Below are 57,671 nucleotides of genomic sequence, written 5' to 3'. Positions count from 1 at the left end.
GATGTAGTCCCACCAGTTGGATTTGTTGTTGTAGAAGGTATTCAAGGAGTCCTGTGCGATGGATGGCAGTCGGTCAAAGCCTTCGAGCTTTGCTCCGTTTCTCCACAGGTAGTCGTACATGCCGTCCCCCTTGGTGTCCCAGCCGTAGCTGTCTTTGTGGCTCTTGGGGATTATGGTTCGGTCGGTCTCCCAGTCGTAGTGAGCTTCGGTGTAGTTTTTTGCGGCCAAGAGGTGGTAGAGACGTTCCCCGTGTCCCATCATCTGTACCGGTGTCTCGGGGAGCCAAGACATGGAGTTGGTGACGCTTATATTCACTTCCGGCTTGCCACTCCGACCTTTTTTGGTGGTGATGAGGATGACACCATTGGCGGCGCGTGAGCCATACAGAGAGGCCGATGCGGCATCTTTCAGGACCTCCACTGACTCTATGGTGGTCGGATCCAGGGAGGCGAGTGGGTTGATCCCACCGGTTGCCGTGCCGGTTGTTGCAGAGACCGGCACACCATCTATCACGTACAGTGGAGAGCCATCGTTGATCCCCTGTTGGTTGAGGGAGCTGAACCCTCGGATTGTCACCTGTGAGCCACCACCTCCCGGGGTGCCTGATAGGTTGGTCACCTCCACACCCGGCAGTTGGCCTTGCAGGAGTGTCTCTATGGAGGGAGCTGGTAGGTCTTGTAGCTTTTCGCCCTTGATTGTACCCACTGACCCGGTCAGTTCTCTGGTGTTGCGTGTGCCGTAGGCGATCACAGCCACTTCGCCCAGGACATTGACACTCTCTTTCAGTGTGATACGTAGCTCCTTTCCGGAGGCATAGTCACCCCTATAGGTCTCGTACCCTACATAGGAGACGACCAGCTTGCCCTTGGGCTTGGTTGCTCGGATCGAAAATCGTCCCTCTAGGTCGGTCATCCCGCCGGACCCTTCGGCCGGTATCCGGACGGTGGCTCCCGGTATCGTGACTCCATCGGCATCGCATACCACACCTTTCACTACGTGCTCGGCACTCTGGTTGCTCTTGATCTTGTAGACGTGGATGGTCTTTCCCTTCACGTCCCCGGCAAAGGGCGAGCCCTTGAGGATCTCCTCCACTGCCTGAGGTACGCTTGCGTTGTCAAAGGATACGGTCACCACCCCATTGTAGGCTTTGACCTCTTTGTCGTAGGTGATGCGATAGTGGGTATGCTCCGATATGTAGTCTAGGATAGAGACAATGCTCTTTTCCCTAAACGAGATGGAGAGTGTCTCGCTCCGTCCTTGCGCCATCGCCCCTTGGGGGACAAGCCATAGGAGGAGCAGTGCCAGCAGCCCAAGTCTTCGTAGGCTACTCGTGACAGCTGTCTTCGTGATGTTGTTTGCCATAGGATGGTCCTGATATTTTTGGGGTTTGTGTTGATCTGTCATTCTTGTACCCGTCCAAGAGGTGTGGCTACGTGTCACTCCTCTTTGCTGTTGCCTGCTTGCCGGACTAAGTGCAGAGACAGAGCCATGCACTTGATCCGGGCCTCCGAGTCATTTCGGGTGCCACAGGGAGCGGGTCTGCCGCTTGGGGCTTGTGTTGATCTTGGTGGGTGGTGCGCTAGAGACACCTATCTAGAAAAGGGACAAAGCACCGAGGCGACCGTGAGCCGGTGGGGAAAAGGTGGCTCTTGACACACTTGATGCAACGCCGGCAAAACTCCAGCGTCTTGACTTGGGCATAAAAGGCACCATACCAAGTGATCATCATAGCATCCTCTTTTTTTGTCAATGTCCGATGATATCGGGGGTCGCTTCCCCCATCCATACAAGTGGGGTGGGGAGCCCCCTAGCTGTTCCAAATTTACAACTATTTTTCTAATGAGCAAATCCTTTTACTTTTCTTCATACCTAGAGGGGAATATACGGACCAAAGCCGAGTCCCGATCATAGGATCGAGGGCTCGGCTTTGGCTTGGTATGTATTGCGCCTCAGTAGGCGATGGGGTCAAAAGCGATAGGTGACACCGGCTACAAAGTGAGTGGGAGCGGTAGGGAAGAGGTAGAGGGTCTCTCCTCGTTTGCCATTTTTGGTAAAGCCCCATACGCTACCATAGCTGCTGTAGTTGGTGTTGTAGAGGTTGATTACTTGTAGCTGAAAGGCCAGTACCTGACCCTTTGGCAGCTCGTAGTCGTAGTTGACCATCAGGTCACCTACATAGCGTCCGGGCAGTGTGCGTGAGGCAAGGCCCGAGTTGTCCAGGTGCATTCGGCTGACGTACTGTCCGCCTAGTCGCAGACTGAGAGTGCTCCAGGGGGTCCAGGTGATGGCGTGGTTGAGGATTACGGCAGGGCTCTTGGCGATAGGGGTCTCCTTGGCATGATAGCCCACCTTTTCCCAGGTTTCGGCGTCGTCTTCGTAGAAGGTGTAGTCAATGATGCGGTTTTTGGCCACAGTGGCGTTGAGGTCCAGCGCAAGGCAGCTGAGCGGTTGCCAGCTGATACCGGCCTCTGCACCGAGTCGGTAGCTCTTCGGGACATTGATCATGAGATCCTCGCCCACATCACTCTTTTGGCCGTTGGGGACGATCTGGTCCTTGTAGTGCATGAAGTACAGGTTGGCAAAAAGACTCAGCGTCCGACCACTGTAGTTGGCACCCAGCTCCAGGTCGCCCATGTACTCGGGACGAGGCATGATCCGCTCACCCTTTGGACCATATATTTTGCTCTCAGTGTACATCTTGCGATTGGGCTCTTTGCCAGCCACTGCGTAGGAGAGGTAGCCACTGGTGTTTTTCGAAAAGAGGTAGGTGACACCTACTTTTGGTAAGAAAAAGTTGTAGTTCAGGGCTTTTGATCCTGTGTAGTCCAGGACATCGAGGGCCTTGTCCTTTTTGCTCAATCGGTCGGTTGGCCCCTTCATGGTCGCATGCACGTTGCGGTACATGAGGTCGGCATAGAGGAGGAGCCGTGCGGTAGGTCTCAGTTCGGCTTTGATATACCCCGAGGCATCGGTCTTGGTGGAGTGGTTGCGGTAGTACTCTTGGTTGGGGGTAAAGCCCGCCGGCTGCACGGCCGCCCATGGCAGTCGTCCGTAGTGGTCCCCGACGTAGTTGTTGATGGCCAAGCCTGCGCTGAGGTGTCCCCAGTTTTGCTTCCAGATCAGGTTGCCCACTACACCGTAGAAGTTATTGTCTAGGTACTTCTCACGGATGAGGGAGATCTTGGTCTTGTCTGTAGCAGGAGCCAGACCGTACTCGCCCATCTTGCGTTCCGTGCGGTACTCCCTAGTGAATCCCTTGCCACCTGTGTGGTGTAGGGTCAGCTCGTAGGTCAGATTGTCAGTCGGGGCATGCTGAAAGATCGCATACGTGTGTCCCTGTCGGTAGTTGTCCGTCTGGTCGTCGTAGTAGCGAAAGTCTTTGGGATCATCGTTGGGGTTGATGAGGCCGGCGCTATTGAACGTACGTCCATACTTGCTGATATCCTTTGGGGTGATGCCATTCCAGGAGATGCCTGTCTTTTGATCCCCTAGGTGGTGGATCAGTCGGAGCGAGTAGTTCTCGCCCCCATAGTAGGCTTGCAGGAGGTAGGAGCGTCCACGGCTGTGGCTGCGGTCGATGTACCCTTTGCTACGCACGCCGGACAGTGCGGCACTGAGCCTAAGCCCGGTCCCCTCTATATTGCCAGTGTGGAGGGTGATGGAGTTGCGGTTGAGCCCATACATACCCATATAGGTGGATACGCTACCACCTGAGGTGACGGAGGGGAGTGCTGTACGCATATCCATCGTGGCTCCAAACGCACCGGCACCAAATGTAGAGGCACCGGCACCGCGTACCACCACGATGTCTCTCAGCCGGCTCCCAAAGTCCGGCATATTGGCCCAAAATACAGCTTGGCTCTCACTGTCGTTTACCGGCACACCGTTCACCGTGATATTGACACGGCTGGGGTCTACACCACGGATCGAAAAGCCGGTGTACCCACCAAAAAGGCCACTGTCCGAGGTAGTAATGAGAGAGGGAGTCCCCTTTAGCATCATCGGGACATCCCACGCCGTGGAGCGTCGCGACAGCTTGTCTTGAGTGAGGGTTTGCTTGGTGAGAGGGGTCAGCTGTCCGGGGCGAGTGCCCAGTACCTCGACCTCCCCCAGATCGTACTCTCGAGCGACTTCCTGTGCCGAGAGGGTGGCGGTAAACAACGTAACCGCACAAGGGATCAAAATTGATCGAACCGGATTGGTAATCATTTTTTTTGCTTGACGTTATTGGATAAAAATTGTACTCAAAACGTCACCTGCAAAAAGGGAAGTGACCGCCACACGGGGCGCCACTTATCTCGAGAAGAATCACGCTTTTCCTACGCAGGCATTATCCTACAGGTACAGAGGGTATCTCATCTCAGCCACAAGTCGTGGCACCCCTAAGCGAGTGACTTAGCGACGCAAAGGTACCTCTATTCTGTGACTTCCCAAAAGCGCCCCCAGTCACTCACCATACGGGCAGAAAGCATTTAATTGATATATTTGCAAAAACGCATAAAAAACAAGCACATAAATAGACAAAGAGACACGATATGGCAAAGAAATTTGACTTGAACAAAATGATTGGCGACCTAAAAGGACAGACAAACTCATCTACGCAAACAGAAAAAACAGGTCGTGCATCAAAGAGTGACGTAGCCGATGAGCAGGCTAGAGTCTCTATGGTCTTGCCGGCAGACCTTTGGAAAAAGGTAAAACTATTGGCCCTAAGCAGAGGTGTTGCCGCAAGCGGAATCATCCGAGACTTACTAAGCCAGGAAATACATACCGCTGAGAAAAAAGGGGAGATCCCGATTTTATGATTTCTAAATAAGGACGTACCCTCGCCTTGGCTATTGCTTTTTGTGTCTTCTATACAGGGCACCCAGAGCGTGCTGCCAAGTATTTGAGGGACAGCCATAATTCTGGGAAAACGGACACCCCAAAAAGCTAAAAACGAGACGATTTTGGAGCCTCAAAAGCCCCTTTTTTGGACGTTGATAATCAGATACTTGCAGAGAACCTCGAGTTTCACGGATAGAAGCAAATGCTTTCACGGATAGAAGCAAAAAGTTTCACAGATAGAAGCGATTGCTTAGGCGGAACAAAGGCGCTCGCCTCCCGGCACGTCAAGCCACGAATTTTGGCCCCAAGCCCATCGGACCACAAGTCGCCCTCTTTTTGCTTGCCAAGTCTGAGGCTTTTTGGTACCTTTGCACAAAATAAAGTGCTGGTTGAGTAGCTCAACTGGATAGAGCAACAGCCTTCTAAGCTGTAGGTTCTGGGTTCGAGTCCCAGCTCAATCACCAAAGCAGAGGGTGCGCCAAATGTTTGGCGCACCCTCTGCTTTTATTGGTTCTGTCGGAGTCTATCCGACTTTTTTCTTCTCTTTTTTTAGGGCCTGTCTTTGGTTATCGTAGCGGAGTAGTACATGACAAGCGCAAGGATGACAAAGAGTAGGATACTGCCGGCGAGTAGCGCATAGGTCTCTATCTGCAGGAGTACGTAGATCGCCAGGTAGAGGATGGAGGAGATGGCGCAGAGTATCAGTGCTTGCTTTTTGTCTCGCAGGATCATCCTGAAGTAGGCGGTATTTAGGCCGATGGTCATGACTGAGGCTATGAGGTAGGCCCAGCCAAACCCTGTGACTTCGCTGAAGGAGAGTAGGAGCGCATAGTAGAGTACCAGAGAGGAGCCTGTGAGTATGTAGTGGATGGCATTGATCGTGCGGCCTTGGCGTCTCAGGCTGAGCTCTGTGAGGTAGACGGACAGAATCGTAAGTATGATCACCAGGATGCCGTAGTTGATGCTACGATCGGTCTGGGCATAGCAGTCTACCGGTATGATCAGGTTGATGAAGTAGCTATTGAACAGCAGCGAGCTGTAGTTGTCGTCAGTGGTGACATAGTTCTCCTCGAGGAATGTACTGTACTCGGCGCTGAACCCATCTTTGTCGGATCGGCTTGTCGTCGGTATTTTGTTGCCCATAAAGGCGACATTGTCCCAGTTGCCGTCCATGGTACTCTGAGCCGAGATGCCGCAGGCTATTATCCCAAACTTGTCACTTCCTCTGACCTTGGTGTCTAGGCTAAATTTGAGGTCTTGCAGCTCTTGAAGATCGTGGATGGGGTATTTTGCGGTCAGGGGACCAACCATGTCCGTGCTGTAGTCCCATTCAATGGCGGGGGAATCGTTGTACTCACCATCGAAATAACCGCACATCGTGGCTTTGGGTGCCGATTTCATCTTTAGGATCGTGTCGTTCAGCTGAATCTGGACGGCATCCAAGTATCCGACACGGTCGCTTATAGCAAAGGTGATTTTGGCTTCATCCAAGCGGTGGGTGCCGGGGACCTCCTTTAGGGCTTCCAGGATATCCTCGGCTTTCCAAGTACCACTGATGTTTACGGTGGCATCGTAGACCGCCACCTCATAGATGGTGCGGTGGCGACGCTGGACCTCTAACTGGGCCTTGGAAGTGAGCTGGCGGGGAAAGATGTGGAGCTCTTTTTCTTCGTTTTTGTTTGTTTGGGTGTAGGGTATGACGAGTATGGGGGTCCTGATACATTGGCTCTGTCCCCAACGAGCGGTAATTTCTTGCTTGACTGCTTTGCTGGTACTTTGGCGAGAGTCCACCTGAAAGTGCACCAATTGCAACGGAATCAATAGGACTAAGGCAAAAAGTCCGATCAACAGTGACTTGCCCATGAAGGAGATGGAGTTGTACCCGGTGGATGGGTAGATGGGTGGCTTTGTTTCGGTATTCATGATTTTTTGTGTGTTTGTTGTATGGTTTGTTATCGTCTGCTGTGTGTTGTGGGGCTACTCTCCGGAGGTGGAGGGTAGGCGTAGGTAGGGGGCGAGTCGCAGTGAGTCGTCTCGAGTGAATGCTCCTGAGTGCATGAGCACCCTCCAGTCGATGGGGTCGCCCTTGCGCAGGAGGTCACGGAGGACATTGCGGTGACGGTAGCTGAGGTAGGGGTGGTAGGGGATGCTGTCTTGGCCGATGAGGAGTGGCCTGACCGGTGCCGCTAGTCGAAAGTAGGGCTTGATCTTGTCGTATCGCTCTCGATCCATGCCGTAGATCTCCTGGAGTTGCTCCACGACGTAGTATCCGCCTAGGAGGCCTCGGTACTTGGCGATCTTGCGAGCAAATCCGGGGCCGATACCCGGTACGCTCTGCAGGGCTAGGGTGTCGGCGGTGTTGAGGTCGATAGTCTCGCCGTTGTGCAACTTGGAAACTTGCGGTGCCCGCTTGGGTGGCCCGGGGTAGCGGTCAGTCTTGATGGGTGATGGCTCCTTTTGGGGGGTCGGAGTGGCGGTGCCAAGGGGTGGTGTCTCGGTGGTGTCGGTGGGGATCCGGATGCTGTCCGAGGAGATGGACTCGGTCGCCACTGCTGTAGTGGTGTGCGCTACGAGGATCGAGTAGGCTACGTATCCGAGCATTAGGAGGATACCGATGAGGACCATTCGCTTATCGGACGGGTTGAGTTTCATAGAGCTTCTGGGTGGGGTGAGGATTCGTTTTCCGAGAGAGGCTGTTTTCTTTCACTCGTGATCAGTCCGTCACTGAGCAGGATGGTCCGGTCAGCTATCTTGGATATCTCGGGGTCATGGGTTACGACTACGATTGTTTGCCCGGTCTGCTCCCTAAGCTCCTGAAAGATCCGGTGGAGCTCTTGCTTATTGGTGCTGTCGAGTGCTCCGGTGGGCTCGTCGGCAAAGATGACTTGGGGGTCATTGATGAGTGCTCTGGCCACTGCCACGCGTTGTTTTTCGCCACCGCTGAGCTGAGCCGGTCGGTGGGTGAGTCGCTCTTGCAGTCCCAGTCGGCTGAGGAGTGTGCGTGCTTTGGCCAGTGCTGCTTTCCGGCTTGCTCCGCCAATCATGGCCGGGATGGCTACATTTTCCTCTGCCGAAAACTCGGGCAAGAGCTGATGAAACTGGAAGACAAAGCCAATGTTACGGTTTCGGAAGTCGGCTTGGAGGTTGGTGTTGAGGTGATGGACATCTACGTTATTGATGAGTACCCGTCCACTGTCGGGACGGTCGAGTACGCCTAGGATCTGCAGTAGGGTTGTCTTGCCTGCGCCACTGGCTCCGACGATGGCGACAATCTCCGCCGGGTGTACCTCGAGTGAGATACCCTTGAGTATCTCTAGGTGCCCAAAGCTCTTGTGGATCGACTCTGCAGAAATGATGGCAGTGGATGTGGTGGTCATGGCTGAGGATTTGTATTGGTCGAGTGTGGTGATTGTCTTTTTTGTCCTAGGTAGTCGAGTGCCACATAGGCACAGTAGCAACCAACGATGGCGGGCATGTAGCTGATGGTGCCGGCTGTGGACTTTTTGTTTTGCTCTCCCTCGGTGAGGATGATAGCCTCCTCGCTTGGGAGCTCCTCGGAGTAGACGGTGGTGAAGTGTAGGGGTACGCCGAGCTTGCGTAGACGCTTGCGGATAAAGCGGGCCAGGGTGCAGTTTTTGACCTTGTCCATGCGGGCTATATGTACAGCGGTGGGATCTACCTTGGCTCCTGCCCCCATGGCGCTGACAAAAGGTATCTCTCGCTCCACCAAGCTGCGGATGAGGTGGACCTTGGGGCTGAGGGTGTCTATGGCATCTACCACAAAGTCGTAGGAGCTCTGCGTGAGTAGATCATCCGTGGCACTGTCCCTGACAAATGTCTCGAGGACCGTCAGGTGTATGTCGGGGTTGATGTCTCGGATCCGCTCTGCCCATAGTTGGGCTTTGGGTCGTCCGATGGATGAGTGTAGGGCAATGATCTGGCGGTTGATATTGGTGGGCTGGACGACATCACCGTCTACGATGGTCAGTGTGCCTACTCCGCCACGAGCGAGCAACTCTGCGACGTAGCCTCCCACACCGCCCAGGCCCACCACCAGGACATGGCTGTCGGCAATCTGCTTGGTCGAGTCCGGGCCCAGGAGCAGTGCGGTGCGCGAAAAGGGTGTCTCTGTGTGTGACATCTCGGGTTACTCCAGACCGGGAAGGTCGGTGAGAGATTGGGTCAGCTCTTCGGTGGTGAGGGCTGAGTCGGAGAGGGAGCCACTGAGAAACTGCTCGTAGGCATTCATATCGAGCATACCGTGTCCGGAGAGGTTGAAAAGGATCACCTTCTCCTCACCCGTCTCACGACACTGCTTGGCTAGCCGGATGGTCTCGGCTATGGCATGGCAACTCTCGGGAGCGGGGACTATCCCCTCGGTGCGCGAAAAGAGGATTCCCGCACGAAAACTCTCCAGCTGGGTCACATCCACGGCTTCCATCAGGCCGTCTTGCATCAGCTGTGAGACGATAGCCCCGGCACCGTGGTACCGCAATCCTCCGGCGTGGATGCTGGCTGGCTGAAACTTGTGCCCCAGTGTGTACATCGGGATCAGTGGGGTGTAGCCGGCCTCGTCGCCAAAGTCGTAGGCAAACTTGCCTTTCGTCAGCTTGGGACAGGATGCCGGCTCTGCCGCCACGAAGCGTGTCTTTTTGCCCTCTCGTATTGTGTGGCGCATGAATGGAAAGGCGAGACCGGAAAAATTGGACCCCCCGCCAAAGCAAGCCACGACAATATCGGGGTACTCACCGGCCAGCTCCATCTGCTTCTCTGCCTCTAGCCCAATGATTGTCTGGTGGAGTGCCACATGGTTGAGCACACTGCCGAGGGCATATCGACAGTTGGGGGTTGTGCGCGCCAGCTCCACCGCCTCCGAGATGGCTGTCCCGAGTGACCCGTTGTTTTGGGGGTCTCGGGTGAGGATGTCTTTGCCGGCTCGGGTGCTCATGCTGGGGGAGGGGGTCACTTGGGCCCCAAAGACGTGCATCATGTTTCGTCGGTAGGGCTTTTGCTCGTAGCTAACCTTCACCTGATACACAGCGCAGTCCAGCCCAAAAAGTTTGCTCGCATACGCCAAGGCTGTACCCCACTGGCCGGCTCCTGTCTCGGTGGTGACATTGGTGATGCCCTCTTGCTTGCAGTAGTAGGCTTGTGGTATGGCGGAGTTGAGCTTGTGCGACCCCACCGGGCTGACACTCTCGTTCTTGAAATAAATATGTGCCGGAGTCTCTAGAGCCTCCTCCAGTCCATAGGCGCGAACGAGGGGTGTCGCTCTGTAGTAGCTGTAGAGCCGGCGCACCTCCTCCGGAATCTCGATCCAGGGGTCGGTATTGTTGACCTCCTGGCGAGAGGCTTCTTGGGTGAAGATGGGAAAAAAATCCTCTGCCCGCATCGGCTCATGCGTCTCGGGGTTGAGAAAAGGGCGGGGCTTATTGGGCATTTCTGCCTGGATATTGTACCAGTGTGTCGGTACCTCCTCGATGGGCAACAAAAATCGCTTTTGTGTCATTGTGTCCGTATTGAATTCAAAAAAACCTAGACAAATGTACGCATAATCTCTGCCCTTAGCTAGAGTCGATCCGGCGCCTCTATTCCGCCGGTGGGGCTATTGGGCTTGTGTCGAGGACTTCGCCCCGCCCGACAGACCATTTTTCCCGGGAGAAAAACTTGGCTGGCTCGGAGAAAAACTTGGCAAGGTCGGAGAAAAAGATGCGCTTGTCCTATGAAAAAGATAAAATCACTGTGTGATCTCTAGAAATCACATAGTGATTTGAACAAACCACTTAGTGATTTGAATAAATCACACAGTGATTTTATCTTTTTCATCCGGAGAAAATAGTTTGTCGACGAGGAGGGGAGGTTTCTCACCTCTCTGCCGGATAAAATAACAAGGTGCGAGGAGGCTCTCCCGGATCTCTGGCCACCACGGGGCATGCGAAAGCCCCACCTCGGCCGAATGTTTTTTTGGGGGGAGACCGAAGTGGGGCTTTTTGGGGGAAGGATCTGTGAGTGCGAGGGCTACTGCTTGTGCTTTTGGAGCCAAAATCGCTCGATCTCCTCGAGAGATCTGCCGGCGGTCTCGGGCATGGCTTTCCAAACAATCAGGATGTATGGTAGGCACATGACCGCAAAGAGGAAGAAGGTCCCGGCAGGCGTGAGGTTTTGGAGGAGCCATGGGGTGAGTTGGCCGATCAGATAGGTGCCGACCCATAGCGAGAGACCGGCAATGGACATAGCCACTCCCCGAATACGTGTGGGGTACATCTCCGATAGGAATACAAAGATGACCGCACTGATGGATCCCGCGCAAAAGAAGATGTAGCAAAGGAAGAACACGAGCAACAGTACCGGTGGCACTCCCATGCACTCGCCATAGAGGAAGTAGAGGCCAATACAGAGCAGTGAGGCAATCATGCCGCTTACGCCGTAGTAGACTAGCTTTTTGCGCCCCACTTTGTCAATGATGAAGAGGGCAAGCACGGAGGTCAGGACATTCACCAGTCCGATCCACACTTGGTACCACAGGGAGTCTTGTGCGGCCAGCCCTGCGCTCTCAAAGATCGATGGGCCGTAGTAGAGTACCGCATTCACGCCCATGAACTGCCCCAGCATGGCTATCGCGACTCCGATAAGGATCGGCCGCATGATATCCTTGCGCAGCAAGAGACGCCACGGGGTACTCTCTGTCTCTGCATACAGGATACTTTTTGTCTCACTGATCTGTAGCAGAGCCTCGTCCCGAGATGCGTGGATGGCTGTGAGGATAGCCTGGGCTTTGTCGTCACGTCGGCGGACGATCAGCCAGCGAGGACTCTCCGGGATGAAAAATATGGTGACCATGAAGAGCACGGCAGGGATGGTCTCCATACCGAGCATCCCTCTCCACACCTCGGACTTGAAGATCAGTAGGAGGGTGGGGTGGGTGAGCAGAGCACTCTCGCCGGTGGACCAGCCCAGCAGACAAAAATTGACGAGATAGGCTCCAAGGAACCCCACAGTCACTGCCAGCTGGTACAGCGATACCAATCGCCCTCGATACTGTGCCACAGCTATCTCGGAGATATAGAGCGGGGAGACTATGGAGACTACCCCTATCCCCATACCACCGATGATACGGTAGATGACCAATTGATCAAAGCTGCTGCACAGTGCACACCCGATGGCTGAGGTCGTGAAGAGTACCGCCGAGACAAGCATGCTCAACTTTCGGCCCAGGTTGTCACTCAGGATGCCGGCAAAGAGTACGCCCACGATGGATCCGACAAGGGCGCAGCCTACATACCAGCCTTGCTGTATAGTGTCTAGCCCATACTGCTGCACCACCTGCGCTATGGTGCCGGATATGACCGCCGTATCGTACCCGAATAGGAACCCCCCAAGAGCCGCTACTATCGAGAGGAAGGTGAGGTACCCATAGTTGATGCTTTTTTGTGCCATATTAGGATAGATCGTGTGGGCTTATTTATTGACCAAGGGGGTAATCTCCTTGATCCACTTGAGATACGCTGTGGCGGTCAGGTGGATGCCGTCCGTGGTGTAGGAGGCGTAGAGCATGTCGGTATTGGGGTCCAGCATGAGCGAAAAGAGGTCAATGTAGGGTATCCCTCGCTTTTGTGCCACTTTGGCCAGTTCGGCATTGATTGCTCGGATGTTGTCACTGGATTGTACGGTGCTTGATTGCTTGAAAATCTCCTTGTTGACCGGCAGGATACTCTGTAGATAGAGCTTGGTCTGCGGGCAGGACTTTTGGAGCGTGGTGATGATCCGATCAATGTTTTGGACAATCTCTTCGTTGCTGTGTTGACCGTTGAGGTCATTGATGCCGATCATCAAGAAAATTTTGGATGGTGTGTGGCGTGCGACTTCGTCCAAGCGGTGTAGCACACCGGCTGTGACGTCTCCTCCGATGCCGCGATTGAGGATTTTGGCACCATTGGAGGGGGCAAAAAACTCCGCCCACTCCCAGTTGTTGGTGATGCTATTGCCAAGGAAAATGATGGCTCCGGGTTGTGTGGGGGATTTTTCGAACATTGATTCTCGATTGATGTAGTGCTGAAAGGGCTTGAAGGGAGGAAGGCTATCCTGGGCTTGAAGGCTAAGTGTGCCGATGAGTACGGTGAGGGTCAGTAATAGTTGCTTATTCATGATGATGGGGGTTGATTACTTGATAAGTGTGCCGTCGATGCGGACTTCTTTTGAAAATGGGTCGAGTATTTGATCCAAAAGGTAGGCAAACACTCCTCTGCTGATTGGTTGGTCCGGGTTGTCTCGGAGGGCTTTGTCCGGTAGGCGGTCGCCAATGGGGGTGCCACTGATCCTGCTAAGGAGGGCCAGTGCGGCGTGTGTGGTCACCTTCTTGGTCGGATCGCTCTGCCACGCCCTGATGTACTCTGCATGCTCGGGGTAGTAGGTGTCCAGCTCGAATACCTCGCCGTAGAGGAGTGGATCATCCACTCTCAGCCAAGTCTCGTTGGACCAATTGACGTTACGCCCTTCGCCGCGCAGTATTCCGGTGGCTCCTATCTTTTGCATGGCACGAAAGCGAGGTGACTCTTTTGGCAGATCAAGGTATGGTAGGAGGTATCCTCCGGCATCGAGGATGACGCTCTGGACTTTTCGGACGGATACCTCTGTCGGGAGCTTTTTGTCTCGGACGGAGAGTGCCGCCAGGGCTCCGGCAGCTTGTCCCAGCTGCATGACTACCGGCTGTAGGCGCGTGGTACCATTGACGACATTGGATACCGATACAGACTTCTCGGCGACCAGTAGGCATGGATGGGTGGGCGGGACCACCACACCCATTGGGATTCCATAGGAGGGTATGGGGTGAAAGTGTAGGTCCGGCAATGCTTCTTGTCCATCGTAGGCCGCATGGTGGTGGTCCACCGGGTAGTCTCCCACTGCTATACAGGTCCGGTACAGTGGCTTTTCTTGATCATAAGGGTGCTCCAAGTGATTGAGATCAAAGCGTACCGCACCTCTTATCCGCCTAGACTCTCTGTGGTAGGGCATGTAGGGGAGGCGATCCGGTGTCTGCGTGTATTCATCGTCTGCCAAGCCAATATGGTCGAACCCCAGCTCGTGGTGGATAAAGTACAGCATGCGCAGGGTGCGCTCTTTGGCGAGAGTGTATGCTTGTTGGCGGACTGCAGGTGTAGCCTCGACCACATTGGCGTAGTAGTCGTTGCCCTCAATGGGCCAGTTGAGCATATACTTCCCATTGGGGAGCTTGCCATAGTTGAGCATCTCCTCTGGTGACCAGAGTTTTCGGTGAGGCTCTTTGGGGCTCTTGCAGTTGGGGTTGTCGCATGAGCAGGCAAATTCCTTGGGATCATACCCCTTGGGTTCGGTCATCTCTATCGGATGATCGTACTCCTTGAGGATAGCTGTGTAGGTGAGGTCCTGTATGATGTTGTTGGCTTGTGGTGGCGCAATGTCTTCGCCGGTGTCGCTCCGTGCCTCCATTCCGAGGTCATAGGGAACTCCGAGCATCGCCGCCACATCGCCAAGCTCGGTGGCATCGATGAGACAGCGTGCGTCCACGTGCCACTTTTTCCCATTGACCTGTACGAGTAGTCTGTAGCCCCCGGCTTTTTGAGGCTTCGCCGCGACCACTTCTGCGTTGTGCTTGAGTGTGAGGTTGGGCTCTGCTGCGACCATCTCGTGGAGGATGCGGTTGCCGACAGATGGCTCGAAAAGGGTGCGACTCACCCATCCGGTATTGAGTGCCTCGTCGCTCCCGTAGTGCTCTACCAGGGCTTTTCGGAACTCTCCAAAGAGTCCGGCTTGGAGTCGGTAGTTCCCATCCACGGCACTGACTCCGGCTGAGGTGAGCATGCCACCGATCCAGTCGTACTCGGATAGCAACAGAGTGGAGCATCCGAGGCGTGCCGACTGGATAGCGGCCGCAACTCCGGACGCACCTCCTCCGGCCACTACGACGTCGTATGCCTTTGGCTCTGCCTGCTCTTGGGCTTGTGCAAGTGGTAGCCAAGAGAGGCAGAGTAGGATAATGCTGATAGGAATAATAGGTTTCATTCGACTCAGATCATACCAAAGTACTCACGGTAGCGGTCGTAGAGGTGTCCGGCCTGTAGATAAGCAGACTGAGGACTCATAAAGTGTGGAAACTCAAAGGTGATCGCCTTGTCGTATCCTGCTCTTTTGGCCGCCTCTAGCTTGAGACGAAGTTTCTCAAAGTTGATGGGGAAAAAGCGTATCGGCATATCGCGGTCAAAGGTCTCCGCATTGGTCCAGCACTGCATGCCGTACTTGTCCGCCAACTTTTTGTTGACCGAGAAAAATGCATCTAGCTCATCGTAGTCGATCTGCCCGTCCTGAAATGCTACCGCATCCACCACATCGTGGATCCCCGAAAAGATCTCGTCCCACTCTTGCTCGTGTCGGCTGACTGAGATGGCATCCTCCTTGGTGAGCTTGTTGCCGGTCGCCATGACCGCTTTTTTGCCATCTATCCATGGGGAGATAAAGGTCGGCAGTCCACCGGAGACGTCCTTGCATTGTTTGCCAAGGGAGTGAAAGGCCTCTATGGCACCTTTGGTGGCTCTGCTGATCTCCCCACTGATGTACCATCCTCCAAAGCTACTGTATCGTGTGCCGTAGTTTTCCCACACTTCATCGATGACGTACCTATTGTCCTCGATCTCATGAGACATGTCCCCGGTATCCCAGTAGATCCCAGAGTCGTACAGGCCAAAGTAAAACTTCATCCCATACTTCTGGGCAAGTGATAAAAATAGCTCCAGTAGATCTTTGCCTGGTCGGTAGCAACCTTTGCCAATAAGGTAGGGTGAGGGATAGGTGATGAACTTTCGGTACCCACTCCGGATCATGATGACGGTGTCAATGCCGATGGCTTTCATGTGCTTGAAGTCCTGCTCCCACTCCTTTTCGCCCCAGTTTTGGGACGGGATGTCGTGGGTGATTTCGTCCAAAAAGGTCCCGGTGATTGGCAGAGCTTGATTGGGCTTGGAGGTGGAGAATGGGGGTGGAGTGATGAGTCCACTCTCGTGGTATAGCTCTCCAAGTGGCTCGGCGTGAGCATACAGTGCGCCGGATACTACGGCCGCTCCCACTGCGGCACTCTTCTTGAGGAAGTCTCGTCTACTTCTGTCTTTCATATTCGACCTGAGTTTTGATGTGATGTTCGCTATTTGGGTGAACTAAAGTATTTTCGTTGTTGGTTCTTGGCTGTAATGTGTGCTGATGGCTGTGTTGTGCCCTTTTGGCCTCCTTTTAGGTCTGTCTATTTTTCGTACAATGGCTGGTCGGTTCCCTTGGGTAGGACCCCCATTCGGTCAAAGACGTCCAAAGCCGGATCAATCGTGTCTGTAGTCATGAAGTCGAAGCCTCTCGGTATGATGCAGCACTTCATGGTAGCCGGTTCGTTGACCGTCCAAGCTCCCACTTTCATGCCCAGCTCCCGGGCTTCGTCGTACCACTCCGGGTGTTTCCAGAAGGTGGTGTAGTTGTAGTTGACCCCTTTTAGTCCCATCTCGTGTAGTTCTTTGGGGCTGTGTACGGAGCCCAGATACATTACCAGGGCTTGGGGTGACAGTAGGCTGAGCTCTTTGCAGATATCTAGTCCGAAGGATATGTATGCGACACGATCCTGTAGCCCATAGGCTTGTACGGCTTCGACCGCTTTTTGGGCGATATAGCTGTTGGCTTTGGCGTTGGCTTGTGGCTTGACTTCCAAGAAGAGGTTCAGCCCCGGTAGTTGCTTGAGTGTGGCCATCATCTCATCAAGTGTGGAGATGCGTTCGTTGTCCCGCAGACGGACATTGTCTCTGAGGGTCTGCCAGTCGGTCTTGTCGATACGGTACCCCTCTATATCTGCATCGTGTGAGAGTACAACTACGCTGTCCTGAGTCAAATGTACGTCGATCTCTACTCCATAGATACCACGGACATTATAGGCACGTTTGATGGCTTCTATCGAGTTTTGGGCACTGCCTCTGCCGGTCCAGTAGCCTCGATGGGATATGATTGCGGTCTGTGCCTGCATCTCTATCGGCAGTAGGAGCAGCAGGAGTAGGAGTAAGTGGTGGGTTCTTTTTGGCATAGTCATGATGGTTGGGTTATTTGTTTTTTTGATTGCGGTCTGATGGATACAAATGCGATGGAAACTTCGTACAGCAGGTATAGTGGCGTAAATACCACGAGCATCGTCACCGGGTCTCCTCCGGGTGTGATGATGGCCGCCAACACCAGTAGTAGGACGGTGGCATATCGTCGTGCGCGCTTGAGTGTATGGACGTTGAGGATACGGAGGTCGGCAAGCAACTTTACGACTAGCGGAAGTAAGAATACCACTCCCATTGCCCCGATCAGGGTGAAGAAGTTGCTCATGTAGGACTCCAGTGAGAGCTTATTTTCAATAAAGTCACTAAGGTCGTAAAAGACCAAAAATCGTAGCGACAGCGGAAACACAACATAGTAGCCTACTGCCACGCCTGCATAAAAGAGGATGGGCAACCAGAGAAGAGAAAAGCGTAGGGCTCTTGCCTCCCCCTCGTACAGTGCTGGGCTGAGAAAGTACCACGCCTCTATGAGAAATAGCGGTATGACTGTAAGCAGGCTGAGTGCAAAAGCTGTCCGCATGTGCACAAAAAACTGGGTCCCGAGACGGATGTTTACCAGCATGATGGAGGGCTGATCGACAGTGACTCCGCCAGCCAGCCAGCCCATCAAGCGGTAAGTCGGGAATGAGGCTTGGCATGGAGATAGGATGACTGAGTCAAAGATCAGCGGGACTACCATGAACCAGGCTACAAATGCGACCAGGATGTATGCTATGATCCGTAGCAATGCCCGGCGAAGTGCCTCTGCATTGCTCCAGTAGCTTGAGTCTGTCATTCGTCTTTGTTGGGGGTGTCCGTCTTCTTTTCCTTGTCGGTGGTGCTTGCCGGGCTGTCGGATAGCCCATCCTTGAAGCTTTTGACCCCTTCTCCAAAGGACTTCATGACTTCGGGGATGCGTTTTGCACCAAAAAGAAGGAGTACAACGACTAGGATGACTAGGAGTTCGCCCATACCTAGGCGTGGTAGGAATAGCAGTGTGTTGCTCATGATGTTGGTTGCAAAGTTAGTGAGTCTGTCGTGTGGGTGACAATGGACTTAGTCAAGATACTCTGTTTTTTCGAAATACTTGTCGAGTAGGCTTTGGGCAAAGTCTGCCAGAGGCATATCTGGTCTCCTCTCATCGATAGTACCCAGAGTGTTGCGCCAATTGTCCTCAAAGGTAATCATCTCTTGCTTAAAGGCCTGCTCATCCAGTGGCTTATTTTGGCTAAGTGCTGTGGCAACAGCGTCGACGAACATCTGCCAGCGCTTGCGGTAGTAGTCTCTGACGAGACCGGCCTTGGCCCGATTGGCGTAGTCGCACAGCTGTCTGCCGGGCTGTCCCCACACGGTGATGATGCTGCGGGCGTTGTGCTCGTAGTAGTTGGCTAGGTCGGTGTCGCCATCAGCCATGTCGCGTGCATCCGATAGCCACTTGCCCAAGGTGAAGTAGTCGGCATAGGTGAGCAAGGTCCCATAGTCATCGATCAGCTCGAGTAGCTCTGCCCCACATTTTTTTACCCCTTCCGGATTCTTGGCTTCGTAGGCCTCGGTGAGTGCATCCCGGTAGTCAATGAAGAGATTGCCAAGTGCTTGTCGCCCGATATTGACGATATCGTACTCCATCTCATGCTTGTATCGGTCGGTGCTCTGGGTCCTGTAGCCATCAATGAGTAGAGACCAGGCTCTGAGGAGGTCTCTATTGTCGTACTCATACTCCGGGACAGTCACCCAGCCGTTGTACCCATGCAGTGCAGGACGTCCGTGGATCAGTACTGCTTGACCACCTCGACTGAAGTCTTGGTAGATCTTGGAGTTGAGCGTTTCCCAGCCTGCTAGTGTTTTTTGATTTTCATCCGAAGCCCCTCTGCACCTTGCCCAGCTGTCGATCCACTCAGAAGGTGTGGGGGCATTGCTCCAGGCTTGTGCCAGTACATACTCGTACATGAGGGGGTTGACATCCAAGCCCTCCAGAGTACAGCCGATACCCATAGGTGGGGTAGAGCTTTGTAGGGCATTGTTGATCTTTTCGTGCACATCACTCAGATTACCACAGAGCCAGCTGTTTTCGCCAAAGTTGCCTAGGTAGCACCAGAGATAGGGTTGTCCGTGGAATCCGTCGGTCTCACGCCATACTTCTACTTTGTCACAGTAGTAATCCAGTAGATAGAGTGACCCTTGGGGAACACCGCTCAGAAATGCTTCGACGCGCTCAGGGGTCCAGTTTTGCCTGTCAAAGTAAAAGAGCCAGGTCATCATTAGCCACTTGGCTTGTGGGTCAACGTTGGTCAGTGAACTATAGATAGTGGAGGCTACTTGCTTGAGAAAGGCCGGTGACCAGTCCGGTGACTCAACTTCGTTGAAGGCATCAATCCCATAAATATGGTCGGTGCCAAATAGCTCTGTTTGCTTTTCGAGATAAAGCTTTTGGATCTTTGTAAAAAGTGGTGACGAAGGAGATAGGTAATAGGTGGCGTACTGCTCATCATAGCCTCCCCAGTCTCCCAGCCTCAGGATCTCCTCATCGGGAAAGTACTCCTTCATCTTGGCTGGTACATGACCGGCAAAGGCCGGTAGGACCGGCTTCATGCCAAAGGAGCGTTCGCGTTCAAGTATCTTTTTTTGGAGCTCTACTTGTCCATTGATCCACTCTTCGGGTAGCGGTCCTTCCCACCCGTCCACATTATTCATGCGGTGCCAAGGGAGATGTGCAGGTCCGGTGAAGTAGGCACGCACCTCGTCTGGTGTCATGCCCAGTTCGGTCCAGACATCCAGCCAGACCTTTTCTTGCCCCGTGATCGCCAGAGGCATGGAAACACCATTGAGTGCCATCCAGTCAATGAAGCGCTCCCAGTCCGACCACTTCCAGTAGGGCATGCTGTACCCAAAGGTGCAGTAGTTGAGGTAAAAGCGTTCGTCCACACGCGCAACACCCTCCAGTGGAGTCGATAGTGACGGCAGCGTGTCCGGGAGCTTTACCTCCTCCGTGGCGTATGGGCTGACGTAGGTGTGGCAGGCTTTGCGCAGGTATTGGTTGAGTCCCACACAGAGGGCCAAGCGGTCGGTCCCGGATACGGTCACTGTTTTGCCATCGGCGGTGACGGTATAGCGTGACCCTGTGATGGAGTCGGACGGAGACTGTAGGACAAACTCAAAGGCTTTTGCTTGGCCTGGAAGCAGTCTCTGACACAGCTCATACAGAGGCTTGACTTCAGGGCTGTGGGACGCTTTTGCGCACCCCGAACATACAACAAGTAGGAGAGTAAAAAGGGTGAAGAGTGTCTTCTTTTTCATGGATACTGGTTTGGTGACGGCCTAGACGGCCTATGAAGGTGGTGATTGTGTGTTTGTCGGCTTGGCGTGTTGGTAGGGTAATGATCTATAGCCGTAAATACCCGATGGAGAGGGGAAGGTAAGGCCTTCGGATGGACTTGCCTATCCCCTCTCTATGGGTGTGGGTAAAAGATTATTTGTCGAAAAATCCAATGATGGATCGAATAGCCCGAGTGTCTCCTGTCTTGGGGTCAATATCCTTGTGATTGATGATGGATCCGGCCGCCCACATGTTGGTTGATCCACCACCATCTAGGTTGAGTGCATCTTTACAGCCAATTCCTTTCATGATTTGGGCCAGTTCGATGAGGTTGGCTCCTTTGCTTATGGGGATCCTACCATCGCAGACGAAAAGGACGATGCGTCCATCTTCTAGGACTCCGACTGCTGTGCGGTCGGGGTATGTTGTTTTGCCAAAGATGTCGTAGGGAATGATTTCGTAGTTGCCGACGTAGTACTCTTGGCCATCTCTGAAGGTCTCAAAGTCTACGGGTACACGACCATCCTTGAGTACTACCGGACCGGCTGACACTCCATAGTAGGGGTTGAAGTCAACAGGATTGCCTACAATTTCCGGCAGGTAGTCAGCATACAGTGCTTCGCCGAGAAGGATTGGCATCGGGTGATTGTAGAGATGTGGCTTGTGGTCCTTCTGAGATGTGCCGGCCCAGCATACAATAGCCTCTCCGGCTTTGGTTACGCCAAAGAACCCACGGCTGGCCAAGTGCATGGTCTCGTATTCGGGGTGACCCTTGCGGAGTGATCCTCTGTGCCTGCCATCGCTCCCTTTTAGCCCACCGTGCCCATAGAGCCCTAGGGTTGTTTGTCCGTAGAAATAGGCGGCATTCACTAGTACGAGTGCCTTGTTGACGGCCGAAGCTTGGACAGACAGCGGGGTGTTGTGTTGAGGATCGTTGCGTTTGATGCGTGATTTGGCCGGATTGCCTACTGCATACCAGGCATTGAATGGGCGTCCATTGAGTTTCGACTCAGTCTTGTAGATCTCCACTTTGCCCTTTAGGGATTCCGGGGTTACGTCTTGCCACTCTAGCTTGATTTCCTTCGGTTGCTCTGCTAGTTTTATCTCGACCGGTTCGCTGTACTTGGCATCTCCCGTTTTGCCTTGTGCATAGGCTCTGATGTAGAGTGTGGACTTGTCTTTTGGCAGGCGTGTTATCGGGACGACCTGCATGCAGGTGTTTTTGCCTCTGCGATTGGCGGGGGCCGGAATGGTGATGACCTCATTGCTAGCCGTTACATCCGGACTGTCGCTGAGGCGAATTCCTATGTTTTCGGTCTCTTCTTTTGGAAGGTTTTGCGCCTGGTACTCGACTGCTATCCCGGCATGTGAGTTGAGTGTCCGGAGTATCCTTACGCCGGTCAATTCATCATCACGTAGGATTCGGTAGAGCCGCGTAGCGGGATAGGAGCTGGCTTTTCCACTCTTTGCTGTGACAGCAAAGTAGTAGCTCTTTCCTATCTCCAGCTCTTGGTTGACAGTATAGGCACGTTGTTCTATGTCAACAGACTCCAGTGGGGTATATTCGGTGGCATCTTGTGGCTTGTAGCTTACCGTGAAGCCATCGATATCATAGGGCTTGTAGTCCCAGGTCAGTTGCACTTTTCCATCTATGGATTGAGATACGACAAAGTTATCCGGCATGATGGGGATAGTGGGTTGTTGAGCTCCGTTGCAACCGCTCAACAAGATCAGGAGCAGAGATAGTGATACGGAAAACGCTTTCATGGTTTTTTTTACTCTGATGTGTGTATTAAATGGATGGTTTCTTGCTCTGTTTTCTTTGTGCTCTAAATTTACCTAAAAAAGGTACGGTGTGAGAGGCTCCAACTCTTTGGAGGCTCCGGATGGGAGGGTGATCCGATGACGTGTCGTGTCGTAGTTGACTACGATCAGGACCTCTTTGCCGTTGCCGTCGATCCATTTTGCGCCTAGGACAAGTGGCTGTACCCCGTGTCTGGGGAGGTCACTGCCCATGGGGGCATCCTTTGGGGTCCACTCTTCTGTGATTCGTCCGTTGAGGAATAGGTCTCTGTGTTTGGCTCGAAAGCGCTTTGCAGCGAGGAGAAAATCCGACTCTGCTTTTGCCCGTGGATCCATGATCATACTGGGCTTGATCCACCCCAGCTGTCCACCCCACAGCAGAGTGCGAGCCGTGATGAGGCGGTACGAACCATCGTATATAGGAGTGGGAATGTAGCAGTATCCCGTAAAATGTGCACGGTCTCCGTACACGATCGGAAAGAGGGGGATCGGTTTGTTGCCCCACCTAAAGTCCAGGTTGACATTCAGCATCAGGTCAAAAATGTCGATGTAGCACTCGGCACACTCCTCGGTCATCAGGATCTGTGTGGGGCGGAGCGACTTTTCTCTGATGTCGGTGTAGAGGTTTCGATAGCTATCCACCCACCATGATCCACCTCCTGTCGGGTGTTGGTGTGTTGTGCTGTAGCAAGTATAGGGTGCTGCACAAGCGATTTGGTCGATATATACCCCCGCAGTGCTGAGGTCGTTGGTGATCTTGTGGATGAGCTCTTTCTGAATGGTTTGCCACCCTTTGGACCCTGGGCAGGCTGCATAGTGGGGTACTTGGGAGTGGTAGATCTCTTCGTAGAATCCTCCATCTCGCTTGACACAACAGTTGTGCGCCCCATCGTAGATCCGAAAGGCCTCTGACTTTGGATCCCATATACGTCCATTGATGTAGGGTACTACGTGTGCGCCCATGGCACTTGCCTCCGAAAACTCTCCCGGAATATATGGCTTAGGTGGAAAGTAGTCGGGGTAGAGTGTGTCAAAAGGATGGTTGTGCCACGTGTACCAGTGGATCCCCACATTGTTGCCAAATCGTAGCATCATCTGTAGTAGATCCGAGTATTTCTCTGCCTCTTGGGTCATGATCCAAAAGTCATTTTTTGCCAGCCAGTCCGGTATGCCTCGTTCACGCTTGAGTTTTTTGCCCCACTTGGTCTTGAAGGTAAATGGACGGTACCAGTCGATCACGGTTTGCTCCCATCCCCCCTTGTGATGGCCCATCACCGCCTCCCACGGGAGACTGAGGTGTCCGCCTTGGATCCAGTCTGCCGAAGGGGTTGTGGTTAGGAATAGGGTCACAGATCTATCGTCAGCCAGGCATCGGTACTGCTTGGCACTGCCGGTGTAGTCCTCGGTGCCAAAATAGGCTGTGCCAGTGCTGTTGAGAGCCATCAAAAACTGCATCGTGCCACTTCCGGATGGGTATTCGGTGGCTGTCTCTGCCCCGGCTTTGAGTGGTCTGAGTACTCCGTGTCCGGCCGGCATCACGAGTTGCATATCGTCTGTCAGCGGTATCCGTAGTCTGGGGTAGGTGATTTGCTCAATGCTCCAGTCGTCAGGTAGGTCTGCCTCCAGTGACCAGCGAGGAAGTGGACTGTCTGTCGGGAGGTTGACGGTGGTGGTCACCATATACTTGTCGCTCGGACCAATCTGCCATCTAAATCGGAGACTCTCCTCTGAGATTCGCTCCCCTCCCAAGTAGTGTGCATCATCGGTCACCAGCTTGCCGGACTCTAGACGAATTTGCCATGGTGTGACACTGTCGGGTAGGGTGACGACCTGCCCATCGTGCAGTACCATGCTCCTAAAGCAGTAGCTCGTCCCACCATCAAAGCTGATGCTGACAAGGGCATTGGATAGGACTAGGTCCGCACTCTGTGCGTGAAGCGAGTGGTTCCATACAAAAAGGAGGACCAGTAGCGTTCCAATTTTTCCGAAGCGTCCGAGTGAATCATTGTACGGTGCCGATTCTTTAGTCATATTGAGGCTGTATGGGTGTTTGCAAAATCTTTAGTCGGTTATTTCCTAAGTTTTCGACGTAAAGTGTCGCTTTGTTCAGTCACAAATGTACGTATTATTCGATAGAATACAATGCTACTAAAGTATTTTCTTTTGTTTGGGTTGGGATTATCATTTTTTAGGTGCTCGAGGACTGCTTTTTCTGAAAGATATGGCGACTTCCTGTTTTGGTAGTGGACACTTTTGGGGAAAATAAAAAAGGACGCGCCGGAATGCGACACGTCCTTTTTATTGTTCCATCGTGGAGGTTAGCTGTTTTGGAAGGTGAATTTCTCACCATCGTAGTCCAGAGTGATGCTTGTGTTGGTCACCACGTTGTTGCGTAGGATCTCCTCAGAGAGGTAGTTGAGTACCCGACGCTGGATGACCCGCTTTACAGGACGTGCTCCAAACTGTGGATTGTAGCCCTCGGCTGTGATTTGCTTGACGGCACGATCCGTGTAGGTGAGCTTGATGTCGTTTTCGGCAAGGGTGGCGATGACTCTGTCGAGTTGTATGCGTACCACTTTCTCAATCTCATCGAGTGTGAGGGGACGGAATACGATCGTGTCGTCAATCCGGTTGAGAAACTCTGGCCGGATGGTTTGTTTCAGTAGCTCAAGTACCTGCTCGCGCGTCTTGTCGATCATCTCATCCGCATTATCGCTCTTGAGGTTTTGCATGTTGTTGCGGATGATGTCGGACCCCATGTTGGAGGTCATGATGATGATCGTGTTTTTGAAGTCCACTGTGCGTCCCTTGTTGTCGGTCAGCCGTCCGTCATCAAGTACCTGCAGTAGGACGTTGAAGACATCCGGGTGCGCTTTCTCAATCTCATCAAACAGCACTACGGAGTAGGGCTTGCGTCGTATGGCCTCGGTCAGTTGGCCACCTTCTTCGTAGCCGATGTATCCGGGAGGCGCTCCGACTAGCCTAGAGGCGGTGTGCTTTTCCTGGTACTCGCTCATGTCGATACGGGTCATCATGTGCTCGTCGTTGAAAAGTACCTCGGCCAGTGCGCGTGCCACCTCAGTCTTGCCGACGCCCGTGGTACCCAGAAATAGGAATGACCCTATCGGTCGCTTGCTGTCCTGTAGTCCGGCACGGCTACGGCGTACTGCGTTGGCTATGGCGGTGATGGCCTCGTCTTGCCCAACGACTCTGCGGTGTAGCTCTTCTTCTAGGTGTAGGAGCTTCTCACGCTCCGAGGCTAGCATCCTAGATACCGGTATGTGTGTCCACCTAGAGACTACGTCGGCGATGTCCTCTGCATCTACCACCTCCTTGATCATTGGGCTGTCCTTTTGGATCTCGTGCAGCTTGCTCTCGGCTTTCTCGATCTTCTCCTGTAGTTCGCGGATCGCCCCGTACCGTATCTCTGCCACTCGTCCGTAGTTGCCTTCGCGTTCTGCACGGTCGGCCTCTATCTTGAGGGCTTCGATGTCGGCTTTGCTTTGCTGTATGAGCTCTACTTGCTCCCGCTCGTTGCGCCACTTGCTTGTGAGTTGATTTTGCTCATCACGCAGGTCTGCGATTTCGCTTTCTATCTTTTGGAGGTTGTCGGCATTGCCATCACGCTTGATGGCCTCACGCTCAATCTCTAGTTGCTTCATCTTGCGGACGATCTCGTCCAGCTCTTCGGGCATGGAGTCGATCTGCATCCTCAGACGTGCCGCCGCCTCGTCCATGAGGTCGATCGCCTTGTCCGGCAGGAAGCGGTCGCTGATGTATCGGCTCGAAAGCTTCACGGCTGCTATGATGGCATCGTCCAGTATGCGTACCTTGTGGTGCGTCTCGTAACGTTCGCGGAGGCCACGGAGGATGCTGATGCTGTCCAGCTCGCTCGGCTCATCGACCATCACAATCTGAAAACGACGCTCCAAAGCCTTGTCTTTCTCAAAGTACTTTTGGTACTCGTCCATGGTGGTGGCACCGATGGATCGAAGTTCACCTCTCGAGAGTGCCGGCTTGAGGATGTTGGCGGCATCCATAGCTCCCTCGCCTTTTCCGGCACCGACAAGTGTGTGGATCTCATCAATGAATAGGATGATGTCTCCATCGGCGTTTTTGACTTCGTTGACCACACTCTTGAGACGCTCCTCAAACTCTCCCTTGTACTTGGCACCGGCGATCAGTGCACCCATGTCGAGTGAGTAGAGTCGCTTGTCCCTAAGGTTTTCGGGCACATCTCCTCGGACGATACGCATCGCAAGACCCTCTGCAATAGCCGTCTTGCCCACTCCCGGCTCTCCGATGAGGATAGGGTTGTTTTTGGTGCGTCGGCTGAGGATCTGTAGCACACGACGTATTTCGTCATCGCGTCCAATCACCGGATCAAGTTTGCCGGACCGAGCTTTTTCGACAAGGTCAATAGCGTACTTGCCTAGAGCGTTGTAAGTGTCTTCGGAGCTTTGGCTCGTGACGTTGCTACCGTTTCGAAGCTCGAGTACTGCCTTTTTCAGCTCATCGTAGGTGACACCTTGATCCTTGAGAATACGTGAGGCTTGGCCACTCCCCTTGGTAAGTGCCAGTAGGAGGTGTTCGATAGCGACGTACTGATCTTGCATCTCAGTGGCAAGGGATAGCGCATCGCTCAGTACCGTTTCCAAGCTTTGGCTGAGATAGGGTTGTCCACCTTGGACCTTGGGCAGTTGGTTGACGGCATCGTCTGCCCTCTTGCGTAGGATCCGGAGGTCCACACCGAGCTTCGGAAATACGTACTCGCTGATGCCATTGCCTTCCTGTAGAAGGACGGCCAAGAGGTGCTCCGGCTCCAGTGCTTGCTGGCCTTTTTGCTGAGCCAGCTCTAGAGCACTCTGGATGGCCTCCTGGGTTTTGATGGTATATTTTTCTAGATTCATATATAGTTGTTGTTTTTATTTATTCGTTAATCTGTACACAAGGGTATATACAAGGATTGGGCCGAGTGGAATGTGGTGACAAAATGAATGCCCTGTCGCGTCAGAAATACCTCTTGGGTGTCTTCTTGTCTTCATGGGCTTCAAGATTGTCAGTGTACCCCTGTCGCAAAAGCGTTTTGGTACAACTGTCCCCCTCTTTTTACCCCAACCCTCCTTTGGCAACTCGGCCGAGTCGGCCTTTTTGACTAAAACTGCAGTCCCATCGGTTGAGACTGTAGTTTCTACGGGATGAAACTGTAGTTTATCCTCAGGAGACTTTTGTCGGATGTGTAGAGACAAAGTCTGTTATGTATAGAGGTGATACAAAAAGGAGGGTGTGTCGAAACTTAAGTTTCGACACACCCTCTCTTTTGTTTGGCGGTTGGCTAGGACTCTCTGGTGTGAGAGCTATTTTGCCGGAATCAGATGCCTAGCTTGGAGCGGACAAGTGCTGTCACGTCTTCACCGTTTGATCCTACGTACAGGAGTTGTGCGCTGTCAAAGATGTAGGCGAATCCATTTTCGGAACCCACTTTGTTGATGGCTTCGCGGAGCTTAGTCTGTATGGGAGTGAGCAGCTCCATTTGTTTCTTTTGGAGGTCTTGGCTGGCTACCTGGCGGTGAGTCAGGATCCGACGTTGTAGCTCCTCAAGGTCTTGTTGCTTGCGGACCTTCATGGCATCGGTGAGGTTAGCTGCCTCCTTTTCGTATTCTTCGTATTGCTTACGGAGCTCGGTCTCCATGGTTGCCACCTCGTTTTCGTACTTGCCGGCCAACTCATCGAGCTGAGCTTGTGCGGCCTTTGTCTCGGCCATGGAGGTAAAGATGGTCTGGGTGTCCACTACGCCGATCTTCTGAGCGTTTTGTGCTGATAGGATCATAGGACACAGCACGAGTGCGAGAGTGAGTAGTACTTTCTTCATTGTTGTCTGCTTGAATTGTATGGTGATATTACTTATTTCCCTTAGTGCAAAGGTAGCACTTTTTTCGGATGAATGTGAATCGTTGGCCTTTGCTCCTCTTCTGTGCGGGGTGGGGACCCCCGCTAGTGGTTATTTTTTTATTCCGAGTGTTGCAAGTACATCGTTGCTGATGTCGGCTATCGGGTCTGCAAAAACGATGACTCCTCCGGCAGATGCACGATCAAAGACGATAAGGTAGCCTCGTCGTTGGCTGATGAGCTTGACGGCTTGGTAGATCTGGTCTTGGATCGGTTTGATGAGTTGCTCTTGGAGTTTGACGACCTCGCCTTTGGGGCCGAAGTATTTGATTTGCTTGGCTCGTGCGTCTTCTTCGACCTTTACGATGGCATTTTCTTGTACCACACGATCTTGAGGAGTGAGTTGCGGGAGGGCTTGCTGGTATTTTTGATAGAGTTGTTCGGCCTGTTTGTTGAGCTGCTCGATCTCTTCATTCCACCCTTTTGTACTAGCTTCGATGCGGTCTGTCGCTGTCTTGTAGGCCGGTATCTTGGCTAGGAGGTATTGCATATCGATTAGTGCGTAGCTGGCTTCTTGTGCCACAGCTCCGTAGGTGGCCCCTGTCATGAGCAGGAGTATAAGGAGTATTCTTTTCATCTTCTTTGTTGGTTTCTTTTGGTTTTATCCTTGTACTTGTGTGCTGTTTTTTAGAACTGTTGTCCGAGTACAAAGTGAATGTTGCTACCACCAATTGTGTTTGTCCCATCGGGCGCGTCAAAGCCATAGCCCCAGTCGATACCCATCAGACCAACCATTGGGAGCATGATCCGGACACCTACTCCGGCTGAGCGTTTTAGTTGGAAGGCGTTGTAGTCACGGATGTGGTCCCATGCGTTACCGGCCTCTAGGAAGCTTAGGATCCAAATGGTTGTCTGCCCCTCAAATAGGACAGGGTAGCGTAGCTCCATGTAGGCTTTGGCGTAGGCGTAGGCACCCTGTCCGGATGCTCCGGCAAGTGAGCCGTTTTTGTATCCGCGGAGTCCGACCATTTGGTTGAGGTAGCCCACATAGCTGGACATTCCGTCTCCACCCATGTAGTAGGTCCCAAATGGTGAACGCTTGTAGGCGTTGTAGGAGCCTATGATGCCACCCTCTACGTTGGCCATCAATACCGGTGTACGCTGTGTATTGACAGGGTCCATCAGTGGTAGGTAAAACTGTCCCTTGCCGGAGAGCTGATAGTACTCTATGAACCTGTAGCGCTCGGTGTCCGGCATTTTGGGGTTGGAGTAGTCCTTTTTGTCGATGAGGGAGTAGGGAAATGTGGACTTGGCACTGATGGAAAACTCTGAGCCTCGACGGGTGTATATGGGGTTGTCTACCGATGATCGGGTAAGGGTGAGTGCAAGATTGATATCATTGGCCAATCCGTTTTCCATCCCAAAGGAGTAGTAGATCATGCTCCAGTTTTTCATGCGGTACATCTGGTAGTTGAGTGACGCATTGATCTGGAAGTTGTCATCGGGCCATGTGAGACGCTTGCCGTACGCAATGCTCGCCCCAATGATGTCCAAGGTCTTGTCGGGGTCGTAGGCACTCTCGTAGATACTGGAGAGTTGCTCTCCGTAGTAGCCACCATATCCACCGTAGCCACCATATCCACCGCCATATCCACCGCCATATCCATATGGTGATCCGTAGCCATACCCGTAGCCGTATGGGGAGCCATAGCCGTATCCATAGGGAGAGCCATAACCGTACCCATAGCCGTACGGTGAACCGTAACCGTAGCTCGGGAGGTTTTGGAGCTGAGAGTTGTAGAAGCGACGGTTGATGTCTGTCTGCCGGCTGTAGTATGCAGAGAGACTAAAGTAGTTGGGACGCTTGCGCCCAAACCATGGGTCGGTAAACTGTATGCTGTAGCTCTGGTAGTACCGCGCATTGGTCTGGGCCCGGAGGGATAGTGTCTGTCCGTCTCCTCTTGGCAAAAAGCCCTTGTAGGACTTGGGGTTGAAAAGGTTGCGCATGGAGAAGTTGCTAAACTTCAACCCGGCCATGCCCACCAAGCCGGTTTGGCTCCAGCCGATGGATAGCTCGACTTGATCGTTGCTCTTGGGCTCCAACTTCCACTCTATGTCTACGGTGCCGTTTTGCTCATTGGGGACGATGTTGGGCGTGATTTTCTCTTGGTCGAAGTGGCCCATCTGTGCGATCATCCTCATGGATCTCATGACATAATCACGGTTGAAGAGCATACCTGGCTTGGTGTATAGCTCACGGCGCACGACCTCTTCGTACAGCTGGTCGTTTCCACGGATGGTGACTCTGTTGATTGTAGCCGGCTTCCCCTCCGAAATACGGATGTCTAGAGCCACTGAGTCTCCTTTTACTTCGGTCTCCACCGGTACCATGTAGGCAAATAAGTAGCCGTTGTTGGAGTAGAGGTTGGCTAGTGCATCCTCGTCTTTTTGGAGGCGGTCCTGTAGCTTCTTTTGGTCGTAGACATCACCACGCTGTATGCCGAGTAGCTTTGCGAGGTCAGCGGTGGCATATTTTGTGTTGCCAACGAACTGGATGTCTTTGATGTAATAGCGATCGCCCTCGTGGAGGTAGATGTCAATGTTGATGTGGTTGGCATCGTTGCGGTAGATCGTGTCTTTTAGGATCTCTGCATCACGAAAGCCCTCTTGGTGGTATAGGTTTAGGATGTTTTTGAGGTCCTCTTTGTAATCCTTTTCTACAAACTTTTTTTGGCTAAAGATTTCCAGAAAGCTATTCCAAGGATGCTTGGAGAGGTTGAAGCGTTCGTTGGTCTTCTCCATCGCCTTCCGGAGCTTGAAGTCACTGATCTTTTGGTTGTTGTGAAAGGTGATGGTCCTTACCTTTGTCTTGGTGTTTTTGTTGACGTCAAAGGTGACGATGACATAGCCCGGTCGCTTGGGATCGTCTTGTGTCCGGCTGGTTACTGTCGCAGTACTAAAGCCTTTTTCATCAAAGAAGCGCCTGATCTCTATTTTTGAGCGATCTAGGATGTTGGGGGTGATGTGGGTGCCTTGCTGTAGTGCAAGGAGTTTTCCCGTCTTGAGATCGTCTGCCTCTGACTTCTTTACCCCGTTGATAATGAGCTGCGACAGCCTGGGACGCTCGCTGAGGTCGATTGAGAGCCAGACGGAGTCGCCTACGATGCGGTCGGCTTCGATCCGTACATCTGTAAAGAGTCCATTTCGGAGATAATTGCGAACCGCTTGAGTGATTTCGTCTCCCGGTATCGTTACTTTCTGCCCAATTTTTAGCCCCGAGACATTGCGTACGACCTCTTCGTCATAGCTTTTGTTTCCTTTTATGACGATGCCCGCAATGTATTTTTGCTGGGGAGCCGAGTAGGAGATGACCGGTAGGTCACCGTCCGGAAGGGTCGTCACCTCGCTCCTCGTATTGGCCGTTGCCAGAGAGTCTGTAGGTGCTTGGGCTTTTGCGGATACAAATACACTTAGTAGTAGGAGTGCTCCTGCTACGGCTGCTTGAGGTATGATCCGGGTATTGTGTGATCTCATTCTTTCGTATCGTGCTGTATCGTGTTTATCCAAGTGGAGGGCGGAGTCAATTTTATTCTCCTCTATCTATTTGGTCGCCTATTTTGCCGTAGCGCCGTTGTCGCTTTTGGTAGTCAATCAAGGCTTGATAAAAGTCTTCTTCGCCGAAGTCCGGCCAGTAGGTGTCCACAAAGTAGAGCTCTGTATAGGCAATCTGCCAGAGGAGAAAGTTGCTCACTCGGCATTCACCTCCGGTGCGTATGAGTAGGTCCGGATCCGGTAGATCCGGAATTCCCAAATGACGTCGGAGGTCGTCCTCGGTGTAGTGTCCGGCTTTGTCGGGTTCTGTCTGAGACAGGGTGTTGAGAGCATGTACCAGCTCGGATCGACCGGAGTAGTTTATTGCCAGTACGAGGTGAATGCCTGTATTGTTTTGGGTGTCGTCCATGATACCTCGGAGGGCTTCGCCCGGAGCCGAGGGCATGGTCACCATGTTACCGAGTATGTGCAGACATACATTTTCTTCTTTCAGTTGCTTCGCCTCTTCTCCCACGGTCTTGACCAGTAGGTTCATCAGGGCTTTGACCTCCTCCTCAGGACGCTTCCAGTTTTCTTCCGAAAAGGTGTAGAGTGTCAAGATCTTTACCCCGGCCTTTATGGCGGCCTCTAGGATAACCCGCACCGTATTCACGCCTTTCTCGTGGCCTTCGGTGCGTTCGAGTCCTCTGGCCTTGGCCCATCTGCCATTGCCATCCATGATGATGGCTACATGGTGAGGAACGTTGTCGGGAGAGATCTGAGAAAAAAGTGTGTCCACGTCGGCTATTACTTGTCGTAACTATTGAGAATCCCGGCACCGGCATCGAGGTAGCCATGCCACAGCTCTTGTGATGGCGTACCATCGCTCAGTATACCTCCGAGCAAGTAGATATGCTCGATACCCTTCTGGTCTACTATTGTTGTTCCCGAGAGGTTTTTCCGAGGGGTGAAGTCGTCTCCTGGTAGTTGGGTTTTGCCCAATGCATGCCAGGTAATACCGCGATCATCGCTTACCTTTATTCGGTTGCTGACCGGCTGATCCTCGTATGCACCGCCTACGAGCATGATCTGTTGGCCATTTTGTCTCATGATATAGAGTCCGCCAGCGTAGGGGACTTTGGACGCACCTTGGTAGGGTATCTTGCCCCAGTTTACTCCGTCAGAGGTAAAGAAGCTCAACTTCGCCGGTCGCTCATCCGCTTGCAGGCCCCCCATGATATAGGAGTGTTGAACGCCTGAGACAACGTAGCTGTACACATAGGCATCGTGTGTCGGAAATCCGGTCGGAAGTTCTTTCTCCTGTCGGATGTCGTCTATGGTGCCTGTGTATATGTGGGGGGTGTTGTTTCCATTGCCGGTAGATTTTCCTGTGAGGGACAAGCGGGCAGGCTTGCCAGAGGACAACTCTTGATCATACAGTATTTGGGTCACGGTCACCCCTGTAGGGCTTTTGTCTTCCCAGGATAGGAGGTCGGTGCTGTAGTGGATGTGCCCATCTTGGTCCAGCATCCATGCGTGTCCATTGTGGTCCAGGAACAGTGAGCTGGGGATCAATCCTATTGGTAGGGTTGCTTGTTGGGGCTCAAAGCGACTGTGCTCCAAGTCTGCCAAATAGAGTGTACCCTGTCCTGTGGCACTGCTTGTGATGTAGTAGTGTTTCCCTTGGCGAGTCACTATTTTGCCATTTACCACTCCGGGAGGTGTGGTGTTTGCCTTTTTGTCCCACGTTAGTTTGTTGGGGTCATAGCCATAGCTCATGATCCGGAGGTCGTAGTTGAGTGTTGGGAGTCCTTTTCGGTGAATGGTCAGCTCGAGCTTTCCCCCCTTGATACAGACTTTTCCGGTATCTGTTGACGAAAAGGCTTTTTTTGTTTCCTCGGACACATTGCGTAGTGTTGCCTCCAGTTGATTGGACATGACGACTTGTATATAGGCACTGTCCAGCTTGGTCCCATAGGGTAGTGGGGTGCTGTTGTAGATTCTTTGGCGGATATGGTCGATCTGCATTTCCACCTTTTTGCCTTTCTTGTTGTCCAAAATGATCTCCATATACTTGGGGTGGTAGTGCCCGCTGTACCATGGGTTGGTCACTTGCTGTTGCCTATCTCGGCACGATGTTCCTAGTAGGCTCATGCTTGCCAGTAGGAGCATCGTCCAGGCTATATTATTATACTGTTTGAGCATTCTGTGTCTATCTCTTTTGAGTCTTGGCTGTGGTGTCGGTATTTTGGCACTTTGTCCACACTCTTTTTCCCTGTCGTATCCTTGCAAATCTACCAAAACCTACGAATTTCCAGTTTGCGTAGATCTAGCTCGGTCTCTGTGGGTTAGTTTTTCTTTTGATCTTGCATTCGGCGCATTTGCTCCTTTTGGACTTCTTCGAGGCGTTGCATAAACTTGCTCTTCTTTCGGGGTTTCTTTTGGTTCTCCTTTAGTTGAGCCAGTACCTTGTCCTCATCTATTGCCAATCTAAATAGCTGGGTCTGCAGGATGCTGATCAGCATGGAGAGGAAGTAGTAGTAGGAGAGTGCGGCGGCATTGTTGTTGAGGAAAACAAACAGCATAGCGGCCATGAGGTAGGTCATCCACTTCATCATCGCCATCTGTTGTTTGTCTCCGCCTGTGGTGGATTGAGTCACCTTCATGTACACGACTTGCGTGACAGTCATCAGCAAGCAAAATAAGCTAATGTGGTCACCAATCAGCGGGAGGTCAAAGCCATGCCAGCTAATCAGGTCATCGTAGGTGCTCAGGTCTTTTGCCCACAAAAAGCTCTCGCCTCTCAGGTTGATACTTGTCGGGAAGTATTGGTACATCGCCACCAAGAAAGGCATCTGCAGTAGCATCGGCAGGCATCCTCCCAGGGTGTTCACACCGGCACTTCGATAGAGCTCCATTGTTTTTTGCTGACGTAGCATCATCTGATCCTGCCCCGGATACTTCTCGTTGATCTCATCTACCATTGGTCGTAGGACACGCATCTTTGCTTGCGACTGAATGGCTTTGAATGTAAAGGGGCTTACGATCAGTTTGATGAAGATGGTCATCAATAAAATGATCACTCCATAGTTGGTGAAAAAACGCTCCAAAAAGCTGAAGGTGGGAGCGATCAGCCAAACGTTGATGAACCTAAACCAAGACCCCATATCCACCACGTGAGAGAAGTTGACGCTATCGTCGACCATGCTCTTCTCTATACTTCGTAGCAGACTGTAGTCATTGGGGCCTGAGTAGATCGTAAACTCTATGGGGGTTGATGCATTGCTCCGATCTATCGGTAGGATAAACTTTGCCTGCAGATCCTTGATCTTTCCGTCTTCCGGATCGTTGAAGACCTTTTGGGTCATCGAGACGCCCTCTAGACCTTGGGGGCTGTAGACGATGGTGGAGAAAAACATGTCGCGAAAGGCTAGCCACTTCGTGGTGCCTCTAGGCTCTTCGTTACTGCTCTTGGCGGCATTCATTTTCTCGACCTCACCGCTAGCATACTCGTACGCAAAGCCGGAGTAGCGTTGCTCGGTCTTGGCCGATTTTTCGTTTTGGTAGATGGGGATCGCTATATGAGTATCCAGGTAGGCCGCATTGGGGGCCAGGATTTGTGCGAAATCTCCCTCGGAGTAGATCCGGACGTCCAGCATGTACCGGCTCTTGAGGGTGTAGAGGATATTGAGGGTACCACCGGTGGTTGTTTTGGCACTCATGCGGAGCTGAGTGGGGCTGACGCGCTCCGGTGTGAAGTAGAGATCCTTGGAGCTGATTACGCGATTGGTCCGGGTGATGAAGGTAAATGAGAAGTCACTATCCTCGGGTTTCATCAGTCGGACGGGTTGTCCATCAAAGGTGCTGTAGGTCTTTAGCTCTGTGGCAATAGGTACTCCGCCCTTGGTGTTGAATGTATAGGAGATGGAGTCGTTTTCGAGCATGAGCAGCTCCTCAGTCCCTGTCGCAGATGGGGCGAGCTCGCCATGATTGAGTGCCAGGAGGGAGTCCTTTTGTGCCGCAGTGAGTGTGCTGTCGGAGAGCATACTCTGCTCTGTTGTCATGGAGTGAGGTACTTCGGCGTTCTCTTCTGTGAGTTGCTGTTGTGCTGCACTGTTGGCTAGCGAGTCTTGGTATTGTTGTTGTAGTGCCAGCTGTTCTTCGGTTGGGCGTCCCAAGTAGGTGAAGATGGCTAGTACTACGCCTATCAAGACCAGACCGGTGATAGAGTTTTTATCCATTCGTATTGGAGGGTGGGGGTTAGCTTATTTTTTGGCCCGCTCTTGGCTGTACTTGATCGCTTCTTTCACGAATGACAAGAATAGCGGGTGCGTGTGTAGTAGAGTGCTGGAGTACTCTGGGTGAAATTGTGTGCCGATGTACCAGCGCTTGTCCGGCAATTCGATTACCTCTACGAGATCTGAGTGTGGGTTGTGTCCGGAAAAGAGTGCGCCTGCTTTTTCAAAAACCTCGGTGTAGTTGTTGTTGAATTCGTAGCGGTGTCTGTGGCGCTCACGGATGGTCTCTTTGCCGTAGATCTTGGCCACTTTGCTACCGGGGGTCAGGATGCACTCGTAGGCACCTAGTCGCATAGTGCCTCCTAGGTCGATGACCTCTTTTTGGCTCTCCATGAGGTCAATGATGGGGGTGGGGGTCTTTTCCACAAATTCTGTGCTGGCGGCATCTTTGAGGCCCAGTACGTTGCGGGCATACTCAATGCACATGCACTGCATCCCCAAGCAGATCCCAAAGGTGGGGATATCATGCTCTCGACACCACTGCAGGGCAATCAGCTTGCCTTCGATCCCCCTGCTGCCGAATCCGGGTGCCACTAGGACACCGTCCAGGTCACGCAGTAGCTCATCCACATTCTCGGTCGTGATGTTGTCGCTTTGGATTCGTTCCAGGTCAAGTAGGCGGTCGTTGTAGATTGCACCTTGGTGCAATGCCTCGTCGATGGATTTGTAGGCATCCTGTAGCTCTACGTACTTGCCTACCAGTCCAATCCGCACTTGCTCTGTGGCCGCACGTCCTTTGGCCAAAAAGTTGTGCCATGGTTTCATCTCCGGTGCCGGACCTACGGGGAGCTTTAGGCGGCGAAGGATCACTTCGTCCATCTTTTGGCTCTGGAGCAATAGCGGAACCTCATATATAGAGGGGACATCGTACGACTGCACGACAGCCTCTACCGGTACGTTGGTGAAGAGTGCAACTTTTTCCAAAAGTTTTTCGTCCAGCTTCATCTCGGTGCGTAGAACCAGCATGTCGGGCTGTATGCCCTCCTCCTGGAGTTGTTTCACAGAGTGCTGGGTGGGCTTGGTCTTTAGCTCTTTGGCGGCGCGCAGGTAGGGAACATAGGTCAGGTGGATCACCAGGCAGTTTTCGTCGCCCAGCTCGCACTTGAGCTGACGTACACTCTCCAAGAAGGGTAAGGACTCAATGTCTCCCACTGTACCACCGATCTCAGTGATCACAAAGTCCAAATCTCCGGCCAGACTTGTGCGCTTGACGCAACGCTTGATTTCATCCGTGATATGGGGCACGACTTGTACTGTTTTGCCCAAAAAGTCGCCACGTCGCTCACGCTCAATCACATTTTTGTAGACTCTGCCGGTCGTGACGTTGTTGTTGCGTGAGGTCCGAACATCCAAAAAACGCTCATAGTGACCAAGGTCGAGATCCGCTTCGTAGCCATCCTCTGTGACGTAGCACTCGCCATGCTCGTAGGGGTTGAGTGTCCCCGGATCAATGTTGATGTAGGGATCAAACTTTTGTATTGTTCCCTTTAGTCCTCTGCTCAAAAGAAGTTTGCCGAGAGAGGCAGCGACAATCCCTTTTCCGAGCGACGAAACCACTCCGCCGGTTACGAAAATGTACTTAGTGTTCTTTTTCATCAGCTACGATTTTATCTGGTGCGAAAATATATCTTGGCACAAATTTTGAACAAAGGTACTATTTTCCGCAGTCATTCTCCATGTCGTTTGGCTCACGCATCCGCCCTGTGCTGAAAGTCGTCGGAGCCACTCATGTTTTGGACGCAGGTTGTGTCGTGCGGTGAAAAATAAAAGCTCGGACCTGTTGTTTTTGGTGCGTCAACCTATTTTTGTGCCACAGCCGACAATGAAACTTTGGCACCATACTTGGACCAATCCTTTTTTCTATCCGTACAAGCGATCGCTTTTATCCGTGAAAAGTTTTGCTTCTATCCGTGAAACCGATCGCTTCTATCCGTGAAACTTGAGGGCTATTGCAATGTGCTGGTTTTTAGTGAGATGTGTTGCCTTCGATTTTGGGGCTTCCAAGGGAATTTTTTTGGGGGGGGATTGTTGTTTTTGTTGCGCCTGCGCTTTTTCGCCGCTTCGTGCTGAGGTGACCCCGGGTAGGGTGGGGAAAAGCGTCCGTGACCCCAAAAAGTGGGAAAAAAAGTACCCCACATATGCTGTTTTGTGCATACGTGGGGTACTCTTTAATCTTGCAACCCTTTGTTTTGCTGTGTTTTACGGTGTTTTCGCAGGGTTGTCTGTGATCCGCTTGGGGTTCGAACCCAAGACCCCAACATTAAAAGTGTTGTGCTCTACCTACTGAGCTAGCGGATCAGTGGATGTTTTTGCTATCCGAGTGCAAAGATACCAAAACTCGGGGTCTTTGCAAAATGATTGAGAGAAAATTCAGCGTAGGGTTTATTTCTCCGGGTGATTGGCGCATTAGTCGCCTCTCACCGAAGGGTTGATGTTGTTTTTTTAATTACCTTTACTGCTCACAAGTAGTTCCACATTTTAATCACATAAACTATGAGACTCAATCTTAGTTCACAAATTGTCCTAGATCAAGTGGAAGAACGTCTCTATAAGCCTATCAACGCTTATGAGCAAAGTGTCCTAACCTCTTTTGAGCGGCTAAACACCAATATCTTTGCTTCCGAGGATGAGGCGGCTCGTGTTGCCGCACAGAGTATTGCCATGGATATTCGTGCCAAGGCTTCATCTGGCGACCACTATACATTGGTTGTTTCCGGTGGGGTCAGTCCGAATGCCATTCTCCGGGAGTTGACCTTGTTGCACAAGACGGATGGACTGTCGTTCAAGAACGTACACGTCTTTCCGATGTATGAATTTTTCCCACTCAAGTCTATGGATGAGGGGGTTTTGGCCAACCTTCGGTCAGAGTTTTTGGACCGGATCGATATTCCGGCCGAAAACATCCACTCTTTTGATCTCTCCGTCAACGAAAATGAGATCAACAGGGCTTGGGAGAAGTACTACCGCGATCTGACCGCCTTGGGTGGTATAGACACCATTATCCTAGGGGTTGGACGTAGGGCTTCCGTGGGGCTGAATCCTCCCGGCTCTGTCGTGAGCATGGGGCTTCGGCTGACCGTCTTGGATGAGACTTCGCGCAATGAGGCGGTAAGTACATTCAACACCAAGGAAAATGTCCCCACTACGGCGATCACCCTCTGCTTGGGCGAAGTCCTCAAGGCTCGTCGGGCTATCCTTTTGGCTTTTGGGGAGGCCAAGTCTGCAATCCTCAGGAAGGTGGTGGAGGGTGGTACCACAGACAGTGTGCCGGCATCTCTCCTACAATCTCACCCCAATGCACAGGTCTACTGTGACCTACACGCGGCTGAGCAGCTGACACGTATCATGCATCCGTGGCGCGTGACCTCGATCAAGTGGACGGACAAGCTTATTCGCCGTGCTATCGTATGGCTCTGCGATGAAGTGCAGAAGCCGATCCTGAATCTAACCAACCAGGACTACTCGGATCACCAGCTCGGTGAGCTCTTGACTCAGTATGGATCAGCGTATAATGTCAATATCAAGGTCTTCAACGATATCCAGCACACCATCACCGGATGGCCGGGAGGCAAGCCCAATGCCGATGATACCAATCGCCCGGAGCGTGCAGTCCCCAACCCCAAGCGTGTCCTAGTCTTTAGCCCGCACCCTGATGATGATGTGATCTCGATGGGCGGGACTTTTCACCGACTGGTGGAGCAGGGGCATGATGTGCATGTGGCCTACGAGACCTCGGGTAATATTGCCGTCAACGATGAGGAGGTGATCCGGTACCTCTCATTTCTGCGCAATGTCCTGAATGAAAAGGGGCTGGAAAAGAGTGACTTGATGGACTACACTCTGCGTCTCCGCCATTTCCTCCTGCATGAAAAAGAGGAGGGCTCTGTGGAGACGGAGGAGGTGCGCTTCTTGAAGGGAACCATCCGAAGAGAGGAGGCCCGTACAGCGGATCGTTTCATCGGACTAAAGGAGGATCATGTGCACTTCCTAGATCTACCATTCTATGAGACCGGTGCGATCAAGAAAAACCCTATTTCCGAAAGGGATGTACACATTGTGATGGATTTGCTCCGCTCGATCAAGCCACAGCAGATCTTCGTGGCTGGTGACCTTGCTGACCCACACGGTACGCACCGAGTGGCTCTGAATGCGGCCCTGGCGGCGATAGATGAACTGAAGGACGAGCCTTGGATGAAGGACTGCTGGATATGGATGTATCGCGGTGCTTGGGCTGAGTGGGATATTGAGGATATTGAGATGGCTGTTCCGATGAGCCCCGAGCAGTTGAGGTTCAAGCGCAACTCTATCCTCAAGCACCAGTCACAGATGGAGGCCGCGCCATTCCTTGGTGATGATGAGCGACTCTTCTGGCAACGCTCTGAGGATCGTAACAAGGCTACCGCACGACTCTATGCACGTCTCGGTTTGGCTACATACGAGGCTATCGAGGCTTTTGTTCGCTATCATCCGATTGACTAATGTAATATAGTGATGCGTCTTGCCGGATGAAAGGTTCGGCAAGGACGATGAAAAGAGAAACCCCAGATCGCTAATGCGGTCCGGGGTTTCTCTTTTGCAATGCGGGGTTTCCTCGCAGGGTCGTTTGAGGTTACTTCTGTTGCTTTTTCAATTCGTCTCGGATTTCCCTGAGCAGTAGGATGTCCTCCGGAGTCTTGGGTGCCTCTGTCTCCTCTTTTCCCTCTTTCTCATGTTTCAGTGCATTGATGCCCTTGATGACAGAGAAGATGCACAAGGCGATGATCAAGAAATCCACAACGGTCTGGATAAACTGGCCGTACATGATGGCCACTTCGGGTGTGACGACTTTGTCTCCCTCGGTGACGGCGTGGCTGAGTACGATCTTGAGATCAGAAAAGTTTACTCGTCCAAGGATTACTCCCAGAGGTGGCATGATGATGTCACTGACAAGGGAGGAGACGATCTTGCCAAAGGCACTACCGATGATGACACCGATAGCCATGTCTATGACATTACCTTTGACGGCAAAGCTCTTGAATTCTTTCCAAAATGTTGTCATGTGTATTCGGTTTTAGTGGTGATAGATAGTTGTTGTTTTGGCGTTTAGGGGTTGAAAGCACCGTCATCTCCCTTGTCCTCCAGAGGATCTGCAAGTGCGTGCGTGTGTGCGTTGAGTTTGGAGTCTACAGTCTTGATATACTCCATTCCGGCCGATGAATGGTGCTCCGGCCGGAACTTGATGATATCGCTCTGAAACTGTAGGTAAATGGTGCCGGTGGGACCATTACGGTGCTTGGCAATGATGTATTCGGCGAGCCCCCTAAGGTCTTTTCCATCCTTGCTCTCGAGGATGTCGTAGTACTCCGGTCGGTGGATGAAGCAAACCATGTCGGCGTCTTGCTCAATCGCTCCCGATTCACGTAGGTCGGAGAGCTGTGGTTGCTTGCCCTCTCGTTGCTCAACACCACGGTTGAGCTGTGAGAGTGCGATGACGGTGATATCTAGCTCCTTGGCGAGTTGTTTCAGCGATCGAGAGATTGTACTGACCTCTTGCTCACGGTTGGCATTTTTGCCTAGTCCGCTGGCGGTCATCAGCTGTAGGTAGTCGATGAAGATTACTCTCACGCCATCGGATCGGACCAGTCGGCGGGCTTTGGAGCGTAGGTCGAAAATGGTCAGTCCGGCATTGTCGTCGATGAATATCGGAGCGCGCTCCAGGTCGCCTAGGCCGGAGGTGAGTTGCCCGATCTGGGCATCGGTAAGCATACCTCTCTTGATGCTATCGTTGGGGATCTCAGTATGGTTGACCACAAGTCGTGTCATCAGCTGGTTTTTACTCATCTCCAAGCTGAAAATGGCGATAGGTATATGGTAGTCCACGGCCATGCTGCGTGCCATAGAGAGGACTAGTGCGGTCTTTCCCATTGCCGGACGTGCCGCAATGATCACGAGGTCACTCTTTTGCCATCCGGATGTCACCTTGTCGATATCCGGGAAGCCTGTTTCGACCCCACTCATACCATCGCTTCGGGCCGCGGCTTTTTGGATCTCATTGATCGTGTTGTTGATCAGTTCATTGACCCTTTGGACATCATCCTTGTTGGCACCTTGGGTGATCTCAAAGAGTCGTGTCTCTGCTTGTTGCATGGTGTCGACCACACTGATCTCGTCGTTGAACGAGTTTTTGATCACCTCGTTGCCAAAGGAGATGAGTTGGCGCTGTACCATCTTGTCGTACAGCAAGCGTGAGTGTGCTTCTAGGTGAGCTGTGCTGTTGACGATCGCCGCCAGTGTGGGGATATAGGTCAGCCCCTGTGTCTCTTTCAGATCTCCGTTGACTCGCAGTTGCTCGATTACCGTCTGGATGTCTATTGGTTTTTCTTCCAGCGCGAGCATTTGGATGGCCCGAAATATCAGCTTGTTCTTGGGATCGTAAAAGCACTCCTCCTCTAGGATCTCATCTACTTGCGAGAAGGCATCTTTTTCCAGGACCAAGGCTCCAAGCACCAGACGCTCTATCTCTAGGTTGTTGGGAGGAATGGTGTTGGAGAGTACTTTGGCAACATTTTGCGGAATCAGCGAGGTGCGTTGGGAGAGTGGCCCTTTCAGCACTTCGGTGGTTTCGTCGGGGAGATTGCTTGCGACACTGTTATCTTTGGGAGACATATTGGGTTGGTTGCGGTGGCTTGGGGGGTTAGTCTAGCTTGAGTACAGCCAAAAAGGCCTTTTGTGGCACTTCCACTGTGCCGATCTGCTTCATGCGCTTCTTGCCTTCCTTTTGCTTTTCTAGGAGTTTGCGTTTGCGTGAGACGTCTCCTCCATAGCACTTGGCGGTTACATCTTTTCGCACAGCTTTGATTGTTTCTCGAGCGATGATCTTTGCTCCGATAGCGGCTTGTATGGCGATCTCAAACTGTTGCCTTGGGATTAGCTCTTTCAGTTTTTCGCACATGCGTCTGCCGAGTGCCTCAGCATTATCCACGTGGGTCAGTAGCGTGAGTGCATCCACTTGTTCACCATTTAGCAGGATATCCACTTTTACCAGTTTGGAGGGCCGGTAGTCGTGGATATGGTAGTCAAATGATGCGTAGCCCCGTGAGACGCTCTTTAGTTTGTCATAAAAGTCTATGACGATCTCTCCCAACGGAATATCGTAAGTCAGCTCTATTCGGTTGCCAAAAAGGTAGTCTTGCCTGATCAGCTCTCCACGCTTTCCGAGACAAAGGGTCATGATCGGACCTATGTAGTCCGTTGTGGTGATCACACTTGCTCGAATGTAGGGCTCTTCTATGTGGTCTATATTTACAGGATCGGGCATGCCGGATGGGTTGTGCACCTCCAGTACAGTCCCTTGCTTGGTGTGGACTTTGTAGGATACGTTGGGCACAGTCGTGATTACGCTCATGTTGTACTCACGATCCAAGCGCTCTTGTATGATTTCCATGTGGAGCAGGCCCAGAAACCCACAGCGAAAACCAAAGCCCAAGGCGACTGAGCTTTCCGGTTGAAAGGTCAGCGAGGCGTCGTTGAGCTGGAGCTTCTCGAGGGAGGATCTGAGGTTCTCAAACTCCTCCGGGGCGATCGGATAGACTCCGGCAAAGACCATGGGCTTCACCTCCTCAAATCCGGCGATGGCCTTTGTCGCTCCATTCTTTACGGTCGTGATGGTGTCTCCCACCTTTACCTCTGTGGAGGTCTTGATCCCGGAGATGATGTAGCCCACATCACCGGTCCTGATCTCATCTTTGGGCATCATTCCGAGTTTCAGCGTCCCTACCTCGTCTGCCTCGTACTCCTTGCCGGTATTGATGAATTTCACTTGCTCGCCTTTTCGGAGCACCCCGCTCTCAACCTTGAAGTAAGCGATAATCCCCCGAAAAGCATTGAATACGGAGTCAAAAATCAAGCACTGCAGGGGCGCATCCGGGTCTCCTGTGGGTGCCGGTATACGCCGGACGATAGCCTCGAGGATACTCTCCACTCCCTCGCCCGTCTTTCCGCTGGCCTGCAGGATCTCATCACGATCACAGCCAAGTAGGTTCACGATCTCATCTCCGATCTCCTCCGGCCTTGCACTGGGGAGGTCAATTTTGTTGAGTACAGGTATGATCGTCAGGTCGTGCTCAAGTGCCATGTAGAGGTTGGAGATGGTCTGGGCTTGGATCCCTTGTGAGGCATCCACGATCAGGAGGGCCCCCTCGCAGGCGGCGATGGAGCGCGAGACTTCGTACGAAAAGTCCACGTGCCCCGGTGTGTCGATCAGGTTGAGCACATAGTCCTCTCCGTTGAGCGAGTAATCCATCTGTATGGCATGGCTCTTGATCGTGATCCCACGCTCGCGCTCCAGGTCCATGTTGTCCAATACTTGGTCTTGGGCATCACGCTCCGAGACCGTCTGAGTGTACTCCAGCAGACGGTCCGCAAGTGTGCTTTTCCCGTGGTCGATGTGAGCAATGATACAAAAGTTGCGAATATGCTTCATTGGATTGGGCTGTTCAATAATGTCTTCTTCCGTTGCTATAAAATAGTGTCATGTCGCTCTCCGAGGAGGGTGGGGGCCGGAGGCATAGTGACTCATTGCGAGTGCTCCTGCCACGCCCATTCGTGCATGACCATGAGGATACTCCTATAAATAAGGTCTCATAAGTGCACAAAGATACCGAAAAAATGGCGTCCTTTTGCCCGATTGCATTCGTCCTATAAACCTCTTGTCCCACCCCCTTTTTTTGCTCCTATCCGTGAAACCGATTTCTTCTATCCGTGAAAAGTTTTGCTTCTATCCGTGAAACCGATTGCTTCTATCCGTGAAACTTGAGGTGTTTTGCAACCATTTGATTATCTGTCGCTTACAACACGCTAAATTTGGACTGAAAAACGAGGCTTTTGGGGTGGGGATTTTGAGGTTTTTTACTTCCCAAAAACTCAATGGGAGCATTTAGGAGGACTTGGCCCCACTCCGTGTGTGAGGGCCGAGTCTCCGATGTGATAAAGTGCTATATTTGTAGTGGACCTAGCGAAGTGTGCTTGTCCGATCGTTGTGTTTTTTAGAACTATCGCCCAAATAGAGACATGCAGCCAACTTCCTCTCTACCTATTGCCATAGGGGCAGCGCTACTGAGTACCGTATCCTCCGGAGGAGACACTGCCCAAGCCCAAAAACCCAATGTCCTACTTATCCTCTGTGATGACCTAGGCTATGGTGACCTCTCCTGCTATGAGGCCAAGTCCATCGACACGCCCAATATCGACCGTATCACTGATATGGGCGTTCGGTTCACGGATGCCCACTGCACCTCTGCGACCTCCACACCGTCGAGGTATGGACTTCTGACCGGTGCCTATCCGTGGAGGAGAAGCGATACCGGGGTGGCTCGAGGTGATGCCGGCATGGTTATTCGTCCGGAAGAGTATACGATGGCAGACCTTTTTCGGAGTGCGGGCTACTGCACCTCTGCTTTTGGAAAGTGGCACTTGGGACTGGGTGCCAAGACCGGTACCCAAGACTGGAACTCCAAGATTACGCCCAATACCGGTGATCTGGGGTTTGACTACTCTTTCATCATGGCGGCAACAGCGGATCGAGTCCCCTGTGTCTATATACGCAATGGCTGTGTCGTGGATCATGATCCGGCGCAGCCCATTGAGGTGAACTATACGGCCAACTTTCCCGGAGAACCCACCGGAAAGGAGCATCCCGAGCTACTGTATCACCTACAGCCTAGTCACGGGCACGACATGAGTATTGTCAATGGTATTTCGCGCATTGGGTATATGAAAGGTGGGGGCAGGGCTCTGTGGAAGGATGAGGAGATCGCTGATCGCATCACCGATGATGCCCTCGCCTACCTTGACCGGTGGGATCGGAGCAAGCCGTTTTTCATGTACTTTTGCCCCAATAATATACACGTGCCACGTTTTCCGAGTGAGCGATTCAGAGGCAAGAGTGAAATGGGTCTGCGGGGTGATGCCATCCTAGAGTTGGACGACATGGTTGGCCGCATGCTTCGCAAGCTAGAGGAGATCGGACAGTTGGACAACACTCTCGTTATCTTTACTTCCGACAATGGCCCCGTCCTGGATGACGGCTACAGGGATCAGGCTGTGGAGCTGGCCGGAGATCATAGTCCCAGTGGCCCCTATAGAGGAGGTAAGTATAGCTTGTACGAGGGTGGGACACGGGTGCCCCTTATTGTCGCATGGCCACATCGCATCGCTCAGAGTGGACAAGTGTCCGATGCCCTTGTCTCCCAGATCGATTTTTTGGCCAGTATGCGTACGCTTGTCGGTGCAGACGACCATCCGGATACCCCAATCAAGGATAGTCAGGATGCTCTATCCACTCTGCTTGGTGAGGGTGAGGGGCGTGCTTGGCTGATCGAGCAGGGTCTCAGTCGGACCCTGGCTTACCGTACAAGTGAGTGGAAGTATATACGCCCTGTAGCCAACCCCAACCCTGTTGCTTGGCAGACCGGCAACGAGACAGGGCAAGCGAGCAAACCACAGCTGTACCGGATCAAGGACAGTGGCAGTGAAGCAGAAAACGTAGCTGACCAATATCCTGAGGTAGTGGCCGAGCTGGAGCGACGTCTACAAGAGGTGGTACAGAAACAATGAATACGTTCGGAAACAAGCTGAGACTGACGACCTTTGGAGAGTCGCATGGCGTGGCAGTCGGAGGGGTCCTGGATGGGTATCCCGCCGGTATCTGCCCTGATATGGAGCAGATCGCACGGCAACTACGCAGACGTATGCCCCACAATGCCTATAGTACTGCACGGCGTGAACCCGATGAGGTGACCTTTTTGTCCGGCTTGTACGATGGAGTGACGACCGGGGCACCTCTGGCCTTTTTGGTCCAAAACAGCGATCAAAGGCCGGCCGACTACAGTGCACTGCGAGATCTATACCGGCCGTCCCATGCTGACTACGTATATGCCCAAAAGTACGGCATCCGAGATCATCGAGGGGGAGGACGCTCCAGCGCAAGGGAGACAGTGGTGCGTGTGGTGGCCGGTGCGTTGGCGCAACAGTTGCTCACCCCTAGGGGGATAGAGGTGTGCTCTTATACAGATGCTGTGGCAGGATCGCCATCTGTCGGCTATATGGATGAGGTGACTTTTGCGGACATAGAGAGGAGCAGAGTGGGCTGTCCTATCCCAGACTTGGATCAGACAATGTGTGACCTCCTTGTCGGTGCCGGTGGAGATACCCTGGGTGCAACGGTGGCGACCGTGGTCCGCGGAGTGCCTGTGGGGTGGGGCGAGCCACTCTACGACAAGCTCTCGGCGAGACTGGCGTATGCACTCATGAGTATCAATGCCGCCAAGGGGGTGGAGATCGGGGATGGATTTGGACTCGCTCAGATGCGAGGCAGTCAGGCCAACGATGCCTATACCTGTGTCGGCGGAAGCATCCGTATGCCAACAAATCACTCAGGTGGAATCCTGGCCGGAATTAGTGCCGGAGAGGTGCTGAGGATCCGGACAGCCTTCAAGCCCATCAGCTCCATATCCCTTCTGCAGGATACAGTCACGACGGGAGGTCAGCCTACCACTCTCCGCATTGAGGGACGCCACGATACATCGGTGGTCCCACGAGTACTGCCTGTCGTTGATGCCATGGTGGCTCTGGTGCTGGCGGATTACCTCCTCTAGTGTTTTTGCCTTGTGTCGCTTCGTCGGGTGTCACCGCTTGTTGTTGTCTACGAAATGAAACTTCTGACAAATGGGTACCTTTGCAGTGCGTTTGCCAAGTGGAAGCGCAAAGCGAGGGAGAAAAGTGTGGTCTCAGACGACCACTGCTTTTGTACGAATGACATGTAGAGCCAAGGATATGAAACAAAGAGCCATCACCATACTCGGAAGCACAGGATCTATAGGTACTCAGGCACTTGATATCATTGCGCAACACCCTGATGAGCTACAGGTCCATGCTCTGGTGTGTGACAAAAATATTGAATTGCTGGCCCAGCAAGCCAAAGTCTATCGACCACGACTGGTGGTCGTGAACGATATATCTCGGTACAAGGATCTACGACGATTGCTCAAGGATACCGAGGTGGAGGTGCGTTGCGGTGCTGAGGCGATTACGGATGTGGCCGGTGATCCGGACGCAGACATGGTCCTTACGGCTATGGTAGGGTTTGCCGGTTTGGCTCCAACGATCCGTGCGATAGAGAGCAACCGTATGATTGCCCTAGCCAACAAGGAGACGCTTGTCGTTGCCGGAGATCTAATCACGCACTTGGCCAAAGAACACAGTGCCATCATTTTGCCGGTGGACTCAGAGCACTCAGCTATCTACCAGTGCTTGCGAGGTGAGCGTATCCAGGAGTTGAAAAAAATCTATCTGACAGCCTCAGGAGGTCCATTTGTAGACTTTACGCCCGAGCAACTCTCAGGTGTTAAGCCGGATCAGGCGCTGAAGCACCCCAAGTGGAAGATGGGGCAAAAGGTAACTATCGACTCCGCCTCTCTCATGAATAAGGGGCTGGAAATGATAGAGGCGCACCACCTCTTTGGTGTCGAGCCGGAGAATATCGAGGTACTGGTGCACCGGCAAAGTATTATTCACTCAATGGTGGGATTTGCGGACGGTACAGTCAAAGCTCAGCTGGGACTTCCGGATATGCGGATCCCGATAGCCTATGCCCTGACCTATCCTAGGCGCAGAAGCACCTCTGTGAAATTGCCTACCATTGGCGATTGGACCAACTTGACATTTGAGCAACCACGGCTGGAGGCATTCCCTTGCCTTGGATTGGCGTACGAGGCTCTCAACACCGGCGGAACCGCCCCCTGCGTGCTCAATGCAGCCAATGAGGTGGCGGTGCATCGTTTCTTGATGGGGGAGGTTGACTTTATGGACATTCCACGCATTATCCGTGATGTCCTCGACAGAACCTCTACGCGAAATGCCACATCCATAGAGGTCTTGGTGGCTATGGATACAGAGGCTAGACGCTTGGCACGCGAGTGGCACTGAGCCGACTCGAGTGCGTAGACAAACAACGACATCTTTTATTTTACTTAGAACAACCTGTCTGAATGGATCTAATCATACGTTTTTCGCAGCTTTTGCTGTCACTGACTATTCTCGTCTTTATCCACGAGTTGGGGCACTTCCTTTTTGCCAAATCCTTTGGAATGCGGGTGAGCAAGTTTTACTTGTTTTTTGATCCTTGGTTTTCATTGTTTCGCTTCAAGCCCAAAGGGAGTGATACCGAGTATGGTATAGGGTGGTTACCCCTAGGTGGCTACTGCTCGATAGACGGGATGGTGGATGAGCGACTTGCGGTAGAGGGCATGGAAAGCGAGCCCGAGCCATGGGAGTTTCGGTCCAAGCCGGCTTGGCAGAGACTGCTGGTAATGATTGCCGGTGTGCTCTTCAACGCCATCCTGGCCATGCTGATCTACGGAGGTATCGCCTATACGTGGGGCACAGACCATATCCCGATGCGTAATGTGGGGACAGCGCTCACCTATACCAGTGTCGGCCATCGTATGGGGCTTGAGGATGGTGACTTGCCGGTGGCTGTCGACGGCTCTCCCATAGAGTACTACAATGGAATGTTGATCCAAAAGATCGCCGATGGCAAGGTGCTGACAGTCTTGCGTCATGGTGAGGAGATCGAAATCCCGGTACCCGTGGATATGGTACAGGCGACATTGGCCTCAGACTCAGCGTTCATGTACCTCACTCTACCCGCTGTGGTGGATCGGGTGTTGCCCGGCTCCAATGCCGAGCAGGATGGCTTGCAAAAAGGCGATCGAGTGGTCGCCCTCAATGGTATGCCGGTTGGGGGACTGCAGGAGTTGTTGCCGGACATACAGGCAAGTCGGGGAGACTCTATCCGGCTGACGGTATTGCGTGATGGTGAGGAGATGGTTTTGCCGACTTTGGCAGATGTGGACAAGGGGCTTGGTGTGGCGTTTGGCTCCCCCTCGGAGGTGTTGGGTGTCGAGCATCGTACCTACTCGCTCCTGGAGTCCGTACCGGCCGGGGTGTCCGAGGCCTATCAGCAGTTGGTCGGATATACCGGACAGCTGAAGTATTTGGGTACGAAAGAGGGGGCAACGAAGCTGGGGGGATTTGGAACCCTTGGCAGCCTTTTCCCTGCCGGGTGGGATGCGCGTGCCTTTTGGTCAATGACGGCTTTCATATCGGTGATTTTGGCGGTGATGAATCTCCTCCCTATCCCCGGGCTGGATGGTGGCCATGTCTTTTTTCTGCTCCTAGAGATTGTCCGTGGCAAGCCGTTGTCACTGAAGTGGCAAACACGCCTTCAGATCATAGGCATGGTCTTGCTGGTTGCTCTTTTCTTCTACGCAAATATCCTGGATATATTTAGGTTCTTGCTATGAGCAGACCTGTCGGTTGCTTCCCGTCCGACCTTGAGACTCGGCTTGGCTTTGATGTCGTCCGGGAGCGTCTCAAGGGCTTTTGCAACAACGAGATCAGTCGCTTCTTTGTCGACCAAATGGCCTTCGTCAGCTCTCCGGCTACTCTGGGCTCTCTGCACGACCAGCTCCGAGAGATGCAGAGACTCCGCACGCAGAACGAACTGCCATACTTTGGTTTCCCGCCCTTTAGAGATCAGCTCAAAGGACTTCGTCCTGCCGGATCTGTCCTGAGTCTGGAGGGGCTTGTGACGGTCCAAAAAGTCCTTGCCACCACCTATGCATCCCAGCAAATCGACTTCTCTGACTGCCCACTGATTCAGTCCATTGTAGACCGGATGGACAGTCTGCCGGATATTCGTCGCCGTCTGCACAACCTGATTGATGAAGAGGGAAATGTGAAAGACACGGCATCGTCCTTGCTCAGGACCCTTCGTCAGGAGCGACGGAGTCTGGAGAGCTCGGTCGGCAGCACCATGGACAGTATCTTGCGTGAAGCGAGACGAGCCGGATGGGTGGATCCTGATGCCACACCGGTGTTGCGTGACGGGCGTCTCCTATTGCCGGTAATCCCGCATGCCAAAAAAGAGGTGGGCGGGATAGTCCACGCAGAGTCTGCGACAGGGCAGACGCTATTCATGGAGCCGGAGCGGGTCGTGGCGATCAACAACCGCATTAGGGAGACAAAAGCGGAAGAAAGACAGGAGATCAATAGGCTCTTGAGAGAGTTTTCGGATCACTTGCGCCCATACTCGCGTACGCTCCAAAACAATGCCACTGCTCTTGGACAGCTGGATTTTTTGTTTGCTAAAAGTCTCTTGGCAGATGCCTATGACGCTATTGTCCCCGCCATAAGCACCGATCCGATGACTATGGAGTGGTGGAAGGCCAGGCATCCTCTCTTGGAGGAGCATCTCCGCAAAGTCGGTCGAGAGTTGGTCCCCCTGGATATCCGTCTCACAGATGCTGAGCGGATCTTGGTGATATCGGGCCCCAATGCCGGCGGAAAGTCGGTCGCACTCAAGACGGTTGGACTACTGCAGTACATGCTGCAGTGTGGATTGGCCGTCCCGATGCAAGGTCACAGCATTTGCACGCTATTTGCAGGTGTTTTGTTGGATATAGGAGATCAGCAATCCATGGAGGATGACCTGAGTACCTACTCCAGTCACTTGCAAAATATGAAGTACTTTGTCAGCCATGTCGCCCCCGACACGTTGGTGCTGATCGATGAGTTTGGCAGCGGCACGGAGCCCATGATAGGTGGAGCCATCGCAGAGGCTTTGCTCGAAAAGTTTCGGCAGGAAAAGACCTTTGGCGTCATCACGACTCACTACAGCAATATCAAAGACTACACGACGCGCCACGAAGGCTTGGTCAATGGTGCCATGCTCTTTGATCGTCAGCGCATACAGCCCCTTTACCAGCTTTTTATTGGACAGGCAGGGAGCTCTTTTGCCGTTGAGATCGCACGATCGATTGGCTTGCCCAGAGAGATACTCGACTATGCCTCTGACTTGGTTGGATCCGACTACATGCAGCAGGACAAGTATCTGCAGGACATCATGCGGGATAAGGCGTACTGGGCACGCAAGCGACTCGAGGTGAAAAAGCTAGAGCGTCGCCTGCAGGACTCCAACGAACGACTGGACGAAAAGCTGTCGGGTATTCACGAAAAGCGTCAGGATATTATCTCCAAAGCCGAGCGACAAGCTCTTGACATTTTGTCCTCGGCCAACGCCACCGTGGAGCGCACCATACGAGATATCAAGACCACCAACGCAGACAAGGAGCGCACCAAGCAGGCGCGACAGAAGCTGGAGCAAAAGCGTGAGAAACTTAGACAAAAAAGTGTGGCTCAGTCCCACAAGCGCGCGGAGCCTTTGGCCCCCAAGGCTCCGATTCGTGTCGGTGACAGGGTCCGGCTTGAGGATGGCAACACGGTGGGTGAGGTGTTGGGCGTGGACGAGGGCAAGGCTCAAGTGCGTCTCGGAATACTCACCATGTGGATCCCGTTGCAAAAACTTCGAGCCGCTCAGGAGCCGACGACGGAGATCCAGAAGCGTACACCTACAGTGATTACGGAGCAACAAGATGAGCGACGCAAAAACTTCAAGCCCCAGCTGGACTGTCGTGGTATGCGTGCCGACGAAGCTCTGCAGCAGGTCACGCACTTTGTGGACGATGCCATCCGCTACGGGTACTCCCCTGTCCGCATTCTGCACGGCACCGGTACCGGAGCCCTTCGCCTAGCTATCCGCGAGCTCCTCTCCGGCAATCCCCGAGTCGCCGGCTACCACGATGAGCATGTTGATTTTGGCGGTGCCGGTATCACCGTCGTGGAGCTGTAGTCGGGCCGTAGTGTCGCTATACAAAAGCAAAAGCCACCGAGACTGCTGTCCGGTGGCTTTTTATATTTTCAGGAAAAGTCGTGGTGTGCTCGGCTTATCCGTTGTACTCGTCAGATACGGTTAGCTTAGCTCTACCTTTGGCACGACGAGCTGCCAGTACACGTCTACCGTTGGCTGTCGCCATACGGGCACGAAAACCGTGCTTATTCTTTCTCTTGCGGTTGGAGGGCTGATACGTTCTTTTCATCGCTCTATGATTCTATATTTCTTATCTTGTTTTTTTGAGTGTTCTGCTCGTTGGTGCCTATGTGTGGGCTCTATTGTTCGGCAAAGGTACTATAAATTCATCACTTTCACAAGTTTGTTATTTCTCCCGGAGAAAAAGATGGCAGGGTCGGAGGAAAAGTTTGTCTTGTCCAAGATAAAGATCAAATCACATAGTGATTTCTTGAAATCACTATGTGATCTGAATAAATCACAATGTGATCTGAATAAATCACATAGTGATTTTTTGTTTTTCGTGCGGAAGAAATAGTTTGTGAGTACATAGGGATGACTTTGTAGCCTTGACTTTTGGGTTTTACTTGTTGATATTGAGGTTGAGGTGGAGTGACCAAAAAGGGTGAGCTTTCTTGCGATTGCTCACCCGTTGTCCTTATTTGTCTTTTTGCTCTTGTCTGCGGCTTGTGTGCGGTGTTCGGGGATTGGGAGGTGTGGTCTTGATCGTGCTTATTGTGTCCAAACGTTGGGGAAGTATTTCTCAAACTCTGCGGATAGCCGATCTACCTCTTCAGGTGTGTGCTCTTTGGTCCCTTCGAGGAGGTATGGCCAGCCCATTGCCTCGTATTTGTGCACCCCATAGGTGTGGTAGGGGAGTACTTCGACGCGATCGAGGTTTTTTAGGTCTCTGTAGGTTTCACCGATCAGCCGGATATCCTCGGCGCTGTCGTTTCGTCCGGGTACCATCACGCACCTAAGTCGCACCGGGATGTTTGCCTCCTCCAAGTACTTGGCGGTACGCAAGACTTGGTCGTTGCGGTGCTTGGCCAGTGCCAGATGTTTTGCCGGACTGACCCCTTTGACATCGAGTAGCACCATGTCGGTGTACTCCAGCAGCCGTCGCACGTCGTCATTCATTATGGAGCCGTTGGTGTCGACTACGATATGGATGTTGTTTGCTTTTAGCTCCTGAAAGACTTCCAGGAGCTCTGCCGCTTGGAGTAGTGGTTCGCCCCCACTGAATGTCACGCCGCCTCGTTTCCCAAAGAAGGCTTTTTCGCTGACGGCGCGTCGGACGATCTCTGACTTTTCGACCAATCGTCCAGCTGTCCTCGAGATGGTGTCCGGGTTGGCGCAGTAGTCGCACTTGAAGTTGCATCCCTGCAAAAAAACGACGAGCCGGAGCCCCGGCCCGTCGAATGTTCCCATGGATTCGAAAGAGTGAATTCGGATCATATAGGTCTTTTGTCGTAGGGGGTTATCTCATGCGCTTGTGGAAGCTTCTGGAGATGACCTCGAGCTGATGCTCACGGCTCAGCTGTACAAAGTTCACCGCATACCCCGATACACGGATTGTTAGCTGTGGGTAGTTGGCTGGATTTTCCATGGCGTCCTCGAGTGTTTCCTTATTGAGGACGTTCACGTTGAGGTGGTGAGCGTTTTTGTAGAAGTAGCCGTTGAGCATGCCTACCAGGTTCTCGATCTGCTCTTGTCGGTTGGAGCCGAGAGAGTGGGGTATGATACTAAAGGTATTGCTGACCCCATCGAGGGAGTCTTTGTAGTCGATCTTGGATACCGATGAGAGTGAGGCGATAGCTCCGGTCATATCTCGGCCGTGCATGGGATTGGCTCCGGGCGCAAAGGCGACCCCTTTGGCACGTCCGTCGGGGGTGGCTCCGGTCTTTTTGCCGTACATGACGTTGGAGGTGATGGTGAGGATTGATAGGGTCGGCTCGGCGTTTTTGTAGACGGGGAGTTTCTTTAGCTCGTTGGAGAAGTAGTGTACCACTTCTTTGGCGAGTAGGTCCACTCGGTCGTCGTCGTTGCCGTAGCAGGGGTAGTCGCCCTTTGTGTCAAATCCGATGGTGAGTCCTTCGTCGTTTCGTAGTGCGGTGACCTTGGCGTACTTGATTGCGGAGAGGGAGTCGGCTACGATCGAGAGGCCGGCTGCTCCGTAGGCAATGTTGATCTTGGGATCTGTGTCGATGAATGCCATCTGTGCCTTTTCGTAGTAGTACTTGTCGTGCATGTAGTGTATGATGTTCATCGCATCATTGTACACACGTGCGATCTCGACGAGGACTTTTTTGTAGTTGGCTACGACCTCATCGTAGTCCAGTACATCGCTCTTGAGGGGCTTGATGCCTTTTACCATCAGTGTGCCGGTGTTTTCGCATCGTCCTCCATTGATGGCGAGGAGTAGTGCTTTGGCTAGGTTGGCTCGTGCGCCAAAGAACTGTATTTGCTTGCCGATCTCCTGGAATGACACACAGCAGGCAATACCGTAGTCGTCGGACCGGCGGGTGTTTTGCATCAGGTCGTCATTCTCGTACTGGATGGAGGAGGTGTCGATGGATACTTGGGCGCAAAACTCCTTGAAGCCTTCCGGCAGATCTTGTGCCCATAGGACGGTGAGGTTGGGCTCGGGTGATGGTCCAAGGTTGTAGAGTGTCTGTAGGAACCTAAACGAGGTTTTGGTCACCTTGTGACGCCCGTCGGCCAAACGACCACCGATGGACTCGGTTACCCAGGTGGGGTCGCCGGCAAAGATTTCGTTGTACGATGCCATGCGGAGGTGGCGTACCATACGTAACTTCATCACAAATTGGTCGATCAGCTCTTGTGCAAAAGTCTCATCGATCTTGTTGTGCTCTAGGTCGTACTGGATGTATATATCGAGGAATGACGAGACGTTGCCTAGTGACATGGCGGCTCCATCCTGCTCCTTTACGGCTGCAAGGTAGGCCATGTAGACCCACTGTACTGCTTCTTGGGCAGACTCGGCAGGGCGGCTCAGATCCAGTCCGTACATCTCGCCAAGTACCTTGATCGCTTTGAGGGCTTTGATCTGAGCTGTGACTTCCTCTCTCAGCCTAATGTTGTATTCGGTCATTGGGCCGGTGATGGCATCGAGGTCTGTTTGCTTGCCTTCGATCAGGCGATCCAGGCCATAGAGGGCCAAGCGACGGTAGTCTCCGATCAGTCGTCCTCGTGCGTAGTTGTCGGGCAAGCCGGTGAGAAAGCCCAGTGAGCGAAAGCTACGGATCTCGGGCGTATATGCATCAAACACACCATCGTTGTGTGTCTTGGCGTAGTGGGTGAAAATCTCAATCACTTTGGGAGAGAGCTCCACACCATTTTCCTTGCAAGCCTTTTCGACTACGCGCACTCCTCCGTAGGGCTTGATTGCACGGCGGAGTAGTTCGTCGGTTTGGAGCCCGACGATCAACTCATGCTCGCGGTCGATGTAGCCGGCCGCATGTGAGGTGATGGTAGAGATGGTCTCGGCATCGATGGAGCGGACACCGTTGTTGGCGCGCTCTTCTTGGATGGCATCGAGGCAGAGTTGCCACAGCTTTTTGGTTCGCTCAGTGGGGCCTTGTAGAAATGAGGCATCACCGTCGTAGGGGGTTATGTTGTTGAGAACAAAGTCTCGCACATTGATTCCGTCGTTCCAGAGTCCGTTTTTGAAGTCCATAGGCGTGTACAATGTTGATTTTTATAAAAGGTGTTTTGAATAAGGTTCGGATGGTATTAGGTATAAAGCAAGGACAATTAAGCCCCGTTTTTGCAATACAAAGATAGCAAAATAAACTATTATCAACAACTCTTTCGCAAAAACTTCCACTCTGTTTTGCAATTTGAGGATGTGTGCAAAGTGCTTTCTCTCACATTGCCCTAGGAGTGGCAGGCGTTGTATGATGAATGGCATGCTCTGTATTGGATAGAGGGGGGATGCTGTTTTTTCTTTTATCCGTCTAATCGGGTGCTTCTATCCGTGAAAGGTTTTGTTTCTATCCGTGAAACCGATCGCTTCTATCCGTGAAACTTTTTCGTCTGTACAACATGCAGATACTTAGTGACTTATCTTTGACCTAAAACTTTGCCAAAAATGAGGTCCAAAACGGCCTACTTTATTTGCCTGAGCCGGTCTTTTTTTTGAGGCAGATATCACCCTCTATATAGGTGCTATGCGATTGATCAGCCGAGTAGCCGATCAATCGCATAGTATCTGTGGGGGAGATGGTTCTCCGGCTTTTGCGCTATCGGGAGTTGCGCAAGGTGTGTGCCGGCTAGAACTCCTGCCAGGGGTGAAGTTGCATTTGATCCAAATCGATGGAGCAGAACGCATCTATAAAGGCTGCCGCCAGTCGTGCATTGGTAACCAATGGGGTGTTGGTGTCTATGGCGGCTCTTCGGAGTTTGTATCCATTGGTGAGCTCTCCCGGTGTGAGGTTTTTGTTGATGTTGATGACGAGGTCTACGGTGTGGTTGTGGACGAGGTCAAGGGCTTGGGGAGCTCCCTCTTCGCTAGGCCAGTGGCAGAGGGTGTTTTCGATACCGTTTTCGGTAAGGAAGTGTGAGGTCCCTTGTGTCGCATAGATGCGGTACCCTTTTTTGATCAACTGCCGTGCTGGCTCCAGTAGTGTGACTTTTTGTTTCGCACCTCCTGTGGACATGAGGATCCCTTTTTGGGGGATGCGCTGTCCGACGGACAGCATGGCTTGCAGGATGGCCTCTTTGGGGTTTTCTGCGATGCAGCCGACCTCTCCGGTGGAGGTCATGTCAACACCTAGTACCGGATCTGCTCGCTGTAGGCGAGAAAATGAGAATTGTGAGGCCTTGACTCCCACATAGTCTAGGTCAAATACACTCTTGTGGGGGATTGTGTAGGGGGTGCCCAGCATGATCTTGGTCGCAAGGTCGATGAGGTTGACCTTGAGGACTTTGCTGACGAATGGGAATGAGCGTGATGCCCGGAGGTTACACTCGATGACGAGGATCTCATTGCCTTTGGCCATGTACTGGATGTTGAATGGTCCACTGATATTGAGCCGCTTGGCGATTTGCTTGGTGATCTTTTTGATCCTACGTACAGTCTCGACATAGATCTTCTGTGCGGGAAACTGTATGGTCGCATCTCCGGAGTGTACTCCGGCAAACTCAATGTGCTCGCTGATGGCATAGGCGATGAGCTC

General features: G+C 52.6%; 39 protein-coding genes, 2 tRNA genes and 1 riboswitch (2 of these 42 running past the window's edge). Of the genes, 8 read left to right on the top strand and 33 right to left on the bottom strand.

The window, feature by feature from the left end:
- Together AC1EK1_RS00930 and AC1EK1_RS00925 are read right to left on the bottom strand one after the other, a co-directional pair.
- Nucleotides 1-1,362, bottom strand: the start of a protein-coding gene (locus tag AC1EK1_RS00930) for a SusC/RagA family TonB-linked outer membrane protein (protein WP_480305180.1). Its footprint begins 2,124 nt before the window's first position; only the first 1,362 of its 3,486 coding nucleotides appear in the window; its start codon is at nucleotides 1,360-1,362; its stop codon lies beyond the left edge, outside the window.
- 603 nt (nucleotides 1,363-1,965) lie between these two features.
- Nucleotides 1,966-4,209 carry a TonB-dependent receptor gene (locus tag AC1EK1_RS00925; RefSeq protein WP_480305179.1) on the bottom strand — a complete coding sequence of 748 codons (2,244 nt, stop codon included), beginning with the start codon at nucleotides 4,207-4,209 and terminating at the stop codon, nucleotides 1,966-1,968.
- 90 nt (nucleotides 4,210-4,299) lie between these two features.
- Nucleotides 4,300-4,394, bottom strand: a riboswitch (TPP riboswitch).
- A 141-nt stretch (nucleotides 4,395-4,535) separates the two neighbouring features.
- On the opposite strand from AC1EK1_RS00925, the gene AC1EK1_RS00920 reads away from it, so the two are divergent.
- Together AC1EK1_RS00920 and AC1EK1_RS00915 are read left to right on the top strand one after the other, a co-directional pair.
- The gene (locus tag AC1EK1_RS00920) at nucleotides 4,536-4,805 is read left to right on the top strand and encodes a hypothetical protein (protein ID WP_480305178.1); all 270 of its coding nucleotides are present in this window, start codon (nucleotides 4,536-4,538) and stop codon (nucleotides 4,803-4,805) included.
- A 409-nt stretch (nucleotides 4,806-5,214) separates the two neighbouring features.
- A tRNA-Arg gene (locus tag AC1EK1_RS00915) sits at nucleotides 5,215-5,291 on the top strand.
- An 85-nt stretch (nucleotides 5,292-5,376) separates the two neighbouring features.
- Here AC1EK1_RS00915 and creD read toward each other — a convergent pair.
- From creD to AC1EK1_RS00795, 24 genes are all read right to left on the bottom strand, one after another.
- Nucleotides 5,377-6,750: a cell envelope integrity protein CreD gene (gene creD / locus AC1EK1_RS00910; protein WP_480305176.1), complete on the bottom strand. Its 1,374-nt coding sequence runs from the start codon at nucleotides 6,748-6,750 to the stop codon at nucleotides 5,377-5,379.
- Nucleotides 6,751-6,804: 54 nt separating this feature from the next.
- Nucleotides 6,805-7,479, bottom strand: coding sequence for a ComEA family DNA-binding protein (locus tag AC1EK1_RS00905; RefSeq protein WP_480305175.1), 675 nt, complete (start codon nucleotides 7,477-7,479; stop codon nucleotides 6,805-6,807).
- Nucleotides 7,476-8,183, bottom strand: coding sequence for an ABC transporter ATP-binding protein (locus AC1EK1_RS00900; protein ID WP_480305275.1), 708 nt, complete (start codon nucleotides 8,181-8,183; stop codon nucleotides 7,476-7,478). The genes AC1EK1_RS00905 and AC1EK1_RS00900 overlap by 4 nt, the downstream gene beginning before the upstream one ends.
- Before the next feature lie 17 nt (nucleotides 8,184-8,200).
- Nucleotides 8,201-8,968, bottom strand: coding sequence for a tRNA threonylcarbamoyladenosine dehydratase (locus AC1EK1_RS00895; protein WP_480305174.1), 768 nt, complete (start codon nucleotides 8,966-8,968; stop codon nucleotides 8,201-8,203).
- Between the two features lie 6 nt (nucleotides 8,969-8,974).
- Nucleotides 8,975-10,336, bottom strand: a complete 1,362-nt coding sequence (locus AC1EK1_RS00890; protein ID WP_480305172.1) for a TrpB-like pyridoxal phosphate-dependent enzyme — start codon at nucleotides 10,334-10,336, stop codon at nucleotides 8,975-8,977.
- Between the two features lie 509 nt (nucleotides 10,337-10,845).
- Entirely contained in the window at nucleotides 10,846-12,264 is a 1,419-nt protein-coding gene (locus tag AC1EK1_RS00885; RefSeq protein WP_480305171.1) for a sugar porter family MFS transporter, read from the bottom strand.
- A 21-nt stretch (nucleotides 12,265-12,285) separates the two neighbouring features.
- Nucleotides 12,286-12,972, bottom strand: coding sequence for a GDSL-type esterase/lipase family protein (locus AC1EK1_RS00880; protein WP_480305170.1), 687 nt, complete (start codon nucleotides 12,970-12,972; stop codon nucleotides 12,286-12,288).
- A 15-nt stretch (nucleotides 12,973-12,987) separates the two neighbouring features.
- Entirely contained in the window at nucleotides 12,988-14,865 is a 1,878-nt protein-coding gene (locus AC1EK1_RS00875) for an FAD-dependent oxidoreductase (protein ID WP_480305169.1), read from the bottom strand.
- Between the two features lie 5 nt (nucleotides 14,866-14,870).
- A complete protein-coding gene (locus tag AC1EK1_RS00870; RefSeq protein ID WP_480305168.1) occupies nucleotides 14,871-15,968 on the bottom strand; it encodes a DUF4434 domain-containing protein in 1,098 nt (365 codons plus the stop codon).
- Between the two features lie 125 nt (nucleotides 15,969-16,093).
- On the bottom strand, nucleotides 16,094-16,912 hold the full coding sequence (locus tag AC1EK1_RS00865) for a glycerophosphodiester phosphodiesterase (RefSeq protein WP_480305167.1): 819 nt from the start codon (nucleotides 16,910-16,912) through the stop codon (nucleotides 16,094-16,096).
- 2 nt (nucleotides 16,913-16,914) lie between these two features.
- Nucleotides 16,915-17,706 carry a twin-arginine translocase subunit TatC gene (gene tatC, locus AC1EK1_RS00860; RefSeq protein ID WP_480305166.1) on the bottom strand — a complete coding sequence of 264 codons (792 nt, stop codon included), beginning with the start codon at nucleotides 17,704-17,706 and terminating at the stop codon, nucleotides 16,915-16,917.
- Nucleotides 17,703-17,918, bottom strand: a complete 216-nt coding sequence (gene tatA / locus AC1EK1_RS00855; RefSeq protein WP_480305165.1) for a twin-arginine translocase TatA/TatE family subunit — start codon at nucleotides 17,916-17,918, stop codon at nucleotides 17,703-17,705. The genes tatC and tatA overlap by 4 nt, the downstream gene beginning before the upstream one ends.
- A gap of 48 nt (nucleotides 17,919-17,966) precedes the next feature.
- On the bottom strand, nucleotides 17,967-20,204 hold the full coding sequence (locus AC1EK1_RS00850) for an alpha-N-acetylglucosaminidase (protein ID WP_480305164.1): 2,238 nt from the start codon (nucleotides 20,202-20,204) through the stop codon (nucleotides 17,967-17,969).
- A 172-nt stretch (nucleotides 20,205-20,376) separates the two neighbouring features.
- A complete protein-coding gene (locus AC1EK1_RS00845; protein ID WP_480305163.1) occupies nucleotides 20,377-21,990 on the bottom strand; it encodes a phosphodiester glycosidase family protein in 1,614 nt (537 codons plus the stop codon).
- 72 nt (nucleotides 21,991-22,062) lie between these two features.
- Nucleotides 22,063-24,057: a DUF6259 domain-containing protein gene (locus AC1EK1_RS00840; RefSeq protein WP_480305162.1), complete on the bottom strand. Its 1,995-nt coding sequence runs from the start codon at nucleotides 24,055-24,057 to the stop codon at nucleotides 22,063-22,065.
- A gap of 287 nt (nucleotides 24,058-24,344) precedes the next feature.
- Nucleotides 24,345-26,936, bottom strand: coding sequence for an ATP-dependent chaperone ClpB (gene clpB, locus AC1EK1_RS00835; protein WP_480305161.1), 2,592 nt, complete (start codon nucleotides 26,934-26,936; stop codon nucleotides 24,345-24,347).
- A 461-nt stretch (nucleotides 26,937-27,397) separates the two neighbouring features.
- Nucleotides 27,398-27,898, bottom strand: a complete 501-nt coding sequence (locus tag AC1EK1_RS00830) for an OmpH/Skp family outer membrane protein (protein ID WP_480305160.1) — start codon at nucleotides 27,896-27,898, stop codon at nucleotides 27,398-27,400.
- Nucleotides 27,899-28,027: 129 nt separating this feature from the next.
- A complete protein-coding gene (locus tag AC1EK1_RS00825) occupies nucleotides 28,028-28,552 on the bottom strand; it encodes an OmpH/Skp family outer membrane protein (RefSeq protein WP_480305158.1) in 525 nt (174 codons plus the stop codon).
- Between the two features lie 50 nt (nucleotides 28,553-28,602).
- Nucleotides 28,603-31,449: an outer membrane protein assembly factor BamA gene (gene bamA / locus AC1EK1_RS00820; RefSeq protein ID WP_480305157.1), complete on the bottom strand. Its 2,847-nt coding sequence runs from the start codon at nucleotides 31,447-31,449 to the stop codon at nucleotides 28,603-28,605.
- Nucleotides 31,450-31,501: 52 nt separating this feature from the next.
- Nucleotides 31,502-32,185, bottom strand: a complete 684-nt coding sequence (gene uppS / locus AC1EK1_RS00815; RefSeq protein WP_480305274.1) for a polyprenyl diphosphate synthase — start codon at nucleotides 32,183-32,185, stop codon at nucleotides 31,502-31,504.
- Between the two features lie 68 nt (nucleotides 32,186-32,253).
- Complete coding sequence (locus AC1EK1_RS00810; protein ID WP_480305156.1) at nucleotides 32,254-33,651, bottom strand: DUF6242 domain-containing protein; 1,398 nt, start codon at nucleotides 33,649-33,651, stop codon at nucleotides 32,254-32,256.
- Between the two features lie 143 nt (nucleotides 33,652-33,794).
- On the bottom strand, nucleotides 33,795-35,687 hold the full coding sequence (gene yidC / locus AC1EK1_RS00805) for a membrane protein insertase YidC (protein WP_480305154.1): 1,893 nt from the start codon (nucleotides 35,685-35,687) through the stop codon (nucleotides 33,795-33,797).
- Nucleotides 35,688-35,711: 24 nt separating this feature from the next.
- Nucleotides 35,712-37,340, bottom strand: a complete 1,629-nt coding sequence (locus AC1EK1_RS00800; protein ID WP_480305153.1) for a CTP synthase — start codon at nucleotides 37,338-37,340, stop codon at nucleotides 35,712-35,714.
- A 629-nt stretch (nucleotides 37,341-37,969) separates the two neighbouring features.
- Nucleotides 37,970-38,042, bottom strand: a tRNA-Lys gene (locus AC1EK1_RS00795).
- A 195-nt stretch (nucleotides 38,043-38,237) separates the two neighbouring features.
- On the opposite strand from AC1EK1_RS00795, the gene AC1EK1_RS00790 reads away from it, so the two are divergent.
- A complete protein-coding gene (locus AC1EK1_RS00790; RefSeq protein ID WP_480305152.1) occupies nucleotides 38,238-40,223 on the top strand; it encodes a 6-phosphogluconolactonase in 1,986 nt (661 codons plus the stop codon).
- 130 nt (nucleotides 40,224-40,353) lie between these two features.
- On the opposite strand, the gene mscL is transcribed toward AC1EK1_RS00790, so the two are convergent.
- The 3 genes from mscL to lepA are packed head-to-tail and all read right to left on the bottom strand — an operon-like array spanning nucleotide 40,354 to nucleotide 44,205.
- Complete coding sequence (mscL, locus tag AC1EK1_RS00785; protein WP_480305151.1) at nucleotides 40,354-40,782, bottom strand: large-conductance mechanosensitive channel protein MscL; 429 nt, start codon at nucleotides 40,780-40,782, stop codon at nucleotides 40,354-40,356.
- Nucleotides 40,783-40,826: 44 nt separating this feature from the next.
- On the bottom strand, nucleotides 40,827-42,389 hold the full coding sequence (gene dnaB, locus AC1EK1_RS00780; protein ID WP_480305150.1) for a replicative DNA helicase: 1,563 nt from the start codon (nucleotides 42,387-42,389) through the stop codon (nucleotides 40,827-40,829).
- A gap of 28 nt (nucleotides 42,390-42,417) precedes the next feature.
- Nucleotides 42,418-44,205, bottom strand: a complete 1,788-nt coding sequence (lepA, locus tag AC1EK1_RS00775) for a translation elongation factor 4 (RefSeq protein ID WP_480305149.1) — start codon at nucleotides 44,203-44,205, stop codon at nucleotides 42,418-42,420.
- A gap of 587 nt (nucleotides 44,206-44,792) precedes the next feature.
- On the opposite strand from lepA, the gene AC1EK1_RS00770 reads away from it, so the two are divergent.
- From AC1EK1_RS00770 to AC1EK1_RS00750, 5 genes are all read left to right on the top strand, one after another.
- Complete coding sequence (locus AC1EK1_RS00770; protein WP_480305148.1) at nucleotides 44,793-46,337, top strand: sulfatase-like hydrolase/transferase; 1,545 nt, start codon at nucleotides 44,793-44,795, stop codon at nucleotides 46,335-46,337.
- Nucleotides 46,334-47,377 carry a chorismate synthase gene (gene aroC, locus AC1EK1_RS00765; RefSeq protein WP_480305147.1) on the top strand — a complete coding sequence of 348 codons (1,044 nt, stop codon included), beginning with the start codon at nucleotides 46,334-46,336 and terminating at the stop codon, nucleotides 47,375-47,377. Before AC1EK1_RS00770 ends, aroC begins: the two co-directional genes overlap by 4 nt.
- 178 nt (nucleotides 47,378-47,555) lie before the next feature.
- On the top strand, nucleotides 47,556-48,707 hold the full coding sequence (locus AC1EK1_RS00760; RefSeq protein WP_480305146.1) for a 1-deoxy-D-xylulose-5-phosphate reductoisomerase: 1,152 nt from the start codon (nucleotides 47,556-47,558) through the stop codon (nucleotides 48,705-48,707).
- A 62-nt stretch (nucleotides 48,708-48,769) separates the two neighbouring features.
- Nucleotides 48,770-50,086 (top strand): RIP metalloprotease RseP, encoded by a 1,317-nt coding sequence (gene rseP / locus AC1EK1_RS00755; RefSeq protein WP_480305145.1) that lies wholly within the window; start codon nucleotides 48,770-48,772, stop codon nucleotides 50,084-50,086.
- Nucleotides 50,083-52,473, top strand: coding sequence for an endonuclease MutS2 (locus AC1EK1_RS00750; protein WP_480305144.1), 2,391 nt, complete (start codon nucleotides 50,083-50,085; stop codon nucleotides 52,471-52,473). Before rseP ends, AC1EK1_RS00750 begins: the two co-directional genes overlap by 4 nt.
- A gap of 94 nt (nucleotides 52,474-52,567) precedes the next feature.
- Here the strand turns inward: AC1EK1_RS00750 and rpmH are convergent, their stop codons facing one another.
- From rpmH to carB, 4 genes are all read right to left on the bottom strand, one after another.
- Nucleotides 52,568-52,720 (bottom strand): 50S ribosomal protein L34, encoded by a 153-nt coding sequence (gene rpmH, locus AC1EK1_RS00745; RefSeq protein ID WP_072518754.1) that lies wholly within the window; start codon nucleotides 52,718-52,720, stop codon nucleotides 52,568-52,570.
- A gap of 482 nt (nucleotides 52,721-53,202) precedes the next feature.
- On the bottom strand, nucleotides 53,203-53,928 hold the full coding sequence (gene pflA / locus AC1EK1_RS00740; RefSeq protein WP_480305143.1) for a pyruvate formate-lyase-activating protein: 726 nt from the start codon (nucleotides 53,926-53,928) through the stop codon (nucleotides 53,203-53,205).
- 22 nt (nucleotides 53,929-53,950) lie between these two features.
- Nucleotides 53,951-56,170, bottom strand: coding sequence for a formate C-acetyltransferase (pflB, locus tag AC1EK1_RS00735; RefSeq protein WP_480305141.1), 2,220 nt, complete (start codon nucleotides 56,168-56,170; stop codon nucleotides 53,951-53,953).
- A gap of 595 nt (nucleotides 56,171-56,765) precedes the next feature.
- Nucleotides 56,766-57,671: the 3' end of a carbamoyl-phosphate synthase (glutamine-hydrolyzing) large subunit gene (gene carB / locus AC1EK1_RS00730; protein ID WP_480305140.1), read on the bottom strand. It continues 2,316 nt past the right edge of the window; only the last 906 of its 3,222 coding nucleotides appear in the window; its start codon lies off the right edge, out of view; it ends in the stop codon at nucleotides 56,766-56,768.

Source organism: Porphyromonas sp. C0026D3 (assembly GCF_056590775.1).
The sequence above is the reverse complement of the archived record's forward strand: the minus strand, read 5'-3'. Positions and strand labels throughout refer to the sequence as shown.

Excerpts from the sequence above, each read along its gene's own strand:
- tatC (WP_480305166.1), bottom strand. The coding sequence starts at position 17,706 with ATGACAGACTCAAGCTACTGGAGCAATGCAGAGGCACTTCGCCGGGCA.
- AC1EK1_RS00865 (WP_480305167.1), bottom strand. The coding sequence starts at position 16,912 with ATGCCAAAAAGAACCCACCACTTACTCCTACTCCTGCTGCTCCTACTG.
- AC1EK1_RS00750 (WP_480305144.1), top strand. The coding sequence starts at position 50,083 with ATGAGCAGACCTGTCGGTTGCTTCCCGTCCGACCTTGAGACTCGGCTT.
- AC1EK1_RS00790 (WP_480305152.1), top strand. The coding sequence starts at position 38,238 with ATGAGACTCAATCTTAGTTCACAAATTGTCCTAGATCAAGTGGAAGAA.
- aroC (WP_480305147.1), top strand. The coding sequence starts at position 46,334 with ATGAATACGTTCGGAAACAAGCTGAGACTGACGACCTTTGGAGAGTCG.
- AC1EK1_RS00920 (WP_480305178.1), top strand. The coding sequence starts at position 4,536 with ATGGCAAAGAAATTTGACTTGAACAAAATGATTGGCGACCTAAAAGGA.
- AC1EK1_RS00880 (WP_480305170.1), bottom strand. The coding sequence starts at position 12,972 with ATGAATAAGCAACTATTACTGACCCTCACCGTACTCATCGGCACACTT.
- AC1EK1_RS00870 (WP_480305168.1), bottom strand. The coding sequence starts at position 15,968 with ATGAAAGACAGAAGTAGACGAGACTTCCTCAAGAAGAGTGCCGCAGTG.
- rpmH (WP_072518754.1), bottom strand. The coding sequence starts at position 52,720 with ATGAAAAGAACGTATCAGCCCTCCAACCGCAAGAGAAAGAATAAGCAC.
- lepA (WP_480305149.1), bottom strand. The coding sequence starts at position 44,205 with ATGAAGCATATTCGCAACTTTTGTATCATTGCTCACATCGACCACGGG.
- AC1EK1_RS00830 (WP_480305160.1), bottom strand. The coding sequence starts at position 27,898 with ATGAAGAAAGTACTACTCACTCTCGCACTCGTGCTGTGTCCTATGATC.
- clpB (WP_480305161.1), bottom strand. The coding sequence starts at position 26,936 with ATGAATCTAGAAAAATATACCATCAAAACCCAGGAGGCCATCCAGAGT.
- AC1EK1_RS00800 (WP_480305153.1), bottom strand. The coding sequence starts at position 37,340 with ATGAAAAAGAACACTAAGTACATTTTCGTAACCGGCGGAGTGGTTTCG.
- yidC (WP_480305154.1), bottom strand. The coding sequence starts at position 35,687 with ATGGATAAAAACTCTATCACCGGTCTGGTCTTGATAGGCGTAGTACTA.
- dnaB (WP_480305150.1), bottom strand. The coding sequence starts at position 42,389 with ATGTCTCCCAAAGATAACAGTGTCGCAAGCAATCTCCCCGACGAAACC.
- uppS (WP_480305274.1), bottom strand. The coding sequence starts at position 32,185 with ATGGATGGCAATGGCAGATGGGCCAAGGCCAGAGGACTCGAACGCACC.
- AC1EK1_RS00850 (WP_480305164.1), bottom strand. The coding sequence starts at position 20,204 with ATGAAAAAGAAGACACTCTTCACCCTTTTTACTCTCCTACTTGTTGTA.
- AC1EK1_RS00770 (WP_480305148.1), top strand. The coding sequence starts at position 44,793 with ATGCAGCCAACTTCCTCTCTACCTATTGCCATAGGGGCAGCGCTACTG.
- mscL (WP_480305151.1), bottom strand. The coding sequence starts at position 40,782 with ATGACAACATTTTGGAAAGAATTCAAGAGCTTTGCCGTCAAAGGTAAT.
- AC1EK1_RS00905 (WP_480305175.1), bottom strand. The coding sequence starts at position 7,479 with ATGAAACTCAACCCGTCCGATAAGCGAATGGTCCTCATCGGTATCCTC.
- AC1EK1_RS00925 (WP_480305179.1), bottom strand. The coding sequence starts at position 4,209 with ATGATTACCAATCCGGTTCGATCAATTTTGATCCCTTGTGCGGTTACG.
- AC1EK1_RS00810 (WP_480305156.1), bottom strand. The coding sequence starts at position 33,651 with ATGCTCAAACAGTATAATAATATAGCCTGGACGATGCTCCTACTGGCA.
- pflA (WP_480305143.1), bottom strand. The coding sequence starts at position 53,928 with ATGATCCGAATTCACTCTTTCGAATCCATGGGAACATTCGACGGGCCG.
- AC1EK1_RS00825 (WP_480305158.1), bottom strand. The coding sequence starts at position 28,552 with ATGAAAAGAATACTCCTTATACTCCTGCTCATGACAGGGGCCACCTAC.
- AC1EK1_RS00845 (WP_480305163.1), bottom strand. The coding sequence starts at position 21,990 with ATGAAAGCGTTTTCCGTATCACTATCTCTGCTCCTGATCTTGTTGAGC.
- AC1EK1_RS00895 (WP_480305174.1), bottom strand. The coding sequence starts at position 8,968 with ATGTCACACACAGAGACACCCTTTTCGCGCACCGCACTGCTCCTGGGC.
- creD (WP_480305176.1), bottom strand. The coding sequence starts at position 6,750 with ATGAATACCGAAACAAAGCCACCCATCTACCCATCCACCGGGTACAAC.
- rseP (WP_480305145.1), top strand. The coding sequence starts at position 48,770 with ATGGATCTAATCATACGTTTTTCGCAGCTTTTGCTGTCACTGACTATT.
- AC1EK1_RS00760 (WP_480305146.1), top strand. The coding sequence starts at position 47,556 with ATGAAACAAAGAGCCATCACCATACTCGGAAGCACAGGATCTATAGGT.
- AC1EK1_RS00875 (WP_480305169.1), bottom strand. The coding sequence starts at position 14,865 with ATGAAACCTATTATTCCTATCAGCATTATCCTACTCTGCCTCTCTTGG.
- tatA (WP_480305165.1), bottom strand. The coding sequence starts at position 17,918 with ATGAGCAACACACTGCTATTCCTACCACGCCTAGGTATGGGCGAACTC.
- AC1EK1_RS00890 (WP_480305172.1), bottom strand. The coding sequence starts at position 10,336 with ATGACACAAAAGCGATTTTTGTTGCCCATCGAGGAGGTACCGACACAC.
- AC1EK1_RS00885 (WP_480305171.1), bottom strand. The coding sequence starts at position 12,264 with ATGGCACAAAAAAGCATCAACTATGGGTACCTCACCTTCCTCTCGATA.
- AC1EK1_RS00840 (WP_480305162.1), bottom strand. The coding sequence starts at position 24,057 with ATGACTAAAGAATCGGCACCGTACAATGATTCACTCGGACGCTTCGGA.
- bamA (WP_480305157.1), bottom strand. The coding sequence starts at position 31,449 with ATGAGATCACACAATACCCGGATCATACCTCAAGCAGCCGTAGCAGGA.
- pflB (WP_480305141.1), bottom strand. The coding sequence starts at position 56,170 with ATGGACTTCAAAAACGGACTCTGGAACGACGGAATCAATGTGCGAGAC.